The organism is Photobacterium halotolerans DSM 18316, assembly GCF_000425165.1.
Classification (GTDB): domain Bacteria; phylum Pseudomonadota; class Gammaproteobacteria; order Enterobacterales; family Vibrionaceae; genus Photobacterium; species Photobacterium halotolerans.
Map to the genome: position 1 here is coordinate 352,263 of NZ_KE384321.1, position 43,400 is coordinate 395,662.

Genomic DNA, 43,400 nt, shown 5'->3' on the forward strand with positions numbered 1-43,400 from the left:
CATCTAACAAAGGTGAACCTGTTATCCTGGATGCCGATTCAGATGCAGGTCAGGCCTATCAGGACACAGTTGCACGCTTACTGGGTGAAGACCGCCCGTTCCGATTCTTAGAGGAAGAGAAAAAAGGCTTCCTGAAACGCATATTTGGAGGCTAACCACACTATGGCTTTGCTAGAGTTCTTCCGCCCCAAAAAACAGTCGACCGCGAGTGTGGCGAAAGAAAGGCTGCAGATCATTGTTGCTGAACGTCGCTCCGCGAGTATGGGTAATCCGAGTTACCTGCCCCAACTCAAGCAGGATATTCTGGAGGTCATTCGCCGTTACGTTGATGTATCGCCGGAACATGTCACGGTACACCTCGATCAGAAAGAAGAAGACCTGTCGGTACTGGAACTCAATGTTACCCTGCCCGATGAAAAATAAAAAATCCCCGGTCAGCCGGGGATTTTTCATATGTTAACTTTGTCGTTGCGTACAAACTTTAAGCCTGCACCAGAGGCAAGACCCGATGAGCAAACAGCGCTCTTCGCCAGCCAGACAACATTTCAGGCAGCTGATCTTCAGGACAACCCTTTTTCCATGCCCAGCTCAGCAACTGATTAATTTGCTTCTTCGAGGCAAGAAACTCAGTCGCCAGTCCTGTTTCTTTTGCCACAGCATTCACTTCATCTTTGATACGTTTGACCATTTGTTTATAACCCGGCATTTCCATCAGACGAAATAATGGCTGCGGATAATCTAACTGGCTCATATTTTCAACGTCTTTGACCATGGAAATCAAACGGTTACCATGCCTTTGAATCTCACGTTCATCAAAGCCTTCCTGAGCCATAACCGCTTTTGAAGTGATCTCATAACGGGCGATTTTCCAAAGATGCAGCTCTTTTAGCACAAAGTTAAGTGCCAGATCGCGCTTTCTCGCTTCCTGAAGACGCCAGGAAGCCAGCTTCTGTAAGATAGCCAATTGCTTAGGGGATAGCTGCCAGGCATTCTTTATGTCGGTGTAAACTTGCTCCGGGTCAGGAATACGGCTGCGTTTCACCAGCATGGTTTCGCATTCCTGACGCAGGGCATCCATCCACCCTTTCGCTTCCACTTTTGCCAGTAACTGCTGATACAGAGGCAACAGATAAAAGACATCTGCGGCAGCATAATCAAGTTGCTTGTCACTCAGAGGACGAGCAAGCCAGTTCGTTCTGGCTTCGCCTTTTTCCAGCTCAATCCCCAGATACTCCTGCACTAAGGCGCCAAAGCCCGTCGACAGGCCATGACCTGTGAAGGCCGCCATGATCTGAGTATCCAGCATAGGCGCTGGCATGCAGCCGGCAACAGACTGGAACACTTCCAGATCTTCACCACAGGCATGCAGCACTTTCACAACATCAGGATCTTTCATTAATGCCCATAACGGTGTCATGTCTGTCAGCTTAAGGGGGTCAATCAAAGACAGAAGTGTGCCGTCATAAAGCTGGATCAGCCCCAACTGAGCAAACAGAGTTCGGGTACGGACAAATTCGGTATCCAACATTACCGCCTGTTGTTGGCTTGCCTGCTGGCAAACCTCAGCCAGTCTGTCATTCGTGGTTATAATCTCAAATTTCAAAACTCACCTTTTTCAACATAACAAGCAGATACCAGCCTGTTTTTCTTTGTGTCTTAACGCCATGCTCTGATGAATACTGACAACTGGCACAAAACAAAGTGCCGGCTATGTAAGCCGGCACTGAACTTGAAACAAGTTTATCCTAAATTTCAGGATTATGCTTGCGCTGTCTCTTTTGGTGTTGCCTTATCTGATTCTTCACGCAATGCCCGGCGCAGAATTTTGCCGACATTGGTTTTCGGCAGTTCATCCCTGAACTCCACCACTTTAGGCACTTTATAACCGGTCAGGTATTGACGGCAATGCGACAGCAATTCTTCGCGGGTCAGGCTGGGGTCGCGTTTCACAACACAAACCTTCACCACCTCACCCGAGGCTTCATCCGGCTGACCGATTGCCGCCACTTCCAGCACCTTGTTGTGCAGAGCAACGACATCTTCAACTTCATTGGGATACACATTGAAACCGGAGACCAGGATCATGTCTTTCTTGCGGTCAACGATATGTAAGAAACCGTCTTCATCAAAGCGCACAACATCGCCTGTCGATAACCAGCCATCTTCGGTCAGTACCTCACGCGTTGCTTCAGGGCGCTGCCAGTAACCTTTCATCACCTGGGGACCATTGACCTGCAGCTCGCCGGTTTGATCCATAGCCAGAACCTTACCTTCTTCATCCACAATACGAATATCTGTCGAAGACACCGGCAGGCCGATTGAGCCATTGTACTCAGTCAGATTATGCGGATAAGCGGCCACCAGCGGCGAACATTCTGTCAGGCCATAACCTTCCAGCAAATAGCTCTTGGTGGTCGCTAACCATTTCTCCGCAACGGCACGCTGTACGGCCATACCGCCACCCACAGACAGGTGCAGACGACTGAAGTCCAGTTCCAGAAAATCTTCATTATTGAGCAGTGCATTGAACAGTGTGTTGACGCCAGTCAGCGCAGTGAACGGGTAACGCTTCAGCTCTTTGACAAAAGCAGGAATATCCCTGGGGTTGGTAATCAGCAGGTTCTGGCCACCCATTTCAATGAACAGCAGACAGTTCACGGTAAGGGCAAAAACGTGATACAGCGGGAGCGCTGTGACCACCAGCTCACGGCCATCATGCAAAATGGGCCCGTAGGCTGCTTTAGCCTGCAGCACATTGGCAATCATATTTCTGTGCGTCAGCACTGCGCCTTTCGCTACGCCGGTTGTCCCTCCGGTGTATTGCAGAAATGCGATATCCTCTCCTGAAATGAAAGGTTTCACGTATTGCATTCTGCGCCCGCGCTTCAACGCATGATTCAGTGACGTGGCATGTGGCAGGTGGTATTTAGGAACCATCTTTTTAATGTACTTCACCACAAAATTAACCAGAGTGCCTTTTGGCCGGGAAAGCTGATCACCCAGACTGGTTAAAATGACATGCTCAACACTGGTTTTGTCGACGATTTTCTCCAGCGTATGGGCGAAATTCGACACAATCACAATGGCTTTTGCACCAGAGTCATTCAGTTGATGCTCCAGTTCGCGAGGTGTGTAGAGCGGGTTAACATTCACCACCACACAACCCGCGCGGAGAATACCAAACAGCGCGATAGGATACTGAAGCAGGTTTGGCATCATGACAGCCACCCGATCACCCTTTTCGAGCTTCAGGTCATTTTGCAGATAGGCCGCAAATGCACGACTGCGTTCTTCCAGTTTTCTGAAAGTCATCACCTGGCCCATATTGATATAGGCCGTTTGATCGGAATATTTCTGGACGGACTGTTCAAACAGTTCAACCAATGACGTGTAAGTATCAGGGTTGATTTCAGCCGGTACATCATCCGGATAGCGGTTAAGCCAAACCTTATCCACCATGCACTCTCCTTATATTTATTAGGGCTTCAAGCGCCAAAAATGGCTGTAGCGGGACATTCAAACACTTGTTCTATACAAGCATTACAGCACAATTAACATTGAATTAACACAACTGATTAGACCAGCTTATTGATTTTTGAACTGAGCAGCAAAATCTGGTCACAAATAAGCTGAGGGCTCTCAAGATGACAGTGATGACCACCGGGTATCACTATTTGTCCGGCCTGTTTCAGCCATGACAAACCAGCGTCCGGTTCTCTGAGATAGGAAAAACCTTTATCACCGATCACTGACAATACCGGGCACTCAATATGCTGCATCAGCGCCTTAGCCTGTTCTTTTGTCATCCTGAACAGTGAGTCGCAGCGCAACTTATCGTCATGACGCCAGTACCAGTGTTTACCATCGGTATAGGTTGCGCGCTGTACCAATGGCCTGAGCTGTTCGGGTGTTAACCCGTTTACCCGGCAACGCACAGATAATGCGGCCTGAAACGAATCCAGTTTAAATTCTGCACCCTGACGCTGCCTGCGCCGCATCCGGCTTTCAATCCCCTGACGCAACCTTTCAGGCGCCAGCTCAGCGCTTTCATGGAGTGGCGCAAGCCCTTCGATCAGCACCAGTCCGGTGACCGATTCAGGAAAGGCCCCAGCAAAAGCAGCCGCCACCAGGGCCCCCAAAGAATGGCCAACCAGCATAAGGTTCTGAGAGGACAGGGACTGTACGATCTGAGCCAGATCATCGACATAGTCCATGAAATAGTAATAATTATCCGTCTGGCGATGCGCAGACAGACCATGTCCGGGCCAGTCCACTGCAACCAGATTGAAGCTTGCGGCCAGCGGCTCAAACAACACAGCAAAGCTGGCTGCATTATCGTGCCAGCCGTGCAGAAACAAAAGCGTCGGACGACGCCTTTCGGCATCGCTTATCGGGATGAGCTTGCCTTGCTGCATGCTTTCCCGGCAAGGAGAAAAAGACGTGATCACCGCCAGCTCAGTGTCGGCAAGCGGTAAGCGGCTTTCATACATCATAGTAAGTTTCGCTGTTCAATCAGGTAGGCAGTCTTAACTAAGGGGTAACGCGGTAGTGGACATCCAGATTATCCGGCCGCAAACCATAGTGGATATACTGGCAGCGGATACCAAGACAACGGTAGTAGGCACTCACATCATCAACACGGATCTGCTCTTTGATTTGCCAGATCTGCTGGCCTTTCGCAAACACCACAGGATAGGTGTAGTCAAAATCTCCAATCTTACCCGCCTCGCTGCCACGCAGCTGACCGGCAACGGTCACCAGTTTACCCTGAGCGTATTCGATAGGATCGGCAAAACCATCAATATAAGCAATAAACCGCCCCTGAGGCGACGCATTCCGTTCAGGCTTGCCTGATTGGTCTATCGGCAGGCTGGCTATTTCCAGCCGCGTACGTGACGCCTCGTTGGTCACTGAAGCAATCACGCCGCCCAGACGTACCTCTTTACCCTGTACGCCCTGAGGGTCTTCAATCACCAGGGTTAAGTCGGTTACGGGTGTCTCGGTCGATGTCTGCAGACTGTCTGGCAACTGGCTGCAACCACTTAATGTCATCAAGGCAAGTGCCAATATAGATTTTTTCACCACAGGATCCTTGTCAAAAAGAGAAATTCGCGTCTGATGCTCTGCCGGCATCGAAGCTCAAACGTAGAAATCCACGCCTAACAGATGAGAGTATTCTTCCCGCCTGGCCTGATGCAGCACATCGAGATAAGCCGACAATGCCTGCTTATTTTTCCCCTGCGGGCTGTCGTACTGCACCCTGGCCTGAACTTCTTCGATAAAAGCCGGATCCTTGATCGTTTCCGCCACCGCTTTCGCCACCACAGTCGGCTGAGAAACAGGCGCAGCTGTCTGCTCAGCCTTGCGCTGTTTATCGGTTCGCTTCGGCCGTTGCGGCGCCTGCGTTGCTGTCGGTAAACGGGGTATGTTGACCATATTGACCTGTGTGTCTTGTTAGCTGTGAATACCCATTATTCACGGCCGGGCAATTTTTTCCATGTCACTTCATCACGCAGATAGACAGGGCTGGCATGTTCAGCATCGACGACTTCACCACGCTGCAGAGCAAATTGAGCCAGCCATGCCATATCCTGGGCTTCAGGGTAAAGCACTGTGCCGGCTTGCTTTTCGACAGCCAAAGCCTGTAATTGTTCCTGATAGGTTTGCCAGCCGGTTCCAGCGGTAAACCAGCGGGTATCCGGTACACAAATCAAGCGCTCTGAGACTTGTTCAGGGTGCAGTACGGCTTCTTCACCCAGCACTTGCCAGTCGCCATCTTGCTGGCGCTGATATTGTCCCCAGTAAATTTCGCCCATTCGTGCATCAATGGCCGCCAGGGTATGGCTGGCCTGATGCAAACGGTAGCTTCCCTGAGCCATCGCGGCCAGTGTCGACACACCCACCATAGGTAAACCGGCACCAAATGCCAGTCCCTGAGCGATGCCTATGCCAATCCGCACACCGGTGAAGCTTCCCGGGCCACGACCGAACGCCAGCGCATCTAACTGAGTTAAACGCAAATCCGCTTCGGCGAGGACTTCATCAACCATAGGCAAAATTTTGGTGGTATGTTCCCGCGGCGCAAATTCGCAACGCGCAATCACTTCACTGCCCACTAAAAGCGCAACAGAACAATTTTCAGTCGCGGTATCAACCGCTAAAATCTTACTGCTCATTCAAGCCTCTGAATGCTGACTGTCGGCTGCTTGCTGCTCGGCGTGCAGTCCAGACAGAAATTGTCCGACACCGTCAACATCCCGCGTACGGGGGATCGGCGGCAGACTTCTTAAAAATACAGCGCCGTAGGGGCGCGTGACCAAACGATTATCGCAGATAACCAGCACACCTTTATCCTGCTGGTCACGAATTAACCGGCCTACCCCCTGCTTGAGGGTAATCACCGCATCCGGTATCTGCACCTGCGCGAAGGGATCCCCGCCACGCAGACGACAATCTTCTATCCGCGCCTTCAATAATGGGTCATCCGGCGCGGTAAAGGGAAGTTTGTCGATAATAACACAGCTCAGCGCCTGCCCTCTAACATCAATACCTTCCCAGAACGCACCTGTTGCAATAAGCAGCGCATTTCCCAATTCCAGATATTCTGAAAGCAGTTTTTGCTTACTGGTTTCTCCCTGAACCAGCACAGGCAAATCCAGACAGGCGCGAAAACCTTCGGCAAGATCCCGTACCATCTGGTGCGAGGTACAAAGGAAAAAACACCGCCCCTGGTTGGCCTCAATCACAGGTGCCATCAGAGTCACCAGTTTGGCCGCCAGTCCGTGACTGTTGGGTTCAGGTAAAAAACGGGGAACACACAGCAACGCCTGCTGCTGATAATCAAACGGGCTGGTCAGCGACATCTGCTCCGCAGGCTGCAGCCCTAAACGATGGCTGAAATGACTGAAATCTTCATCAACGGCCAGTGTCGCTGAGGTAAAGATCCAGGCGCCTTTTTGCTTTTCTATCTGCTCATGAAACTTCTCTGCGACCGACAGCGGCGTAATATGCAAAGTAAAATGGCGGGGGGTGCATTCATACCAGTAGGAATAGCCGGTGATCGAGGTATCACACAAGCGTGTCAGTCTGGCTTTCAGCAAGGTGGTTCGTTCAAATGCGGCATCCAGCAGTTCACTGCGGCCAAGTGCCAGTTTGAGCACGTCATGTGCCAGATCCAGCGCATCATTAAGCCTCGTCAGCTCCCGTTGAATGGCAGGGCTGTTCACCGCCTCACGCCAGTTACCGCGATAACCGGGTTCGCCCATCACCAGTCGCATATCAGCAGCGGCCTGACTCAGCCGGTCTGCGGTTTTTTCCAGCTGACGCATATCACGTGCTTCAGTGCGATAACCGATAGTAATATCTTTCGCCAGATCCTGCAGTTGCCGGCTCGACAGGCTTTGACCGAAATACTGACTGGCGATATCGGGGATCTGATGGGCTTCATCAAAAATAAACACATCGGCTTCCGGGATCAGCTCGCCAAAGCCTGTTTCTTTAATGGCCAGATCCGCCATGAACAAATGGTGGTTAACCACCACCACATCCGCCTCCATGGCTTTTCGCCGGGCTTTCACGACAAAGCAGTCTTCAAAAGACGGGCACTCGCGCCCCAGGCAATTGTCGTTGGTTGAGGTAATCGTCGGGATCACCGGGCTGTCTTCGGCAATCGAATCACATTCGCTGATATCACCGGTTTTAGTCGCTGAAGACCAGCTGCGGATCGTCACCAGCTGGCTCAGCATGCCCGGATCGACAAATCCGCCATGGCTTTCGGTGATCTGACGGCTGAGCCTGTCGAGACAGAGATAATTTGAGCGCCCTTTCAGCAGCGCCACTTTCCCTGTATAGCCCAGCGCCTGGGTCATCAAAGGTAAATCCCGGTAGAAAAGCTGTTCCTGCAGGTTTTTCGAGCCTGTGCTGATAATGGTTTTATGGCCCTTGATCAACGCCGGCACCAGATACGCAAAGGTTTTGCCTGTGCCTGTACCCGCTTCTACCACCAGTTGCTGCTGGTGTTTAATTGCCCGCCCGACCGCTTCTGCCATATCAATCTGAGGCTGACGTGCCTGAAAACCAGGTATCGCCTTTTCCAATGCACCGCCGGGTTGAAAGAATTTTGCAATCATGAACGCCAATCTATTGGTTATTTATCCAGTATCTTTCGCGATTATGCCAAGATTGCCCCGCAACAGCCAGCGGCAGTTGCCAGGAAAAATTATTGAGTCAGATCACAAAATCTTTTGACGTCGAAATCAAAGCCATGTAAATAATTAATGACACAACTAATACATATATGCACGCAACATAAGGACACCATGGAAAAGAAAACCCTGCTCACCGATTGCCCGGATGCCATGGGATTGATTTCTAAGATCACCAACATCTGCTACAAACACCAGCTCAACATTATCCACAACAAAGAATTTGTCGATCACCGCCATCGGCAGTTCTTTATGCGTACTGAGCTGGAAGGGGTGTTCAACGATGAAACCTTTCTGTTCGATCTGGATCGCGCTCTGCCAGAAGGCAGCCACCGCCGTCTGGTGAGCTCTGCCCGCAAGAAAGTCGTGATTATGGTGACCAAAGAAGCCCACTGCCTGGGCGATATCCTGGTCAAAGCCTATGACGGTACACTGGATATTGAGATTGCGGCTGTCGTTGGCAACTACGACAAACTGGCCGGCCTGGTGGAAAAGTTTGATATTCCCTTTCACCATGTCTGTCATGAAGGTTTAAGCCGTGAAGAGCATGAAGCCAAGTTACTGGACTGTGTAAACCAGTATTCTCCCGATTATGTGGTGCTGGCAAAGTACATGCGTATTCTGACCCCTGGTTTTGTCGCTCAGTTTCCGCACCGGATTATCAATATTCATCACAGTTTCCTGCCGGCCTTTATTGGCGCGAAGCCTTACTTGCAAGCCTATGAGCGCGGGGTAAAAATCATTGGTGCCACCGCCCACTTCGTCACCAATGATTTGGATGAAGGCCCTATCATTACCCAGAACGTCATTCCGGTTGATCATAACTACAGTGCAGAAGACATGGCCCGATCAGGGCGTGATGTCGAAAAATCTGTCCTGAGCAAGGCACTCAGCCTGGTAGTCGAAGACAAGGTGTTCGTTTACGGCAATCGCACCGTGGTGCTGTAACCCTGTGGCGGAAAAGTGTTCATCACTTCTCCGCCCTGGCTTTATGGCTCAGATCAGCCTTCACTCTCAATCACAGCTTTCAGCGAACACGGATGCAGCTTAATGCACACCCCGTCTTTCTTAAACGCAAAGGTCGGGTTAGCCAGCCGTTCTTTCTCTCCTGCCGGTGAACTTGCTTTCACCGCGATGCCCGCTTTGTCCGCCTTATCCCAGTTCAATGCGGGAAAACGCGCCTCCAGAGCCGCTTGTAATTCCGCTGTGGTTGACGCCTGACAAGGCACCACAAACTCAACATGCTCCCACCCCTGAACCGGGTATATTTTGTCGCCCGGGTAAGGCAGCTCCAGTGCTTCAATCTGCCATTGACCCGCCTGCAAGGGCTGATGAAAGCCAATCACCACAATAGGACGCCCATTGATCACATTGGTTGACCATTCTTCACCGTATGCCAGCCACGCCTGATGCAGTGCCGTCGCTAACGCCCTACTGTTCACGCGCAGGGCAATGTGGTCTGCCTGGCAGGCTGAAAGATCCAACCCTAACTCTTCAGCAAGTCTCTCAATTTTCCCCATAAATTCAGGTAATTGTGCCAGCATCTGCTCCGGTTGCAGATTTGCCTGCTGTAAATCTTGCATGTGATTTCTCCTCACTGATCTCAGGTCGCCCATTATCCACAGAATCTTTGCCAGCAAAAGCCTTGAACAACACGCCTTCAGCCAGTCATAGCCATGAGAAAAATTTCAGCTTCTATCGCCTTTTCACCTTGCCAACTGCCCTGTGTTTATGGGTATTATTACGGCTAACTATTTTTAGTATCCATGCAGCCGCCTTTGCAGCCAGCAAGCTCCCGTCAGCACTACCCGGATGACCTTTTTAAAACCATCAGACAGGGTTGTTTTCACCTTTTCTGGTGTATTGCTGACCACGCTTCTGACCGGTTCAGGTGTAAGATATAACTGCATAGCTTATTGAATACCCAAGACTTTTGCCTGCCTGTCAGGCTACAGACCGATTTAAAGGATAGACGTGTGAACATTCAAGCACTCATTAACGATAAAGTTTCCCAGGCGCTCGAAGCGGCCGGTGCCCCGGCAGGCAGTCCGGCAGCGGTTCGTCAGTCAGCCAAAGCACAGTTCGGTGATTATCAGGCCAACGGTGTGATGGGTGTTGCGAAAAAACTGGGAGCTAACCCGCGCGAGTTTGCACAAAAAGTCATCGATCAACTCGATCTGGGCGATATCGCAGAGAAAGTCGAGATCGCCGGTCCTGGTTTCATTAACATCTTTTTGAACAAAACCTGGCTGGCCGAGCGTGCAGAAGCGGCACTGACGGATGCCCGCCTGGGTGTGGCCACGCAGGAAAAACAAAATATCGTTGTCGACTATTCGGCACCCAATGTTGCCAAGGAAATGCACGTTGGCCACCTGCGCTCCACCATCATTGGTGATGCTGTAGTTCGTACACTGGAATTTCTGGGTCACAACGTTATTCGTGCCAACCACATCGGCGACTGGGGCACTCAGTTCGGCATGTTGATTGCCAACCTGGAACGTGTTCAGCAAGAGTCGGGTGAGATATCTATGGAGCTGGCCGATCTGGAAGCTTTTTATCGTGAGTCGAAAAAACTGTACGACGAAGATGAAGCCTTTGCAGAACGCGCCCGTAACTATGTAGTGAAACTGCAAAGTGGCGATCAGTACTGTGCCGATATGTGGAAAAAACTGGTCGACGTGACCATGGAGCAAAACCAGCACAACTACGATCGTCTGAATGTGTCCCTGACCCGTGACAACGTGATGGGCGAGTCCATGTACAACGACATGCTGGCCGGTATCGTGGCCGATCTGAAAGCGAAGGGGCTGGCCGTAGAAGACGATGGCGCTCAGGTTGTTTTCCTGGATGAATTCAAGAACAAAGATGGTGAACCTATGGGGGTTATCATCCAGAAACGTGACGGCGGTTTCCTGTACACAACCACGGATATTGCCTGTGCAAAATACCGCTACGAGCATTTCAACGCCAACCGGGTACTTTACTTTATCGATTCACGCCAGCACCAACACCTGATGCAGGCATGGACGATTGTCCGCAAAGCAGGTTACATCCCTGACGATGTGTCGCTGGAGCACCACGCTTTCGGCATGATGCTGGGCAAAGACGGCCGTCCGTTCAAAACGCGCTCTGGCGGTACTGTTCGTCTGGCTGATCTGCTGGATGAAGCGGAAGCACGCGCTAAGGTACTGATCGAAGAGAAGAACCCTGAGCTGGATACGGCAGAGAAAACCAAGATTGCATCGACCGTCGCCATGGCCGCGGTTAAGTATGCTGATCTGTCCAAACACCGTACCACAGATTACGTGTTCGACTGGGACAACATGCTGGCCTTCGAAGGCAATACAGCGCCTTACATGCAATACGCCTACACCCGTGTCATTTCTGTGTTTAAACGCGCCGGTCTGAACGAAAGCGAACTGACACACCCAGTTGTGATCAATGACGAGAAAGAGCAAGTACTGCTTTCAAAACTGCTGCAATTTGAAGAAGCCGTGGAAACGGTGGCCCGTGAAGGTCATCCGCACGTTATGTGCAGCTACCTGTTTGAGCTGGCGGGTAATTTCTCCAGCTTCTATGAAGCCTGCCCGATTCTCAATGCTGATGAGCCAGTCAAGCACAGCCGCCTGAAACTGGCGCTGCTGACAGCGAAAACCATCAAACAAGGTCTGGATCTGCTGGGTATTGACACACTGGAACGTATGTAATCTGGCAGAACATCACATTTATCTAATTAAGCAAAGCTAAACATACACAGCCTTCTGGGGTATCCTTAGAAGGCTTTTTTGACACAAATTTTTGGGTACTGGCCTTTCTCTGTTACATGGAATGTTGCAATGAGCCTCAATGACTCACACGAAACCGACGGTATGGCTGACGAATTTCTCACGTCAACTCAGACCTTGCGTAAAGCCATTCCACTGATGATCAAGCATAAAGTCCCCACGACACCAGTCAATTACGCACTGTGGTACAGCTATACCTCGAATCAGAACCCTATTCTCACTCAGGCCATAGACCAGAGTTTAGCGCAATACGGGCATTGCCCGCCCAGCCTGAGCGATTCGCTTTACCGAACCCACCTGGCCCAGCACCCTGCCAGTGAACAAGGACAGATAAGCCATAACCTGCAGGCCATCATGGATGAGCTTTGCCACACCATGAGCGGCTCTCAGAAAGAAACGCAGACCTTTCATCAGGCGCTATCCCGGACCTGCCAGCGGCTGAGTCAGAAGGCCGATCAGGGTGTTAACGTGCACGAAGCCAATGATTTGGTACAAGAATTACTGGATGAATCCAGACATATGCATCAATCCAGCACGCTTTTGAATCAGCAACTGGAAAACGCCAATAAAGAAATCGCGAACCTGAGAAAAGCCCTGAAAGACAGCCTCAAATGTGCCAATGAAGATCCCTTGACCGGACTGCTCAACCGACGCGCCTTTCAGCAAGATCTCAGCAGTTGTATCCAGCACCGCACGCCTTTCAGTCTGGTCTTGCTGGATATTGATAATTTTAAAACCTTTAATGATGACTTTGGCCATTTAATGGGTGATAAAGTGCTCTGCTCTGTTGCCCGCCACCTTCAAGTCTGGTGTGAGCAAGGTATGCAGGCCTATCGCTACGGTGGTGAAGAGTTTGTCATTATCTTACCCGGCACTAACCTGCAGCAGAGCCGGGACAAAGCAGAAAAGTTACGTAAAACCCTCTCCGGCATTGCTGTGCAGGACAAACAGTCAGGCAATACTGTCAGCTCTATTACTGCATCATTTGGCATTGCAGAACAAACAGGAAAAGAAAACGGTCTGGCAGTGCTGGCCAGAGCCGATAAGTACCTGCTTCAGGCAAAAAGCCTTGGCCGGAACCGGGTACTGCCTGTCTTATAACCCTTACTGCCCGTATCTCGGGGCATGATGCAGATAACTGATCTCATCCTGTGTCGACAATCGGCCGCAAACGGCATTGCGGTGCGGAAAGCGGCCGAAATCTTTGATGACCCGGAAATGGCTGACAGCGTACTGATAGAAGTCGTCAAACTCCGATTTATGCTCTTTCGTGACCTCCTGGCGCAGTTGGTCAAAACGAAACACGCTCTCTTCCTGATCTTCCAGTGCTTCTGAGTGCTCTAACGGCAGATAAAAGAACACTCTCTCAATAGGGGCTAACGCGCGATCAAAATTCTTCGCCAAGCCACGTTTACATATGGCCTGCGCCAATGAATCATAGCGAAAAGCAGCAGCCAACCCCCGGTAGATGTTACGACTGAACTGATCCAGCAAAATAATCAGCGCCAGCGTACCCTTAGGCGTTTCTGTCCACGCATTCAGCTCACCCTGGCCAGCACGACTGACCAGATCCCGAAAACGTTCCGTGATTTCACGGTCTACCGCATCCCCGCCTTTAAACCACAGTACCTGTTTATCCTGTTCGGTGACTTCCCCTTTGAGGTTTCCGAACCAATAGGTAAGCACTTCCTCACACTCTGCCATGGTTTCCCCCTGCCTGTGTCATAACTATGACTCTGAGATAGTTAAGCCGCTTTCGTGCTTATACGTTCTAGTTTATCCTAGGGCGAGCTTGCACGGTGCGATGGCTTTTTGTTGTAGCCTGATAGCTGACTTGTGAAGCACTTAATAGAAAGAAGGAATATTTCCATGAGTTTCACCCTTCATCCGAGACTAAGCGCGGATACTCAGTGGGTTGGCGATTTACCGCTTTGCCGTGTGCTGCTGTCAAAAGAAGCCATTGGCCCCTGGTTGATTCTGGTCCCCAGATATGATGCATTGCGTGAGATTCACCATATGTCTGCCGCGGATCAACAGCAGTTGATGGTGGAATCCAGTTCAACCGCCCAACTGCTTGAGACTTATTTCAGCCCCGATAAAATCAATATCGGCGCCTTAGGCAATTTAGTACCGCAGCTTCATGTCCATCATATCGCCCGGTTTACGACAGATATTGCCTGGCCAGGACCTGTCTGGGGAAATACCGACGGCAGCCAGCGCAGCGAAGATGAGCGACAACAACTGGTTGAACGATTGCAATTACTGTTCAGTCAGGTAAACGGCTTTACATCAGCATAGATAGCTCAGCAGACAGCGGCGAGACGTGAATAAATCCGGCGCTACACGCTCGGGGCTAAGCCCCATCGCTGTAACATAGAGACTATAAAGCAAAAAAACGCATCGTTTGATGCGTTTTTTTATTGTTACCCCGGCATAACCGCCAGCAGGTTCTGCCGTTCCCGGTTCGCCAGTTTACGATAATCGGTCCGGATTTTATTGGGCACAGGTTCAGCCTGAGGCAGCGGTACCTTCATCGCGTTGACTGCGCGTCCGTATTTCAGCAGTTCATAATGCAGATGCGGACCAGTGGAACGTCCGGTATTACCACTCAATGCGATTTTGTCACCCATACGGACTTTCTGCCCGACTTTTACCAGTATCTTACTCAGATGAAGATAACGGGTTGAGTATTCCCGGCCATGTTTGATCATGATGAAATTACCCGCCAAAGCATGTTTTTGCGCTTTAACTACCACGCCATCACCTGTCGCTAACACGGGTGTGCCGACAGGCGTTGCGAAATCAGTACCGTTATGTGGCGAGACTCTGTGTGTGATGGGATGCTTGCGATGGGGATCAAACGATGAACTGATCCGAAAACGTTTCTGGGTCGGATAGCGGTTCAGTGCCCGGTTCAGGCTTCGGCCGTCTTCGTCATAGAACTCACCATCGTCATGACGCATGGCAAACAGTTCCTGATTACGGTTCATATAGTACAGGGCCTTCACTTCCCCCTGACCCACCGCTTTTCCATCAATAAACTCACGTTCAAGCGTAATAGCAAAACGATCGCCCTTGCGTGCTTCTTTACCTAAATCAAACCGCCACTGCAGCGCTTGGACCAGGGTCTGAATTTGCGTTGGTGACAGACCGGCAGAACGGGCCGACTGATAGAAACTGCCGGAAACACGCCCGGTTAAACGCACGGGTTTAAATTCGCCGGTACGCTCCACCTCTTTATGCTCATAACCCTTTGAGGTCAGTGTATAAGTATCTGTCAGTTTGGCACTGCGCTCGATAGACAGTTCGCCGATCCGGCCTTCTTCGTCCAGTGACCAGCCAATGCTTTGTCCGACACGTAAAAACTGGATAGATTTATCTGCCTCGATCAGTTTGTACATATCCGAAATAGGCAGCGCATACTGAGTAAAGATTTCACCTAAGGTTTCACCGGAAGACACTTTGTGGGCATGCGCAACATCAGTGGCCTGATCCAGCTGTTGTTCCAGCTCATCTTTGGGAACCTGGAAGTCCGGGTCTTCGGGATCAAGCACGATACCAAGCGGTTCACTATTTTGTTCAGACAGTGACAAGATCTCCTCTGACAGCAGCGGGACTTCGCGCCGCTGTTCGGATTCGCTGCGCGAACCGTAAGAAGGAGAGTGGACGACAGAAGGCTGCCACATAAGGGCAGCCGCAACGATAAGTGATGTAGAAGCAAGCGCAATTCGGTGTTGACGGGGGAGCTGATAAAACCGTCGGGCTGCAACCGTAAATATTTTCATTGTTATTTATTTAAGACATTCGGTAAAACTTCGTCCGAGTTCTTGCAGGAATCGAACATAACCTCCCTGGCCAGAGGCAATATCCGTTGCCATGGGATCCAGGGTTCCAATTTTGATGTCACTGCCATTTATGACACTGTTAATGACCGCGGGTGAGAACTGCGGTTCCCTGAAAATACACTTAACCTGTGATTTTTTTAGCGTATTGCGGATAGCGATCAAGGTTTTTGCGCCTGGGCGGCGATCCGGCGAAACCGTAAAGTGTCCCAGATTATGTAAACCAAACGTGTCTTCAAAATAGCCATAGGCATCGTGAAAAACGTAATACCCTTTATCACGCACAGGCTGGAGCTGCTCTTTCAGGTTCTGTACAGTTTCATTAACACTGACAATGAACCGAGACAGGTTAGCCTCATATTGCGCACGATTCAACGGATCCAGTTCAATCAATGCAGCACTGATCACTTTTGCAGCCTGAATTGCCTGATCCGGGCCCAGCCAGAGGTGCGGATCGATGCCATCATGATGATGTTCGTGCCCTTCGTGGTCGCCATGGCTATCATGACCTTCATGACCTTCATGACCTTCAAAATCCCGGAAAGTAATTGTCTCTTGCGAAGTCAGTGAAAGCGTATTTTCCTGGCTACTGAGTATTTTGGTCAGAAAAGATTCCAGTTCCGGGCCGACCCAAACCACCAAATCCGCGGCTTTCAGCTTTTCCACATCAGATGGACGTAAAGCATAGTCATGAGGAGAGCTGCCAGCAGGTAGCAGGGTTTCGCTCTGGCCTGCTCCCTCAACCAGTTCCTGCACTATCAGATTCACCGGATGTACAGTGGTCACAACATGCACATTGTTTGCTGAAACCGCAAAGGGTGCCAATACCATTGCCGCAAAATACCAGGCTCGAAAACGCAACATCTACCTACCCTAAAAATATTCAATGAAAAGAAGTTTGATAATGTTATAATATAACACCAACCGATAGCAACGAGATTCACACCCATTTATGGCCAGTACAATGTCCACCAATCCTTTGGTCGAACTTCAGAATGTGACTGTAAACGCTTCAGGCCGCCACATCCTTGATCAGGTTTCACTCCAGCTTGAACGAGGCCAGATCACGACGCTGATAGGTCCGAACGGGGCCGGCAAGTCCACGCTGGTGAAAGTCATTACCGGTTTGCGTAAGCCCACATCTGGCCGAGTCATTCGCGCATCAGGGCTACGCATTGGCTACGTACCGCAAAAGCTGCAACTCAATGACACGCTGCCGCTTACCGTTGATCGTTTTATGGCACTTGGCGGGCGCTACAGCGCCCAGCAACGTCTGGATGCGCTGGCACTGGCAAGCAGTGCGCACCTGATACACAGTAATATGCACAGCCTGTCGGGAGGGGAAACGCAAAGAGTGCTGCTGTCTCGCGCCCTTTTGCAAAATCCGGACTTGCTGGTGCTTGATGAGCCCGTGCAAGGCGTCGATGTCAACGGTCAGCTCGAGCTCTACAGCTTAATTCAGTCGCTCAGAGACAAGCTGAACTGCGCGATAATGATGGTTTCTCATGATCTTCATCTGGTTATGGCTAAAACCGACCATGTTATCTGCCTGCAGCACCACGTCTGCTGTTCGGGTGAACCGGAGTCGATTACCTGTCACCCTTCTTATGTTGCGCTGTTTGGCACACAGCAAAGTGAGCAACTTGCGCTGTATCACCATCACCATAATCACGAACACGATCTGGGCGGTAGCCTGGTAGGTCCATGCCAGCACGGAAAAAACAATGCTTGAATTTATGCTACCCGCCTTTGCCGCCGGCATTGGCATCGCTATGTTAGCCGGGCCTTTAGGCTCTTTTGTTGTCTGGCGTAAAATGGCCTATTTCGGCGATACGCTGTCCCATGCCTCATTACTGGGCATAGCACTGGGCTTCTTGTTTAATATCAACCTCAACCTTGCTTTGGTGATCTGCTGTCTGACCCTGGCGGTCATTCTGGTCAGTTTGCAAAAACAACGCTATATCGCCACGGACACCTTACTGGGCATTCTCGCTCACAGTGCGCTCTCGCTTGGCTTAGTCGCTATCAGTTTTATGGATCATGTCCGCATTGATTTGATGGCTTACCTTTTTGGTGACTTGCTGGCGGTGACAAGCAATGATCTGATCTGGATTTACGGTGGCGGCGCGCTGGTCATGGCAGCGTTGATTGCATTATGGCGGCCGCTGCTGTCGATGACAGTCAACGAAGATCTGGCTCAGGTAGAAGGAGTTAATGTCGATCTGATGCGGCTATTACTGATGTTGATGGTCGGTATGGTGATTGCCGTAGCCATGAAATTTGTCGGTGCCCTGATTATCACCTCTTTGCTTATCATACCGGCAGCTACAGCGCGCCGCTTTGCACAAAGCCCTGAAAGTATGGCAGTGATTGCCGCCATTCTGGGCTGCATTGCTGTGCTGCTCGGTCTGTTACTGTCATGGCATTATGACACCCCGGCGGGCCCGTCTGTGGTCGTCTCTGCCGCTTTGCTGTTTTTGCTCAGTCAGTCAAAACGCTCAGAGGCCTGATCAGCGTAAGAAGGAGCGGTATTTGTCCTGACAGGCCTGTTTGATACTCAATGTGGCTTCAAGCCTGCTCGACTTCGGCATGAATTCGAGCAGGCACTGGTAATATTGTTTGTCTTTGTCTGTCAGCAAAATATTATCCAGATAAAGCTCACGGCAGGCATTGGTTAACCAGGTAATTGCCGCCGCGTCCTCGGCGGCAGAAACATGCTCCAGTATGCACTCATTGTATTGTTCGCGCTGTTCAGTAAAACCCACAGCCCATACAGAACTGCAACTGAGCCAGCAGGCCATGTATCCAACACTGATCAGATCATTCATTTCTCACATCTTCGCGGCAGTATCTGGTTAACCAACTCTTCTCTACTAAAGATAGATGACGCTGACAAGAATAAAGGCCCCGTCCTGCACCATTACTGTGCTGAAAATAATAAATCCGGGTGGTTTGCACACACCCGGATTTAATTTCTGCGAAAGACGTTACCGCTAGCCTAATGATTTAAGGCCAGAACAAGTACTTTCCTATCATTATCAATCAGATAAGGTCACATGGCTGTTGTTCAACACCTCGCGGGGGCTTGTAGTGTTGTTGTTTCTGCTCAAGCTGCTGCAATAACACATTCTTATGTGATTCATTCAGCAGTGTCCAGTGGCAACCTTCGATTGCCCCTGCAAACATCCACAACAATTTCTGATCAACATTTTTTCCCTGAGCCTGTTTTACCTGCAGATACGCATCCACCGCCCCCATCTGATGAAAAGCCTCAACATCGTCGATACCGGATTTCTTCATCATCCTTTCGAGGGTCAAACGCAGGTTCGGCAGATCCCGCAACCGCTTGTTACGGGATGCTCCCCTGACGGTTTTCTCCTGCAATGCTATCGCGATTGAACTTTCAATCAGCTCATTACAAAGCGATAACCGGGATGAATACAGTGGTGAAATATCATAGTAGTTCACGACTGCCACCGTACTGCGCTTCACATGTTTGAACTTGTGACAGCCCAATTCGAGCAGTTGCTGATCCAGCATCTCTCCGCCACGAATATAAAGCTTTTCATTCGACAGCAGAGCGTACATGGCTCCCTGAACGAAGATACCTGTCCCGCCAAACATAGAACGCTGTTCATTCGGTACAAAGGTATCCAGGTAATTTATGAATGTTTCTTTTGTAATCGACATACCATAATTCCTAAATTTATTCTTCTTTGTCGATCTAAAACCAACGCCAACTATCATATGCAACGATGTCACACTGAAATTGCAAATTCCACATATGAAACAAAGTACAGATAAAAGTGAGATTCAGAGCAAATTATTAAGAAAATATGAATGCAATTTCAGGCGATTGCGGGACCCTATCAATAAGAAAGAAGGGCGAATGCGATATCATTTTCACTGCGGCAGATCGTTTTACGCTCTGATAGCGACTAAGGTTAAGGGAGTAAAGGGAGAAAGGAATAAAGAAATATGCCTGAAATTGCCCTGTTTCCTTCTGCCAGTCATGTGTTACCTGAAGGCAAACTGGAAATTACCATTGCTGAACATCGTTACCAGCGAATGCTGAAAGAGTCGATTGAAGGACAACGGGATTTTGCATTATGCATGCGCAGTGAAGAAGAGGACAACGACGAAACCATCACCCGCATTCCCGCTATCGCAACCAAAGTCCGGGTGGTGGACTTTAACGCGTTAACGAATGGCTTGCTCAGTATTATTGTTGAAGGGAAAACGAAAATACGGATTTTATCGGTAAGACACGAGAGTGACCGCCTGCTGATCGCTGACTATCTGCCATTCAGAGCATGGCCGCCCACACCGTTAACAGACAAACACCAGTGCTTGGTGGACAAACTGAAACTCTTTTTCGCCACTATGCCGGAAATCGGCGCCTTATATCCAATCAGTGAGTTCGACGACTTAAGCTGGGTGTGTCAGCGCTGGATTGAATCACTACCGCTCGAAGTTCACTATAAACAGCTATTAATTGCTCAGGATTCCCCTGCCCTCACTGCTCGTTTTTTACTCAAGCTACTCGATAATAACCAGTTATTTGATGACGATATCAACTAACCCTTACATTGTTCTCAAAAATCACCTGGTCTGGTGTACTCCACTCATCTGACCAAGATAAAATAAGCAAAATCTCATAGGTTAACGTTCCCTCATGCCGCATGTATCTTTTTTCTGGTTAAAACCTGAAAACGACAAAATTTTGACAGGCCTGCAATCAGAGTTTCACGCGTTAGTGAAGGACGCGATCAAAGAAAATCGTCTGAAGCTACCGCCTATTCCCGACGTCCTGACTGAACTGCAGACCTTGTGTAACAGAGACGACTCCACCGTTCGTGATGCAGCCACCATACTGCTGAATGACCCGGGTATGGCCGCAACTGTGATAAAAACCTCCAATACCATGATGTTTAATCGCCGTAATATTGTCTGTCACGATATTCAAACCGCTGTCAGCCGGCTCGGTATTATCCGTGTCAGAGATATCATTACAGCCAAAACAGTCTTGGACATTAAACTGCACAGCAGCTTTGATATTGAATGTAAATCTCTGTTATTAAACAGCGCCACCCGCTCCAGACAGCTTGCAGGTTCAATGGCATTAATTACCCAGAACCTGCTGCAATACCGTCCCGAGCTGAAAATTGAGCCGGAGAAAGCCCTGCTGGCCGGGTTATTTGCGGACATTGGTTTATTCAGCCTGATACATGAATACCAAAGCTACCTTGATAGCGGGAATTTTCTGGATATCAATTTTGCCAAATACGTCTTTGAACACTGCTGTAATAAATCCAGCCTGGATATCCTGAAACACTGGGGCTTCGATGAAGATTATCTGGAAGTCGCCTGTAATAAGTGCTTTTTTCCTGATCACAAAAAAGAAGATGACATCAGCTATCTGGATGTCGCCCGCATGGCTAACCATTTGTTACTGTTTAAAAACGATGATGACGCCATCGACGAACATGAGGTTGAACTGGATCTGGCCGGCGCAGAAGTTATGTTTACCCTGACCAATCTGCCCGATGACGAATTTAACAGCCAGATCAACCACGTGTTGCTCAGCAGTGGTTTTTAATCTGTCAGTAACCCCATTCCAGCCTGATCTCCTCCACTTAAGCGCTGTAGACACACAGCGCTCTATTGACCCTGTCTTCAGCAGCCTGATAAGCTTCTGATTTCATTAACAGCCCATTGACAAAAATAGTTCATTGTCAGAACTGCGCCAACCATGCAGGATCAGGGTGTTTTTCTTCGCCAGAACAGGCAACGTATTGTAAGGATACTCATGTTTTCAGGAATGCTTTTTATTTTCCTGCCACTTATCGTTGGCTACCTCATACCGGTCAGGAAAGACGCAGTACTTCAGTTTATTCACGCGCAGACATCACGCCTGGTGCTGGTGATTCTGTCACTGATGGGGCTGAGCCTGGCCGGTCTGGACAATCTGGGCGAGAATCTCAGTCAGATCCTGTTATACACAGTCACCTTCTTTCTCTGTATCAGCGCAGGTAATCTGCTGGTACTGCCGTTGCTTGATAAACGCTATCCACTGAAAACAGAGCATAGCCACCAGCAGCTTCCCAAGGCCAAGATGTTGCTGGAATCAGCCAAGCTGATATTAGTCGTCGCCGCCGGGCTCATTGTGGGTCTGTTGCTGAACATGGATTTGAGCTGGGTTGACCGGGCCAGTGAAATCATTCTGTTACTGCTGCTGTTTTTAATCGGCATCCAGCTACGTAACAGTGGCATGACGCTGCGACAGATCCTGCTCAACAAGCAAGGTATGCTGATCGCTTTAGTGATTATTGTAACCTCTTTACCTGGCGGGTTGCTCGCCGCCTGGCTGTTGGGCATTCCCCTGAACCACGGACTGGCGATGGCTTCCGGATTCGGCTGGTATTCACTGGCAGGCATTTTGATGGGAGATGGTCTTGGACCTGTATACGGTGGCGCATCATTCTTGAATGAGCTGCTGCGGGAGCTGGTTGCTTTAACCATGATACCCGCGGTAATTTCACGCTTTCCCAACACAGCCATCGGCTATGCCGGCGCAACAGCAATGGACTTCACTTTACCGATTATCCAGAACTGCGGCGGTATTCGCTGCGTCCCGATTGCGATCGTCAGCGGATTCATTCTCAGCCTGTTGGTACCGGTACTGATGCTGTTCTTTCTGTCGCTTTAAACCATAGTAAAAATCCGCCGCCATCGGCGGTGGAAGAAGTGACAACAAAAAGCCTGGCAACTGCCAGGCTTTGTTTATGGTTAAAGGAAAACCGTCACCGCAAATTAAGCGTGATTGCGAATCCACTCATCCATTTCTGTACGCAAGTTATCAGACTTAGTACCGAAGATAGCCTGCACACCGCCAGAAACCACAACCACACCGGCTGCACCAAGGCGTTTCAGTTTGTCCTGATCAACGATCTCGGTATCAGCCACGCTGACACGCAGACGTGTGATACAGGCATCCAGGTTCGTGATGTTCGCTTTGCCACCGAAGGCTTCAACCAGTTCACCCGCCAGCTCAGAGCCGGTTGATGTTTCAACATCCGCCGTTTCGTCTTCACGGCCCGGTGTTTTCAGGTTCAGGGCGCGGATAACAAACGTGAATACCACGTAGTACAGTACGGCATAACACAGACCCAGAATCACCAGTGTCCATACGTTCTCTGCACGAGGCATCTGAACGATGAAGTCGATGAAACCGTTTGAGAAGGTATGGCCGTGTACAACGCCCAGAGCATTGGTCAGTACATATGCCAGACCAGCCAGCAAAGCGTGAATCCCGTACAGGACTGGCGCGATGAACAGGAATGAGAACTCAATAGGTTCAGTAATACCGGTCAGGAAAGAGGTCAGGGCCGCAGATGCCATGATACCCATTACCTTGGCGCGGTTTTCAGGTTTGGCACAGTGAGCGATAGCAAACGCTGCCGCAGGCAAACCGAACATCTTAAACAGGTAACCACCCGCAAGCTGACCAAAACCGTTACCTGCAGCACGGGAAGCATCATCCGCTGTCAGGAAACAAGTCATGATACCCCGTGCCGCTTCACCGGCATTAGTCACACAAGAGCCCGCTTCATAAAAGAATGGAACGTTCCAGATGTGGTGCAGGCCAAATGGGATCAGTGAACGCTCAACAACACCGTAGATACCGAACGCCAGCACCGGGTTCTGGTTGGCAGCCCAGTCAGAGAATGTAGCAATCGCTGAACCGATTGGCGGCCAGATGAATGACAGTACAACACCCAACGCAATAGACAGAAAACCTGTGATGATAGGTACGGCACGTTTACCGGCAAAAAAGCCCAGGTATTCAGGCAGCTGGATCTTAAAGAAGCGGTTGAACGCCCAGGCAGCCACACCACCGGCCAGGATACCACCCAGCACACCGGTCTCAATCTTAGCAACACCCATGACATTGGCCATCACCTGCAGGGTGGCCACCATGATGCCGTAACCGACGATCGCAGACAGACCGGCAACACCGTCGTTTTTCGTAAAGCCCAGTGCCACACCAACGGCAAACAGCAGTGCCATCTGACCGAATACCGAGCCACCGGCCTGTTCCATCAAGTGAGATACCACTTCAGGCAACCAGCTGAAGTTAGCAGCCCCCACACCTAACAGAATACCCGCTACCGGCAGAACCGATACAGGCAGCATCAGCGCCTTACCGACTTTCTGCAGGTTAGCAAAAAAGTTCTTAAACATATTGTGCTCCTGAGTGAGATGTTTGTTTTGTTTCAGCGGTTTCCAGCGACCTACCCCCGTAGTCATAATGCTAGCACCGCTCATTTTTATTGTTCGGCATAAGTATAAAATGCGGCGCTAAATATAACGTGACATCAATCAATATTGCCAACCGAAGATGAAAGTAAGTTTCAGTTTGACACATAGATCACAATTAACAACTGACTCAAAAAACACAAGAAAAACAATAAATTTACATAAAATACAATAACTTGCACATAAAATTCAGCGCAATACTTATATGTAATTATATTTCAATATTGTATCCCATGTTTCTTTATGTAACGAAGAAAGATTTCATGAAATAACTGAGAAATATGGAGAAAAAGATAGACAAATAGAGTGGCATTAAAATAAATGGATAAAACATGTCAGATTAGTATAAAAAAAGGAGCCTGAGCTCCTTTTTTACCTGTTTTAGCGTTTTGCCTGCGAAAAAAGTCGGAAAAAGTTTTCACTCGACACTCGGGCAACCTCAGCGCCAGAAACCCCTTTCAGCAGGCCTATATACTCTGCAACTTCTTTGACATAAGCAGGCTGATTTTCTTTACCGCGATAAGGTACAGGCGCCAGGTAAGGTGAATCGGTTTCCACCAACAGCCGCTCCAGAGGCAGACGGCTCACCACATCTTTCAGCTCAGCGGCTTTGTTAAAGGTCACAATCCCAGAGATAGAGATGTAGAAGCCCAGCTCAATTGCCGCTTCGGCCATTTCCAGGCTTTCAGTGAAACAATGCAATACACCGCCGCAGCGCTCAGCGCCTTCTTCGCGCAAAATACGAATGGTATCTTCACGCGCCATGCGGGTGTGAATGATCAACGGCTTGTTCAGCTCAACCGCCAAACGGATATGCTGACGGAAAATATCCTGTTGCTGTTCGGCCAATTCAGGTTGGTAGTGGTAATCCAACCCGGTTTCACCAATAGCGACCACTTTATCATCACTGGCATATTGCCTCAGTTGGTCGTAATCAAAGCCAGCTTCAATATCCAGCGGATGCACCCCACAAGATGCAAACACATTATCGAAAGGGGCGATCATTTCCATCATGGCAGGGAAACTGTTCAGGGTGACACCGACAGACAGAAAATACTCTACCCCCCGAGCCTGTGCTTTTGCCAGTACGTCTGCGACATCAGTATGCAGTTCGTTGTAATTCAATTTATCAAGGTGGCAATGGGAATCTACTAGCACCTGAATATCCTCTCGCGTTTCGGTGTATTTATGTTGCACTGATAAAGCCTGACAACCAGTCAGAGATCAACAACTCATCATTCAGACCGGGATGGGTTTCCAGTTCCCGAATCAGGGCATTGAGCCCTTTTATCTGCGCCAGCAATGTAGCCGTGGTCAGTTGCCCCGCGACCTGCCTGACCAAAGGGGCTGATTCACAATGAATCAAGTGCTGCTCGGCACCTTGCTGCACTTTCAGACAGTCAACCAGAAAATAACTCAGCCATTTCAGGCTTGAGTGACCATCTTTCATGCAGCTGTCCGCCACACTGAACAGGCCACTATAAGGCGGAGACAAAAATTGATGAAAGCCGGTCAGCAAATGCTGATGGCGGATATCCTGTCCCTGCTCAATAAACGCTAAGGCTGCCAGGGGCGCATTGCCGTTAAGCCGTACCGCCTCCAGTTTGATTGACTGCATCAGTTTATTTTCAACCCAGCGCTTCACATCCTGCTCAGGCGGCAGAGGCAGACGCCACTTGTTACAGCGGCTGTTAATCGTTGGCAGTAAGCGATCCAGCTCAGTGGCAGTTAAGATGAACTGGCAGTTTGCCGGCGGTTCTTCCAGTGTTTTCAGTAAAGCATTCGCCGCTGCCTCGCCCATATGCTCTGACTGCTCAATCAGTACCACACGCTTACCGCCGAGCTGGGAGGTTTCCCACGCCCAGTGATGACACTGACGAACCATATCAACGCCGATGGCTTTGCCATCCTGCGGACTGATACTGTGGCAATCCGGGTGGGTACCGGCTTCAAACAGCTGGCAGCTGTGGCAGATCCCGCAGGGCTCTTTGACACCGTTCCGGCAGAGCACGGTTTTTGCCAGCTGCCGTATCAGCACGTCCCCGGCGCACCCGGCAGGTGAAATCAACAGCATGGCGTGATGCAGACGATCCTGACTCAAAAGCTGCTGCCATTGCTGCCAGACCGTTGTCAGCCAGGGATAACTCATGCTGACTCCTGCTGAGCCAGCCAGGCACTCAACTGCTGGCGGATATCCGACGTCACGGCTTCCAGCGATTGGGACGCATCAATAATCACCACTTTGGGATTATTGCGTGACAGCGCTAAAAACCGCTCCCGGGTTCGCTCGAAGAAAGACAAGTCCATTTTTTCGATGCGATCCAAAGCCCCGCGCCCCCGAGCCCGCGACAGGCCCAGCTCAGGATCAATGTCCATATAAATGGTCAGATCCGGTTCGAAATCGCCAAGCACCATGGTTTTAATCCCAGACATCAGCTCAGAGTCGAATCCCCTGCCGCCGCCCTGGTAAGCCTGCGACGACATATCATGGCGATCACCCACCACCCAATGACCAGCACGCAGGGCAGGTTTAATGACATTTTCAACCAGCTGGCTGCGCGCCGCATACAGTAACAGCAACTCAGCCATATCCGTCAATGGCTCTTCCGGGTGCCCTTCTTTCACCAGCGCCCGCATTTGTTCTGCCAGAGGAGTTCCGCCTGGTTCTCGGGTAGACTGAATGTCGGTGATCCCCCGTGCCGCGAGCGTGTCCAGCACTGTTGTTATCGCGGTACTTTTACCCGCCCCTTCCAGGCCTTCGATGACGATAAATTTTCCGTTCATTTATTGTTTTAATATCTTTAGATAATGGCGAACAGCACGATTATGCTCGCTTAATGTTGTTGAGAAAGTATGGCCACCTTTTCCGTCGGCCACAAAATAGTAGTAGCCGGTCCGGGCCGGTTTCACGGTGGCAATCACTGAGGCCGCACTCGGCATGGCGATGGGTGTGGGTGGTAAACCGTCTATGGTATAGGTGTTATAGGGGGTCGGGGTCCGCAAATCTTTTCTGCGAATATTGCCGTCAAATTTTTCCCCTAAGCCATAAATCACCGTCGGATCCGTCTGAAGACGCATCCCTTTGTGCAGACGGTTCATAAAGACAGATGACACCTTAGCCCGCTCTTCATCAACCGCCGTTTCTTTCTCGATAATGGAAGCCATAATCAGGACTTCGTAAGGATTATTGAGCGGGATCGAGTCGTCCCTGTCTTTCCAGGCATTATCAAGCAGCTCTGTCATATGCTTATAGGCGCGTTTAAGCAAAGCCAGATCAGAAGTACCTGCTGTATAGTGATAGGTTTCCGGTAACAAATACCCTTCCAGCTTATCAACATCGGCGCCGATAGCTTTGGCGATATCCCTTTCTGTCATCTGGGTCGTGTCGTTCTTCAGCATCGGAGCTTTTTCCAGCTCAGCCAGCCAATCTGAAAAACGGCCTCCCTCCAGTAAGGTGATCGAAAACTGGTGCTCTTTGCCCGAAGCGACGGTTCGCAGGATATCGCGCAGAGTACGCGCCTGCTCAATGGAATACGTGCCCGCTTTGATTTGAGCCAGTTGCGGTTCGATCCGTCCGATCCAGCGCGTCCAGGGAGAGTCGGCAATCAGCCCCATCTGAGTCAGCTGGTAAAGCAACCCTCGGAAGGTGGAGCCCTGTCTGACCGTCAGATATGGCTCAGTATTTTTTAACAACGGCTGATCAATACTTGCTTTTACCTGCACATACGTCCAACCTGCACCGCCTGCCAGAATGGCCCCCAGCAATACAAACACCAATGCCAGTTTCTTTAGCACGTGTACAACCTCTTCGTTATCGCTTTTAACGCACTGTGTTCAGTGTACGTTTTCATTTGGATTTTCGTGACCGGCACCAGGGCCATCAACGCATTAGTAATAAAGACTTCATCAGCGCAAAGCAAGGTGTCGAGCGGGCTTTTGACAAACTCAAGACAATAGCCCAAAGCGCTTGCCTGCTGACAAACATGCGCCCGCATTAAGCCATGCACCCCTGCCTGATCTAAAACCGGCGTGTACAACCTATTGCCACAACGCCAGAAAATGTTGGAGGCACTGGTTTCTGCCACATGGCCATTCGCATCTAGCACCACAGCATCAAGCCAGCCATTGCGTTCGATTTCCTGCTTCAGCAGCACCTGCTCCAAGCGGTTCAGGTGCTTTAAGCCAGCTAACATGGGTGACAGCCCGAGCCGCTGCTGACAGACGCCTAACTCAATACCTTCCTGTTGCCATTTTCCGTAAAAGGACGGCCAGGCAAAGTCGGAAATAATGACCCGAGTCTGATGACAGCCTGCAGGGCTGTAGCCTCTGCCTCCGGCCCCCCGGCTAATGAGTATTTTTACAACACCTTTGTCAGGATATCCCTTGGCAAGAGACATCACCTTATCTGTGAGAGGCGACCAGTGTGGTGGGTCAATGTCCAGTCTTTTCAAGGTCGTTTGCAGACGTTCAAGGTGCAGATGCCAAAGCCTGGGTTCACTGTGTTCAATTAACACAGTCGTAAAACACCCGTCGCCGTACTGCAAAGCACGATCAGTCACGTCAATTCTGTCTTGTTCGACATAGCCCTTTTCAACATCGTTGATCCACACCATTGCGACCCCCATAAAAAAACGGCCCGGTTAGATGACCGGGCCGTCTAGCATAACAGAATCGACTTAGATTTTCTTGAACAGCAAAGAGCCATTCGTACCGCCAAATCCGAAGGAGTTACACAATGCGTACTCCATCGAAACCTGACGGGCTTCACCCGGAACATAATCCAGGTCGCAACCTTCGTCTGGATTCTCCAGGTTGATGGTTGGCGGTACCGCCTGATCAACCAGAGACATAACAGTAATAATGGATTCCACAGAACCTGCTGCGCCCAGCAAGTGACCTGTCATTGATTTAGTGGACGACACAAGCACCTTGTCTGCCGTTGCACCCAAGGCACGTTTAATGCCCAGCGTTTCAGCAACGTCACCAGCCGGTGTAGAGGTACCGTGTGCATTCACATAACCAATCTGATCTTGTGAAATCGCGGCATCACGGATAGCCGCTTCCATGGCCAGGGCACCGCCAGAACCATCAGCACTTGGCGAGGTCATGTGATAAGCATCACCACTCATGCCAAAGCCAACCAGCTCAGCATAAATCTTGGCACCGCGCGCTTTCGCGTGCTCATACTCTTCCAACACCATCATGCCGGCACCGTCACCCAGGACGAAACCGTCACGATCTTTGTCCCAAGGACGAGACGCGCCCTGAGGATCATCGTTACGGGTAGACAAAGCTTTCGCCGCAGCAAAGCCTCCCATACCCAGCGGTGTTGATGCTTTTTCTGCACCACCAGCCAGCATCATGTCCGCATCACCGTATACAATCATACGGGCGGCGTGACCAATGTTATGCAGGCCAGTCGTACAGGCAGTAGAAATTGCAATGTTTGGACCGCGCAGGCCATACATGATAGACAAATGACCGGCAATCATGTTGACAATTGTGGATGGTACAAAGAATGGGCTGATTTTACGCGGACCCTTCTCAAGCATTGCCTGATGGTTGGCTTCAATCAGACCGATACCACCAATACCTGAACCGATAGCAACACCAAAGCGGCTGGCGTTGTCTTCGCTGACTTCAATACCAGAGTCTTTCAGCGCCTGAATACCAGCAGCCACGCCATACTGGATGAACAAGTCCATTTTGCGGGCATCTTTCTTTGACATGTAATCTTCGCAATTGAAGTCTTTGACCATGCCAGCAAAACGGGTTGCAAAATCACTCGTATCGAAGTGCTCAATATTGCTGATACCACTCTGGCCTGCCAATAAGGCTTTCCATGAAGATTCGACAGTATTGCCAACCGGCGACAGCATACCCATGCCAGTTACAACTACGCGACGCTTAGACACGATTTATTCTCCGGGAACTGAAGTATTAAATAAGGATTTACAAATGAAAATCAGGCGGTCATGGAGACCGCCTGGAAGTGTTCTTGAGATTACTCAGCAGAAGCGCTTACAACGTAGTCGATAGCTGCCTGAACTGTAGTAATTTTCTCAGCTTCTTCATCTGGAATTTCTGTGTCGAATTCTTCTTCCAGAGCCATTACCAGCTCAACAGTATCCAGAGAGTCAGCACCCAGATCGTCAACAAAAGAAGCTTCGTTCTTTACTTCAGACTCATCTACGCCCAGCTGCTCAACGATGATTTTTTTTACGCGTTCTTCGATGTTGCTCATACTAATCTATTTCCTTAACAAGAGTTCGCTATTGCGATTTGCTGTAGTTTATTCATTACTGTAAAAGTTGCAACACTCAGGGTGCTGGTCAAACCACGATTCTGCGTCAAATCTACGTGAGTTTGACCTGCATCCAAAAAGATTTCAACTTTTTTGCTTAAATCATGTACATGCCGCCGTTAACGTGCAGGGTTTCGCCTGTAACGTAACCAGCATCGTCAGAAGCCAGAAATGCAACAGCTGCTGCAATTTCACGCGGCTCGCCTAAACGTCCCGCAGGCACGGCAGACAAAGTAGAAGCACGTTGCTCATCATTCAGGGCTTTGGTCATATCCGTTTCAATGAAGCCAGGCGCCACAGCGTTCACTGTGATACCGCGTGAAGCCACTTCGCGTGCCATGGATTTCGTGAAACCGATCACACCGGCTTTTGCCGCTGAATAGTTCGCCTGACCCGCATTACCCATAGTACCGACCACAGAGCCAATGCTGATAATACGTCCATAACGCTTTTTCATCATTGAACGTAGCACAGCTTTAGACAGACGGAAAATCGAGGTCAGGTTGGTGTTGATGATATCCTGCCATTCGTCATCTTTCATTCGCATCAGCAGGTTATCGCGCGTAATACCGGCGTTGTTCACCAGAATATCAACATCACCAAACTCTTCTTTGATCTGCTTCAGTACTGCGTCGATAGACTCTTGCGAGGTGACATTCAGTGCCAGGCCTTTGCCTTTATCACCCAGGTAGGCGCTAATCGCTTCCGCACCACTTTCAGAAGTGGCCGTGCCGACTACGGTAGCACCACGTTCAACCAGGATTTCTGCGATCGCACGGCCGATACCACGGCTTGCGCCGGTGACCAGAGCAACTTTACCTTCCAGGCTCATGTTTTTTCCTCTTTATATAGCCTGTCATTATTTACAGGCTGATTATTCGGTTTGCCGCGTACTGTCCAGCAGCTAGCGCGACAACGTCAGATTATTTAGCCGCTGCCAGGCTGGCTGGATCATTCACAGCAGCCCCATTGAGCGACTTATCAATGCGCTTAGTCAGACCTGTCAGCACTTTGCCCGGCCCCACTTCCAGCAGCAGTTCGACACCTTCAGCAGCCATGCGTTCCACAGACTCTGTCCAGCGTACCGGGCCATAAAGCTGTTTGACCAGCGCCAGCTTGATCGCTGCCGGATCGGTTTCAGTCGCGACGTCCGCATTGTTAATCACTGGAATAACCGGTGCATTGAAAGTGACTGACTCAAGTGCGACGGCCAGTTTATCGGCAGCGGGTTTCATCAATGCGCAATGAGACGGCACCGACACGGGCAGCGGCAGTGCGCGTTTCGCACCGGCGGCTTTACACAGCTCATTAGCACGTTCCACTGCCGCTTTATGCCCGGCAATAACAACCTGGCCCGGTGAATTAAAGTTAACCGGAGCAACCACTTCGCCCTGAGCCGCTTCCTCGCACGCTTTAGCGATAGCGTCATTGTCCAGGCCAATGATAGCTGACATGGCGCCCACGCCGGCCGGTACCGCTTCTTGCATCAGTTGACCGCGCAGCTCAACCAGCTTAATCGCATCGCTAAAATCCAGTACACCGGCACAAACCAGTGCAGAATATTCGCCCAGACTATGGCCGGCCAGAACAGCAGGCTGTGCGCCACCCTCTTGCTGCCAGACACGCCAGATAGCCACCGAGGCCGCCAGAAGAGCAGGCTGAGTACGGTGAGTCTGATTCAGATCTTCGGCCGGGCCATTCTGAACCAGCGCCCACAGGTCATACCCCAGGGCATCAGATGCTTGTGCAAAAGTTTGCTGTACGCTTTCATACTGCTCAGCCAGTTCAGCCAGCATGCCAACAGCCTGAGACCCCTGACCTGGGAAAACAATCGCGAACTTAGACATTCGAGAATCCTTATACAAAGAGAAATGGCATCCAGGATGCCATCATTGATGCGGTAATCAGGCGATGATTGATTAATTTCGCCTGTGCCTCATAGTAAAAAACGTGCGGTGCTATCAGAATTTCACCAGTGCCGAGCCCCAGGTGAATCCACCCCCAAAGGCTTCCAGCAACAGTGTCTGTCCCCGCTGGATGCGGCCGTCTCGTACAGCTTCATCCAGTGCCGCCGGCACCGTTGCCGCTGACGTGTTCCCTTGCTTATCCAGAGTCACGACAACCTGATCCATCGACATTGACAGCTTTTTCGCCGTCGCCGTTATAATACGTAGATTGGCCTGATGCGGCACCAGCCAGTCCAAATCGGATTTTTCCATATTGTTGGCTGCCAGTGTATCCGTCACCAGATTCGACAACTGTGTAACAGCCACTTTGAAGACTTCGTTGCCTGCCATGTAGAGCCATTTATTACAATCAAATGTCTCGCCGTGTTCAGGCACAGCCAAACTGAGCAAACCGCCAAAATGGCCATCTGCATGTAAATGGGTAGAAATGATACCGGCTTCTTCACTGGCGCCCAGCACGACAGCCCCTGCACCATCACCAAACAAAATGATGGTGGAGCGGTCTTGCGGGTCGCACTTATGGGACAGCGCATCCGCACCGATAACCAGAACCTTGTTCGCCATGCCGGTTTTGATGTGTTGATCCGCCACACTCAAGGCATAGACAAAACCGGAACAGGCCGCGGCAAGATCAAATGCCGGGCACCCTTTAACGCCAAGCATCCCCTGTACCTGACAGGCTGCAGACGGAAAAGCATGGCTGGCGGAGGTTGTCGCAACGATAATTAAATCAATCTCGTCAGCCGCCACACCGGCCATTTCCATCGCACGGCTTGCAGCGTGATACCCCATGACGGCAACGGTTTCATCTTCTGCCGCAATGCGACGCTCACGGATACCGGTGCGAGCGACAATCCACTCATCACTGGTATCCACCATTTTCTCCAGATCCGCATTGGTACGAACCTGCTCTGGCAGATAGCTGCCAGTGCCTAATATTCTGCTATACATGAAGACTAAAAATGCCTCTCAAGTAGTACGTGTTCCAAACGGTCACTGATTTTTGCCGGTATCTTCCGTTTGATTTCATGTACCGCTTCACCAATTGCATTGGTATAAGCAGCAATGTCAGCACTTCCATGGCTTTTAACGACAATACCGCGCAATCCTAACAGACTTGCACCATTGTACTGGTCGGGGTTCAGGCTTTGTATCTGACGGAACAGGTCACTAAACAGCCACTTAGCGACCAATCGCTTGACAGGATGCTGGCTGACAGCCTGTTTAAAGCTCTCTATAAAGAGATTAGCAACCCCTTCGCTGGTTTTCAGACTGACATTGCCGACAAAGCCATCACAGACAACCACGTCGGCTTTACCGTCATACAGTTCATTGCCTTCAACATAGCCTATGTAATGCACATCCGGTGAACGGCTCAGCATAGATGCGCAGCGTTTAACGAGATCGTTGCCTTTTATTTCTTCAGAGCCGATATTGAGCAGGGCCACTCTGGGCGGCCTGCCCGTCATTTCCTGCTCGGCCAGCACCGATCCCATCACAGCAAACTGAAACAAAGTATCAGCATCGCAAGAGACATTGGCACCCAAATCCAGCAACCAGGTTTTGCCACCGCGGCGGCTGGGGATCGCGGACACCAAAGCAGGACGCTCCACACCGGGTAATTGCTTCAACGTATAACGAGCCAATGCCATAAGCGCGCCGGTATTCCCTGCACTGACACAGGCATCCGCGTCACCTTCTGCCACCGCATCCAATGCCCGGCGCATAGACGAGCCCTGGCTTTGGCGTAATGCCTGAGACGGACGAGTGTGATCAGCGATGGCACGATCGCAGTGGACAACAGTCAGACGGGGATGATGGGTAGAATTGAGCGATGAGAGCTGAGCGGTGATTGCACTTTGATCACCGAAGAGAAGCAGATTTAGCGACGGGTATTGTAACAGTGCCTGCACGGCGGCAGGCACTGTTACCTGGGGACCGAAATCCCCACCCATTGCATCAAGTGCAACGGTTAGACCAGTCAAGGTTCAACCTTATTTGTTGATAACCTTGCGGCCACGGTAAAAACCGTCAGCAGTCACGTGGTGACGCAGATGGGTTTCACCGCTGTTCTGATCGACAGATACAGCAGCGCTAGTCAGTGCATCGTGTGAACGACGCATACCACGTGCTGAACGTGATTTTTTGCTCTTTTGTACGGCCATTAACCCTACTCCTTATTACTTTTACTCAAGTTTTTTAATACTGCAAACGGATTCGGACGCTCATCAGCAACAGGGATCTCACCGAAGCTCATACCTGATGCAGTGACTGAACAGTCAGCTTCATCGTGCATTGGCACTTGCGGTAACTCCAGAATCAGCTCATCTTCGATGAGTTGAAGCAGATTGATCTCACCATTTTCGTCGACTTCAGCCGGCTCATAAGCTTCCGGAAACTCATCTGCTTCCTCGGGTCTGAGGAGCGGACTATAACAGAAATCCACACTGTAATGGTGTTGGAATTCTTCCTGACATCGCTGGCAGGTTAACATCACATCGACATCAGCATGCCCACGCATGAATGCGATATGACGCTGGTCAAAGTCAAATGATAAGATGACGTTTGCATCACTTAAAACGCTGGAAGCCGATTCAGCCAGACGCTCTAAAAGCTCGGCTTTGATGATGCCATCATAGTCGAGCTTTTTTTGAGCAGCGCGGACCGGATCTACCGTCAGCGGCAATTTTACCTTTTGCATAGGGCGCGAATATTAGCCTTCTAATTGGTTTGAGTCAAAGGAAATGTGTCCGAAATCCCAGCTTTTGACCATTTCCCCCCAGGGGGTTTTCATTGCCGGTCCAAGTCCATGGTACGGCAGGTATAATAAGGTTGGTTCTGAGTTAAAACTAGCGTAGATTTCAGCTTATTGCTCACCCAGTCGCCGGGGGCAAAACGCACTGAACACACCTACACAGATTGAGTCAAACCATGAAACAACCGCTACTTCTGGCTTCCACTTCTCCCTTCCGCCGCAGTCTGCTGGAGAAGTTCGGTTTACCGTTCGACTGCGCATCACCCAATATCGATGAAACACCGCTTCCTGATGAATCGGCTGAAGCACTGGTAACACGGCTGGCTGCAGCCAAAGCCCGTGCATGCCGGGCAGAACATCCGTCCCATCTGATCATCGGCTCGGATCAGGTCTGCGTCATTAACGGCAAGATAGTGGGTAAACCTCATACCGCAGAGCAGGCCTGCGCCCAGCTCGCTGCCGCCAGCGGTCAGACAGTCACTTTTTATACTGGTCTGTGCGTCTATAACGCTCAGACTGACAACAGCGACGTCATCTGTGAACCCTTTCACGTGCATTTTCGCACTCTGACGCTGGCTGAGATCCAACGTTATATTGAACGTGAACAACCTTTACAGTGCGCCGGCAGCTTCAAAAGCGAAGGCTTGGGTATCGCTTTGTTTGACCGCCTTGAAGGCCGGGATCCCAATACCCTGATCGGTTTGCCTCTCATCAGTTTACGGGAGATGCTGTCCCGACAGGGTATTGAGGTCCTTTGAATGCATTAACTGAGTGCATTAACGCTGGCGCAGCGCCTCCAGCGTTCTGTTGAGCATGGCATCCATGGGTGCATTGAATTCCACTTTCTCACCCGAGTGCGGGTGTTCAAACTGGATATTCGCTGCATGTAAAAAGAGACGGTTCAGCCCGGCCGTCTTGGTATACGCATCAAAACGCGGGTCACCGTATCTGTCATCCCAGGCAATGGGGTGACCTGTGTACTGACAGTGCACACGGATCTGATGCGTACGGCCTGTGACCGGACTGGCCTGCACCAGCGTCGCCTCTTTAAAACTTTCCAGTACTTTAAAACGTGTATCAGACGCTTTGCCGTTCGGATTGACCCGAACAATACTGTTGACTTCGTTTTTCAGCAGCGGAGCGGTGACTTTACGGCACTCTTTCGGCCACTGCCCCATGACTAACGCAAAATAATATTTCTGAACCGTTTTCTGCCTGAACTGTTCCTGAAGTTTACGCAGGGCTGAACGTTTCTTTGCTACCAGCAAAATGCCTGAAGTATCTCTGTCTATCCTGTGTACTAACTCCAGAAAACGGGCGTCCGGGCGCAACGCCCGCAGCGCTTCGATGGCACCAAATTTCAGACCGCTGCCACCGTGCACAGCGGTACCTGACGGTTTATTGAGGATAAGCATGTGCTCATCTTCGTAAATGATGCAATTTTCCAGCTCAGCGACTTTGTCCAGTTTGGTACTGACAGGCGCCGCTGCTTCTTTCTCTGGCAAGGTCACAGGCGGTACTCTCACCAGATCCCCTTCCTGAAGTTTGTACTCCGGTTTTATCCGTTTTTTGTTTACTCGCACCTCACCCTTACGCAAAATCCGGTAAATCATACTTTTGGGCACGTTTTTCAGTCGGGCACGGAGAAAATTATCAATCCTTTGCCCGGCAAAATCATCAGCAATAGCGATGAATTGCACTTTTGGTTTGTCATCTTTCATAGCCCAAGATTCTATCACGGCTATAAAGCAGATTGCCGCAAAAAAGTCACCCTGCTATGATTGCAGTCTGGAACAGGGGAATTTCCCACTTTCCGTGCCATGACGGTCATATTTTCGTCATGATGAATGTTTTTTATCCTGCTCTGCTTGGCGTCGCTGCAATAGGCGTAAGACGATAAGTCATGCAGAGTCATTATTAGTGTTCCGATTGCAGATTTTTTATCGGTGTTAGAGATACAACCGCGATGACGCGGTGTTACCGGCTGAGTACCGTAGGGTCTTAAAGCCACTTTTAATGGTCTTATACCATCTTTAAGTACAGCTGGCAGATACGTGTAGCCATAGAGCACTCCTGAAACATCCAACCGTGAGGTTGCAACCGTAAATCAGACTTGGGGTCAGGCAGCATCGGTAGAAAATCCAATATTGGCTCACTAAAACAACGACAATAAATGAGTACACAGAATGAAAAGAATGTTGATCAACGCAACTCAGAAGGAAGAGTTGCGCGTCGCATTAGTGGACGGTCAAAAGCTATTCGATCTTGATATCGAAAGCCCAGGACACGAATCTAAGAAAGCAAATATCTACAAAGGCCGCATTACCCGTATCGAACCTAGTCTTGAAGCAGCTTTCGTCGACTATGGTGCCGAGCGTCACGGTTTCCTCCCTCTGAAAGAAATTGCACGCGACTACTTCCCAGCCAACTACACCTATCAGGGTCGTCCTAATATCAAGGAAGTGCTGAAAGAAGGTCAGGAAGTTATCGTTCAAGTGGATAAAGAAGAACGCGGCAACAAAGGGGCTGCGCTGACAACCTTTATCTCTCTGGCGGGAAGTTACCTGGTACTGATGCCAAACAACCCTCGTGCCGGCGGTATCTCGCGCCGAATCGAAGGGGAAGAACGCACCCAACTGAAAGCCGCACTGAGCACCCTGCAGCTACCTGATGGCATGGGCCTGATTGTACGCACTGCTGGCGTGGGCAAATCCGCTGAAGAGCTGGAGTGGGATTTAAACGTACTGCTCAATCACTGGAGCGCAGTGAAAGAAGCCGCCGATGCCCACCCTGCCCCTTTCCTGATCCATCAGGAAAGTAATGTGATTGCCCGTGCTATTCGTGACTATCTGCGCCGTGATATTGGCGAGATTTTGATCGACAGCCCGAAAATCTTCGACCGCGCCCGTGATCACATCAAGCTGATCCGTCCTGATTTTCTGCCTAAAGTAAAACGTTACGAAGGCGAAGTGCCGCTGTTCAGCCACTATCAGATTGAAAGCCAGATTGAATCGGCTTTCCAGCGTGAAGTGCGTCTGCCTTCCGGCGGTTCTGTGGTTATCGACCCGACAGAAGCCCTGACTTCTATCGATATCAACTCAGCCCGCGCCACGAAAGGCGGTGATATCGAAGAAACCGCGCTGCAGACCAACCTGGAAGCGGCCGACGAGATCGCCCGTCAACTGCGTTTGCGCGACTTAGGCGGCCTGGTGGTTATCGACTTCATCGATATGACCCCGGTTCGTCACCAGCGTGAAGTGGAAAACCGCTTGCGCGAAGCCGTGCGAATGGACCGTGCCCGCGTGCAAATCGGCCGTATCTCCCGCTTCGGCCTGCTGGAAATGTCGCGTCAGCGTTTGAGTCCTTCTCTGGCTGAAGCCAGCCACCATGTCTGCCCACGCTGTACAGGTACAGGTGTGGTACGTGATAACGAGTCGCTGTCTCTGTCTATTCTTCGCTTAATTGAAGAAGAAGCACTCAAAGACAACAGCTCTCAGGTACAAGCTATCGTACCGGTTGCTGTCGCGTCCTACCTGCTGAACGAAAAACGTCGCTCTGTACAACACATCGAAAAATATCACGATGTAAGAGTAGTGATCGTTCCTAACGCTGATATTGAAACACCGCATTTTGAAGTGCTGCGTGTGCGTACCGGCGAAGAAAAAGACACCTTGTCTTACCACATTCCGCAAGTGCTGGAAGCCACACGTGAGACAGAAGCTGCGGAAGCGGCACCAGAGCGCGCAACCAAAAAGCGTGAAGAGCCCGTTCTGCAAGGATTCACTGCACCAAAAGCACCCGCACCGGTTGTTAAGCCTGCCCCTGCCGCAGTCTCTGAGCCGACGGTCAAAGCAGAAAGCAAGCCTGGTCTGTTCCAGCGTCTGTTCAGCGCTCTTGCCAGCCTCTTTAGCAGCACGTCTGAAGAGAAGCCGGCAGAGAAGCAAGAGACAACACCTGCCGTACGCCAGGATAACCGACGTGACAACCGTCGTGATAACCGCCGTGGCAAAGACGGCAGCCGTCAGGGCCAGAGCCGTAACCGTCAGGATGATGATCGCGATTCACGCGATGCAAAAGCTGGCGAAAAAGGTCAGCGTCCGCAACGTCGTCGCAATGAGCGTCCTAAGCAAGACCGTAACGCTCAGGCTGAAAAGCCAGCGAAAGCGGCGGCACCGCGCACTATAGCTGATGAAGAAATCAAAGAGCAAAAACGCCAACGCCGCGATGAAGTGCAAAAGCAACGCCGTAAGGAAAAACAGCAACAAGCTGAAACGGCAGAGGTCATTGACACAACAGCGGAAGCGATCACCGACAACGTTGAGCAACCAAAGACCGAGAAGGTAAAACAACGCCGTCAACGTCGCCAGTTGCATAAGAAGATCCGCCTGGAATCTGCAGAACTGCAGCCAGCCGGTGACACAGAGCAAGCACCTGCTGCGGTCAGCGATAACACGCCAAGCCGTGTTAAGAACGTCGGTATCGAAATGGCCAAAGAAGCCAACTCTGCCGCTGAGCTTGAATCTGCCGATGTACAGTCGGAAACAGATGCACAGGAAGGTCAGGAAGGTCAACGCCGTAACCGCCGCTCACCACGACACCTGCGTGCCAGCGGTCAGCGTCGTCGCCGCATCCGCGATACGCGTCCTCAACAGGATGAAGACCAGGTCGATCAGGCTGTCTCTGATGCCATTACCCATGCGGTAGAAGAAGTGTCTGACAGCCTGGGCGAAATGGAAAACGTGGTCTCCATTGTTGAGCGTCCTAAGCGTCGTCCAACTACAGGTGTGGCGTCTCCTGAAATGGCAATGGGTAAAGTCTGGCCTCGTCACGACAAGCCTGCTGTCCATGCAGAAGATACCGCCGCAGAAGATAGCGCTGAAGCAACTGAAACCCTTGCAGCAGCGGTACAGGCTGAGCAATCCGCCGAGGCACAGGCTGCATCACTGAGCGGTGTGGCCATGCCGGAACTGGCAATGGCTAAAGTCATGCCACTTCGTCAGCCTGCAGCGCAAAGCGAGCCAGCACAAACCCGCGTTGAGCAAGCTGAAACCGCACCTGCAACTGTGGCTGAAGCACCGGAAACCACCCAGGTTTCTGAAAGCCCGGCTATCGACGCTGACGTTTCCGAGCCTCTGGTAGCAGAAACTGTCACTGAAGCTGTCGCCGAAACGGTTACGGAAAAGCAGGCAGAAGAAGCCAGTCCGCAAGAGGCGATTGAGTCGCCAGTTGTGGCCCAAGTGGCAGCAGCCGTTAAGCAGCAAGTGACGGCAAGCGCACCTCGCGGGATTCACAGCGTGTCTCCGATGACTAAGGCCCCTGCTCCGCAGCAAGTGCTGGATACGACACCGGTAGCGATTGCACCGTTACGTGCCAGTCTGATTCAAGCCCGTCAGGCAGGCAGTCAGACAGCAACGAGCGTTGCTTCGGCGCCAATGACCAAAGCGGCCTCAGAGACACAAGAGTAATTCTGATACCGCAATAAAGACAAAAAGCCATGCGTTTGCATGGCTTTTTTACTTTCTGTGTTTCGGATTAACGTGCCTCTCCAGCCTGGCCACTTAACTTAGAGCCACGCACAGCTCGCGCCAAATCACCTTTGTTTCAGACCGGCAACTACCCTATCCGCAGCAGCTTCGATCAAATCCAGCACATACTCGAAACCCTCCTCGCCGCCATAATAGGGGTCCGGTACTTCATCTTCCTCAGCATCCGCAAAGGCCAGCAACAAAGACAGCTTAGACAGATGCTCTGCCGGACAGATGGCTGTCAGATCTGATAAATTTTGCCTGTCAGCAACCAGAATTAAATCAAACTTATCGAAATCACCGACAGCTATCTGACGGGCACGAATCCCCTCAAAGCTGTATCCTCTGGCTTCCCCGGCAGCACGCGAACGACTGTCCGGCCGTTTTCCTTCGTGATACCCAATCGTACCTGCAGAATCGATCTCAACCTCGACGCCCGCTTTCACAGCCTTAGCACGTAACACCGCTTCTGCGGTTGGCGAGCGGCAAATATTGCCCATGCAGACTAACAGAACTGATGGTATTTCTTTATTTTTCATGATGCTAACCTCAGTAACCACATAAACGATGTTTTTCTCAAGCTAGAAGCTGCTCACAATATCGGTTGCTTTTTGTTCTAACGATGTGAGAAAAAGAGAAAACAATGAAATTTATCACACAATACAGTAAATTATGTGTGATAATTGGTTCACAAACACCAGACATCAGTGAATTATGAAGTACTATACAGAAATTTCCCATATTGTTCGTGGTGCTATGAACAGTGATAAAAAAGTAGTTTCGGCTTACACCAATCAGCTCGTGGAAAAGCTAGCTGCTGATGGCGAAGTATTAGCAGCAAAAGGGCTAGGCGAACAATTGGTAACTACTCAACATGGCTCTTTATCTGGTGCTTCAGCCTCATTTAGTATGTCTAGGCCTGTCCCTGTAGAAAAGGACAACCGTCTCGCGCTTGCAGATAAAACTCATCCCAGCTTGGAAGAGTCAATTGTATTCTTATCTGAGGACAATGAAGCCACTGTAAGCTCATTTTTGTCCTACCTATTCAAAAAGGAACAGCTCCAAAAATTTGGTATACCTGTTAACCCTACCCTTCTGTTACATGGCAAACCAGGCACAGGTAAAAGTAAGTTAGCTAATTATCTTGCTGCAAAGCTTGAACTACCTTTAATAACAGCAAGAGCTGATGCTCTAATATCATCATATTTGGGCTCTACATCAAAAAACATACGATCCCTTTTGGAGTATGCTCAGAATGAGCCATGTGTATTATTCCTCGATGAGTTTGATGCAATAGCTAAAGCTAGAGATGACAAAAATGAGATAGGTGAGCTTAAGCGAGTAGTCGTTAGTTTACTGCAGAACATTGATAACCTTGGAGATACTATCCTCATCGCTGCAACGAATCACGTACATTTGTTGGATCCTGCTATTGGGAGAAGATTCCATTACAAGTTAGAGTTACTAACTCCAAAAGAAAGAGAGCGCAGAAATCTACTTACCGCTCTCCTAGCAAAATTTGATTTCGACAACGATGGTATGGATATCTGTGTCGCTGCATCTAAAGGCATGACTGGCGCTGAAATTGAAATGGCTACTTACGAATACCTTCGGTTTGCAATTATCAATGATACGGCTCCAAACCATATCGGTCTTCTAAGAGAATTGTTACTTGTGATGCACCCTTGGCTTTCTTTCGAAGGCGATGACTCAAGGTATGAAGGAATATACAAGCTTAAAGAGCTAAATACCGACCTTTTTACAGGTAAGCTTTTATCACAATTATGGGAAATATCACCTAGTTACGTTAGTAGACTATTGAAGGATCATAAATAATGACTAAAAAGTCCAATCCAATAAAGCATGTCGAGTTTTCACCTACTGACTACTATCAGCCCCAAGTCAACCGAGGTGGTAAAAGCACTCCTCTAAAAGAAGTCACGGAAGAGTTTAGATCAAATTTAATCTCATCACTTGATGAAGTAAATCAACTGCTCCACGTTGGTAAAAAAACGATAGGTTTGGACGTTTGTACTGCGATCGTTGAGCTAGAAAGTAACGCGACAGCCAAATCACATAGACCAACTGATGTTTTTAATGATTTTACTTGTCCTTTTTTCGGTGATGTTGGCTACGGACGACTACTCATTCAAGTTAGCAGCCAAGGGATTATAGAACTAAAGAAAAAGATACAAAACACTTATACAAAGTCGGGCATAAAAGCTTTGTCTGCCGTGAAGAGAATTACACAATATGAAGCTCCTGTAACAAAGTCACAAGACAGGAATTCAGCTCTCATTGTGAGATTATTCCGCTTTTCCGATCCTGCTTTGAACGAAGCTATAGATACCAATTTCGAACTAATTTTGAGAGAGCTGGGCTGTGATTGGCAAAAACATCGCTCACGGTAGTGTTCAAAGTTTTGTGTCTTTTCCTACACTTCCTAAAAACGGGAGAGACACATCATGGCTGATAAATACGAAATTGATATCCAGGCATTCGCCAAAGCGCTGCAGTCCGGGCAAAACCTCAATGGCAAGGATGGCCTGCTCACGCCACTGATCAAGCAGATCACCGAAGCCGCATTGGGAGCAGAGCTGGACGAGCACCTGACGAATGAAACTTCTGCCAACCGCAAGAATGGCACCTCCAGAAAGACGGTCAAAACATCGTCAGGTGAATTTGAACTGGAAACGCCG

45 protein-coding genes (1 of these 45 only partly in view) are annotated in these 43,400 nt (G+C 50.1%); 16 read left to right on the plus strand and 29 right to left on the minus strand.

Annotated features, from left to right (window positions below):
• Together minD and minE are read left to right on the plus strand one after the other, a co-directional pair.
• A protein-coding gene (gene minD / locus H511_RS0117475; protein WP_027253477.1) for a septum site-determining protein MinD crosses the window boundary here: on the plus strand, window positions 1-155 show its end. 658 nt of this gene lie to the left of the window's left edge; only the last 155 of its 813 coding nucleotides appear in the window; its start codon lies beyond the left edge, outside the window; the stop codon is at window positions 153-155.
• Window positions 156-162: 7 nt separating this feature from the next.
• Window positions 163-423: a cell division topological specificity factor MinE gene (minE, locus tag H511_RS0117480; protein ID WP_027253478.1), complete on the plus strand. Its 261-nt coding sequence runs from the start codon at window positions 163-165 to the stop codon at window positions 421-423.
• A 58-nt stretch (window positions 424-481) separates the two neighbouring features.
• Here the strand turns inward: minE and rnd are convergent, their stop codons facing one another.
• The 7 genes from rnd to H511_RS0117515 all read right to left on the minus strand — a co-directional run bounded on the left by rnd (window position 482) and on the right by H511_RS0117515 (window position 8,129).
• Window positions 482-1,603: a ribonuclease D gene (gene rnd / locus H511_RS0117485; RefSeq protein WP_027253479.1), complete on the minus strand. Its 1,122-nt coding sequence runs from the start codon at window positions 1,601-1,603 to the stop codon at window positions 482-484.
• Between the two features lie 155 nt (window positions 1,604-1,758).
• A complete protein-coding gene (gene fadD / locus H511_RS0117490; protein ID WP_027253480.1) occupies window positions 1,759-3,456 on the minus strand; it encodes a long-chain-fatty-acid--CoA ligase FadD in 1,698 nt (565 codons plus the stop codon).
• A gap of 119 nt (window positions 3,457-3,575) precedes the next feature.
• Window positions 3,576-4,493, minus strand: coding sequence for an alpha/beta fold hydrolase (locus H511_RS0117495; protein WP_027253481.1), 918 nt, complete (start codon window positions 4,491-4,493; stop codon window positions 3,576-3,578).
• 37 nt (window positions 4,494-4,530) lie between these two features.
• Window positions 4,531-5,082, minus strand: a complete 552-nt coding sequence (locus tag H511_RS0117500) for a Slp family lipoprotein (protein WP_036759953.1) — start codon at window positions 5,080-5,082, stop codon at window positions 4,531-4,533.
• 57 nt (window positions 5,083-5,139) lie between these two features.
• The gene (locus H511_RS0117505) at window positions 5,140-5,436 is read right to left on the minus strand and encodes a hypothetical protein (protein ID WP_027253483.1); all 297 of its coding nucleotides are present in this window, start codon (window positions 5,434-5,436) and stop codon (window positions 5,140-5,142) included.
• 35 nt (window positions 5,437-5,471) lie between these two features.
• A complete protein-coding gene (tsaB, locus tag H511_RS0117510) occupies window positions 5,472-6,176 on the minus strand; it encodes a tRNA (adenosine(37)-N6)-threonylcarbamoyltransferase complex dimerization subunit type 1 TsaB (RefSeq protein WP_027253484.1) in 705 nt (234 codons plus the stop codon).
• Window positions 6,177-8,129 (minus strand): DNA repair helicase YoaA, encoded by a 1,953-nt coding sequence (locus H511_RS0117515; protein ID WP_027253485.1) that lies wholly within the window; start codon window positions 8,127-8,129, stop codon window positions 6,177-6,179. It lies immediately after the preceding gene.
• Between the two features lie 189 nt (window positions 8,130-8,318).
• On the opposite strand from H511_RS0117515, the gene purU reads away from it, so the two are divergent.
• On the plus strand, window positions 8,319-9,152 hold the full coding sequence (gene purU, locus H511_RS0117520) for a formyltetrahydrofolate deformylase (RefSeq protein WP_027253486.1): 834 nt from the start codon (window positions 8,319-8,321) through the stop codon (window positions 9,150-9,152).
• A gap of 53 nt (window positions 9,153-9,205) precedes the next feature.
• Here the strand turns inward: purU and H511_RS0117525 are convergent, their stop codons facing one another.
• Window positions 9,206-9,787, minus strand: coding sequence for a VOC family protein (locus H511_RS0117525; RefSeq protein WP_027253487.1), 582 nt, complete (start codon window positions 9,785-9,787; stop codon window positions 9,206-9,208).
• A gap of 393 nt (window positions 9,788-10,180) precedes the next feature.
• Between H511_RS0117525 and argS the strand changes: the two genes are divergently transcribed.
• Both argS and H511_RS0117540 read left to right on the plus strand, forming a co-directional pair.
• On the plus strand, window positions 10,181-11,911 hold the full coding sequence (gene argS / locus H511_RS0117535; protein WP_036759891.1) for an arginine--tRNA ligase: 1,731 nt from the start codon (window positions 10,181-10,183) through the stop codon (window positions 11,909-11,911).
• Window positions 11,912-12,040: 129 nt separating this feature from the next.
• Window positions 12,041-13,090 carry a GGDEF domain-containing protein gene (locus H511_RS0117540; RefSeq protein WP_051288302.1) on the plus strand — a complete coding sequence of 350 codons (1,050 nt, stop codon included), beginning with the start codon at window positions 12,041-12,043 and terminating at the stop codon, window positions 13,088-13,090.
• Between the two features lie 3 nt (window positions 13,091-13,093).
• Here H511_RS0117540 and H511_RS0117545 read toward each other — a convergent pair whose 3' ends face one another.
• A complete protein-coding gene (locus H511_RS0117545) occupies window positions 13,094-13,693 on the minus strand; it encodes a DUF924 family protein (RefSeq protein WP_027253490.1) in 600 nt (199 codons plus the stop codon).
• A gap of 165 nt (window positions 13,694-13,858) precedes the next feature.
• On the opposite strand from H511_RS0117545, the gene H511_RS0117550 reads away from it, so the two are divergent.
• On the plus strand, window positions 13,859-14,287 hold the full coding sequence (locus tag H511_RS0117550; protein ID WP_027253491.1) for an HIT domain-containing protein: 429 nt from the start codon (window positions 13,859-13,861) through the stop codon (window positions 14,285-14,287).
• A gap of 125 nt (window positions 14,288-14,412) precedes the next feature.
• Here the strand turns inward: H511_RS0117550 and mepM are convergent, their stop codons facing one another.
• Together mepM and znuA are read right to left on the minus strand one after the other, a co-directional pair.
• On the minus strand, window positions 14,413-15,774 hold the full coding sequence (gene mepM, locus H511_RS0117555; protein ID WP_027253492.1) for a murein DD-endopeptidase MepM: 1,362 nt from the start codon (window positions 15,772-15,774) through the stop codon (window positions 14,413-14,415).
• Between the two features lie 6 nt (window positions 15,775-15,780).
• Complete coding sequence (gene znuA / locus H511_RS0117560; RefSeq protein ID WP_027253493.1) at window positions 15,781-16,695, minus strand: zinc ABC transporter substrate-binding protein ZnuA; 915 nt, start codon at window positions 16,693-16,695, stop codon at window positions 15,781-15,783.
• A 100-nt stretch (window positions 16,696-16,795) separates the two neighbouring features.
• On the opposite strand from znuA, the gene znuC reads away from it, so the two are divergent.
• Complete coding sequence (gene znuC / locus H511_RS0117565) at window positions 16,796-17,563, plus strand: zinc ABC transporter ATP-binding protein ZnuC (protein WP_027253494.1); 768 nt, start codon at window positions 16,796-16,798, stop codon at window positions 17,561-17,563.
• Window positions 17,556-18,341 (plus strand): zinc ABC transporter permease subunit ZnuB, encoded by a 786-nt coding sequence (gene znuB, locus H511_RS0117570; RefSeq protein ID WP_027253495.1) that lies wholly within the window; start codon window positions 17,556-17,558, stop codon window positions 18,339-18,341. Before znuC ends, znuB begins: the two co-directional genes overlap by 8 nt.
• On the opposite strand, the gene H511_RS0117575 is transcribed toward znuB, so the two are convergent.
• A complete protein-coding gene (locus H511_RS0117575; protein WP_051288303.1) occupies window positions 18,342-18,659 on the minus strand; it encodes a VF_A0006 family four-cysteine protein in 318 nt (105 codons plus the stop codon).
• 214 nt (window positions 18,660-18,873) lie between these two features.
• Window positions 18,874-19,521 (minus strand): TfoX/Sxy family DNA transformation protein, encoded by a 648-nt coding sequence (locus tag H511_RS23745; RefSeq protein WP_081669322.1) that lies wholly within the window; start codon window positions 19,519-19,521, stop codon window positions 18,874-18,876.
• A gap of 288 nt (window positions 19,522-19,809) precedes the next feature.
• On the opposite strand from H511_RS23745, the gene H511_RS0117585 reads away from it, so the two are divergent.
• The 3 genes from H511_RS0117585 (at window position 19,810) to H511_RS0117595 (ending at window position 22,540) form a co-directional block, all read left to right on the plus strand.
• Window positions 19,810-20,412, plus strand: coding sequence for an LON peptidase substrate-binding domain-containing protein (locus H511_RS0117585; RefSeq protein WP_027253497.1), 603 nt, complete (start codon window positions 19,810-19,812; stop codon window positions 20,410-20,412).
• Between the two features lie 142 nt (window positions 20,413-20,554).
• A complete protein-coding gene (locus tag H511_RS0117590; RefSeq protein WP_337247013.1) occupies window positions 20,555-21,430 on the plus strand; it encodes an HDOD domain-containing protein in 876 nt (291 codons plus the stop codon).
• Window positions 21,431-21,640: 210 nt separating this feature from the next.
• A complete protein-coding gene (locus H511_RS0117595; protein WP_027253499.1) occupies window positions 21,641-22,540 on the plus strand; it encodes a LysO family transporter in 900 nt (299 codons plus the stop codon).
• A gap of 104 nt (window positions 22,541-22,644) precedes the next feature.
• Here the strand turns inward: H511_RS0117595 and ptsG are convergent, their stop codons facing one another.
• The 14 genes from ptsG to yceD all read right to left on the minus strand — a co-directional run bounded on the left by ptsG (window position 22,645) and on the right by yceD (window position 35,122).
• Complete coding sequence (gene ptsG, locus H511_RS0117600; RefSeq protein ID WP_027253500.1) at window positions 22,645-24,075, minus strand: PTS glucose transporter subunit IIBC; 1,431 nt, start codon at window positions 24,073-24,075, stop codon at window positions 22,645-22,647.
• Between the two features lie 456 nt (window positions 24,076-24,531).
• The gene (locus H511_RS0117605) at window positions 24,532-25,308 is read right to left on the minus strand and encodes a TatD family hydrolase (protein WP_027253501.1); all 777 of its coding nucleotides are present in this window, start codon (window positions 25,306-25,308) and stop codon (window positions 24,532-24,534) included.
• Between the two features lie 28 nt (window positions 25,309-25,336).
• On the minus strand, window positions 25,337-26,299 hold the full coding sequence (holB, locus tag H511_RS0117610; protein WP_027253502.1) for a DNA polymerase III subunit delta': 963 nt from the start codon (window positions 26,297-26,299) through the stop codon (window positions 25,337-25,339).
• Window positions 26,296-26,934: a dTMP kinase gene (tmk, locus tag H511_RS0117615; RefSeq protein ID WP_027253503.1), complete on the minus strand. Its 639-nt coding sequence runs from the start codon at window positions 26,932-26,934 to the stop codon at window positions 26,296-26,298. Before tmk ends, holB begins: the two co-directional genes overlap by 4 nt.
• Window positions 26,935-27,945, minus strand: coding sequence for an endolytic transglycosylase MltG (gene mltG, locus H511_RS0117620; protein WP_027253504.1), 1,011 nt, complete (start codon window positions 27,943-27,945; stop codon window positions 26,935-26,937).
• Window positions 27,939-28,763, minus strand: a complete 825-nt coding sequence (gene pabC / locus H511_RS0117625) for an aminodeoxychorismate lyase (RefSeq protein WP_027253505.1) — start codon at window positions 28,761-28,763, stop codon at window positions 27,939-27,941. The genes mltG and pabC overlap by 7 nt, the downstream gene beginning before the upstream one ends.
• Before the next feature lie 63 nt (window positions 28,764-28,826).
• Window positions 28,827-30,065, minus strand: coding sequence for a beta-ketoacyl-ACP synthase II (fabF, locus tag H511_RS0117630; RefSeq protein ID WP_027253506.1), 1,239 nt, complete (start codon window positions 30,063-30,065; stop codon window positions 28,827-28,829).
• A gap of 89 nt (window positions 30,066-30,154) precedes the next feature.
• Window positions 30,155-30,394 (minus strand): acyl carrier protein, encoded by a 240-nt coding sequence (gene acpP / locus H511_RS0117635; RefSeq protein ID WP_027253507.1) that lies wholly within the window; start codon window positions 30,392-30,394, stop codon window positions 30,155-30,157.
• Between the two features lie 157 nt (window positions 30,395-30,551).
• Window positions 30,552-31,286, minus strand: coding sequence for a 3-oxoacyl-ACP reductase FabG (gene fabG, locus H511_RS0117640; RefSeq protein ID WP_027253508.1), 735 nt, complete (start codon window positions 31,284-31,286; stop codon window positions 30,552-30,554).
• A gap of 91 nt (window positions 31,287-31,377) precedes the next feature.
• Window positions 31,378-32,301: an ACP S-malonyltransferase gene (gene fabD, locus H511_RS0117645; protein ID WP_027253509.1), complete on the minus strand. Its 924-nt coding sequence runs from the start codon at window positions 32,299-32,301 to the stop codon at window positions 31,378-31,380.
• A gap of 114 nt (window positions 32,302-32,415) precedes the next feature.
• Window positions 32,416-33,372: a beta-ketoacyl-ACP synthase III gene (locus H511_RS0117650; RefSeq protein ID WP_027253510.1), complete on the minus strand. Its 957-nt coding sequence runs from the start codon at window positions 33,370-33,372 to the stop codon at window positions 32,416-32,418.
• 5 nt (window positions 33,373-33,377) lie between these two features.
• Entirely contained in the window at window positions 33,378-34,406 is a 1,029-nt protein-coding gene (gene plsX, locus H511_RS0117655) for a phosphate acyltransferase PlsX (RefSeq protein ID WP_027253511.1), read from the minus strand.
• Between the two features lie 9 nt (window positions 34,407-34,415).
• Window positions 34,416-34,586 carry a 50S ribosomal protein L32 gene (gene rpmF / locus H511_RS0117660; protein WP_027253512.1) on the minus strand — a complete coding sequence of 57 codons (171 nt, stop codon included), beginning with the start codon at window positions 34,584-34,586 and terminating at the stop codon, window positions 34,416-34,418.
• Window positions 34,587-34,591: 5 nt separating this feature from the next.
• The gene (gene yceD / locus H511_RS0117665) at window positions 34,592-35,122 is read right to left on the minus strand and encodes a 23S rRNA accumulation protein YceD (protein ID WP_027253513.1); all 531 of its coding nucleotides are present in this window, start codon (window positions 35,120-35,122) and stop codon (window positions 34,592-34,594) included.
• 230 nt (window positions 35,123-35,352) lie between these two features.
• On the opposite strand from yceD, the gene H511_RS0117670 reads away from it, so the two are divergent.
• On the plus strand, window positions 35,353-35,934 hold the full coding sequence (locus tag H511_RS0117670; protein WP_027253514.1) for a Maf family protein: 582 nt from the start codon (window positions 35,353-35,355) through the stop codon (window positions 35,932-35,934).
• An 18-nt stretch (window positions 35,935-35,952) separates the two neighbouring features.
• On the opposite strand, the gene rluC is transcribed toward H511_RS0117670, so the two are convergent.
• Entirely contained in the window at window positions 35,953-36,897 is a 945-nt protein-coding gene (gene rluC, locus H511_RS0117675; protein ID WP_027253515.1) for a 23S rRNA pseudouridine(955/2504/2580) synthase RluC, read from the minus strand.
• Window positions 36,898-37,362: 465 nt separating this feature from the next.
• Here rluC and rne point away from each other — a divergent pair, with 465 nt between their 5' ends.
• On the plus strand, window positions 37,363-40,641 hold the full coding sequence (gene rne / locus H511_RS0117680) for a ribonuclease E (protein WP_036759894.1): 3,279 nt from the start codon (window positions 37,363-37,365) through the stop codon (window positions 40,639-40,641).
• Between the two features lie 125 nt (window positions 40,642-40,766).
• On the opposite strand, the gene H511_RS0117685 is transcribed toward rne, so the two are convergent.
• The gene (locus H511_RS0117685) at window positions 40,767-41,225 is read right to left on the minus strand and encodes a low molecular weight protein-tyrosine-phosphatase (RefSeq protein WP_155804942.1); all 459 of its coding nucleotides are present in this window, start codon (window positions 41,223-41,225) and stop codon (window positions 40,767-40,769) included.
• A gap of 190 nt (window positions 41,226-41,415) precedes the next feature.
• On the opposite strand from H511_RS0117685, the gene H511_RS0117690 reads away from it, so the two are divergent.
• From H511_RS0117690 to H511_RS0117700, 3 genes are all read left to right on the plus strand, one after another.
• The gene (locus tag H511_RS0117690) at window positions 41,416-42,537 is read left to right on the plus strand and encodes an AAA family ATPase (RefSeq protein WP_027253518.1); all 1,122 of its coding nucleotides are present in this window, start codon (window positions 41,416-41,418) and stop codon (window positions 42,535-42,537) included.
• The gene (locus H511_RS0117695; protein ID WP_027253519.1) at window positions 42,537-43,112 is read left to right on the plus strand and encodes a hypothetical protein; all 576 of its coding nucleotides are present in this window, start codon (window positions 42,537-42,539) and stop codon (window positions 43,110-43,112) included. Before H511_RS0117690 ends, H511_RS0117695 begins: the two co-directional genes overlap by 1 nt.
• Before the next feature lie 54 nt (window positions 43,113-43,166).
• A partial coding sequence (locus H511_RS0117700; protein ID WP_027253520.1) for a transposase occupies window positions 43,167-43,400 on the plus strand: 234 nt, incomplete at its 3' end.

What these genes read in the sequence shown, in the direction of transcription:
- minE (WP_027253478.1), top strand. Translation starts at nt 163, where the DNA reads ATGGCTTTGCTAGAGTTCTTCCGCCCCAAAAAACAGTCGACCGCGAGT.
- H511_RS0117495 (WP_027253481.1), bottom strand. Translation starts at nt 4,493, where the DNA reads ATGATGTATGAAAGCCGCTTACCGCTTGCCGACACTGAGCTGGCGGTG.
- H511_RS0117505 (WP_027253483.1), bottom strand. Translation starts at nt 5,436, where the DNA reads ATGGTCAACATACCCCGTTTACCGACAGCAACGCAGGCGCCGCAACGG.
- tsaB (WP_027253484.1), bottom strand. Translation starts at nt 6,176, where the DNA reads ATGAGCAGTAAGATTTTAGCGGTTGATACCGCGACTGAAAATTGTTCT.
- H511_RS0117515 (WP_027253485.1), bottom strand. Translation starts at nt 8,129, where the DNA reads ATGATTGCAAAATTCTTTCAACCCGGCGGTGCATTGGAAAAGGCGATA.
- purU (WP_027253486.1), top strand. Translation starts at nt 8,319, where the DNA reads ATGGAAAAGAAAACCCTGCTCACCGATTGCCCGGATGCCATGGGATTG.
- H511_RS0117525 (WP_027253487.1), bottom strand. Translation starts at nt 9,787, where the DNA reads ATGCAAGATTTACAGCAGGCAAATCTGCAACCGGAGCAGATGCTGGCA.
- H511_RS0117540 (WP_051288302.1), top strand. Translation starts at nt 12,041, where the DNA reads ATGAGCCTCAATGACTCACACGAAACCGACGGTATGGCTGACGAATTT.
- H511_RS0117545 (WP_027253490.1), bottom strand. Translation starts at nt 13,693, where the DNA reads ATGGCAGAGTGTGAGGAAGTGCTTACCTATTGGTTCGGAAACCTCAAA.
- H511_RS0117550 (WP_027253491.1), top strand. Translation starts at nt 13,859, where the DNA reads ATGAGTTTCACCCTTCATCCGAGACTAAGCGCGGATACTCAGTGGGTT.
- mepM (WP_027253492.1), bottom strand. Translation starts at nt 15,774, where the DNA reads ATGAAAATATTTACGGTTGCAGCCCGACGGTTTTATCAGCTCCCCCGT.
- znuA (WP_027253493.1), bottom strand. Translation starts at nt 16,695, where the DNA reads ATGTTGCGTTTTCGAGCCTGGTATTTTGCGGCAATGGTATTGGCACCC.
- znuC (WP_027253494.1), top strand. Translation starts at nt 16,796, where the DNA reads ATGTCCACCAATCCTTTGGTCGAACTTCAGAATGTGACTGTAAACGCT.
- znuB (WP_027253495.1), top strand. Translation starts at nt 17,556, where the DNA reads ATGCTTGAATTTATGCTACCCGCCTTTGCCGCCGGCATTGGCATCGCT.
- H511_RS0117575 (WP_051288303.1), bottom strand. Translation starts at nt 18,659, where the DNA reads ATGAATGATCTGATCAGTGTTGGATACATGGCCTGCTGGCTCAGTTGC.
- H511_RS23745 (WP_081669322.1), bottom strand. Translation starts at nt 19,521, where the DNA reads ATGTCGATTACAAAAGAAACATTCATAAATTACCTGGATACCTTTGTA.
- H511_RS0117585 (WP_027253497.1), top strand. Translation starts at nt 19,810, where the DNA reads ATGCCTGAAATTGCCCTGTTTCCTTCTGCCAGTCATGTGTTACCTGAA.
- H511_RS0117595 (WP_027253499.1), top strand. Translation starts at nt 21,641, where the DNA reads ATGTTTTCAGGAATGCTTTTTATTTTCCTGCCACTTATCGTTGGCTAC.
- ptsG (WP_027253500.1), bottom strand. Translation starts at nt 24,075, where the DNA reads ATGTTTAAGAACTTTTTTGCTAACCTGCAGAAAGTCGGTAAGGCGCTG.
- holB (WP_027253502.1), bottom strand. Translation starts at nt 26,299, where the DNA reads ATGAGTTATCCCTGGCTGACAACGGTCTGGCAGCAATGGCAGCAGCTT.
- tmk (WP_027253503.1), bottom strand. Translation starts at nt 26,934, where the DNA reads ATGAACGGAAAATTTATCGTCATCGAAGGCCTGGAAGGGGCGGGTAAA.
- pabC (WP_027253505.1), bottom strand. Translation starts at nt 28,763, where the DNA reads ATGGTGTGGATCAACGATGTTGAAAAGGGCTATGTCGAACAAGACAGA.
- acpP (WP_027253507.1), bottom strand. Translation starts at nt 30,394, where the DNA reads ATGAGCAACATCGAAGAACGCGTAAAAAAAATCATCGTTGAGCAGCTG.
- fabG (WP_027253508.1), bottom strand. Translation starts at nt 31,286, where the DNA reads ATGAGCCTGGAAGGTAAAGTTGCTCTGGTCACCGGCGCAAGCCGTGGT.
- fabD (WP_027253509.1), bottom strand. Translation starts at nt 32,301, where the DNA reads ATGTCTAAGTTCGCGATTGTTTTCCCAGGTCAGGGGTCTCAGGCTGTT.
- H511_RS0117650 (WP_027253510.1), bottom strand. Translation starts at nt 33,372, where the DNA reads ATGTATAGCAGAATATTAGGCACTGGCAGCTATCTGCCAGAGCAGGTT.
- rpmF (WP_027253512.1), bottom strand. Translation starts at nt 34,586, where the DNA reads ATGGCCGTACAAAAGAGCAAAAAATCACGTTCAGCACGTGGTATGCGT.
- yceD (WP_027253513.1), bottom strand. Translation starts at nt 35,122, where the DNA reads ATGCAAAAGGTAAAATTGCCGCTGACGGTAGATCCGGTCCGCGCTGCT.
- H511_RS0117670 (WP_027253514.1), top strand. Translation starts at nt 35,353, where the DNA reads ATGAAACAACCGCTACTTCTGGCTTCCACTTCTCCCTTCCGCCGCAGT.
- rluC (WP_027253515.1), bottom strand. Translation starts at nt 36,897, where the DNA reads ATGAAAGATGACAAACCAAAAGTGCAATTCATCGCTATTGCTGATGAT.
- rne (WP_036759894.1), top strand. Translation starts at nt 37,363, where the DNA reads ATGAAAAGAATGTTGATCAACGCAACTCAGAAGGAAGAGTTGCGCGTC.
- H511_RS0117690 (WP_027253518.1), top strand. Translation starts at nt 41,416, where the DNA reads ATGAAGTACTATACAGAAATTTCCCATATTGTTCGTGGTGCTATGAAC.
- H511_RS0117695 (WP_027253519.1), top strand. Translation starts at nt 42,537, where the DNA reads ATGACTAAAAAGTCCAATCCAATAAAGCATGTCGAGTTTTCACCTACT.